36 protein-coding genes (1 of these 36 running past the window's edge) are annotated in these 57,671 nt (G+C 43.2%); 30 read left to right on the top strand and 6 right to left on the bottom strand.

Features of this window, described 5'->3' with window-relative positions; all coding sequences use genetic code 11:
- The 17 genes from ACYVAA_RS06500 to ACYVAA_RS06420 all read left to right on the top strand — a co-directional run.
- Positions 1 to 1,063, top strand: partial view of a hybrid sensor histidine kinase/response regulator transcription factor gene (locus ACYVAA_RS06500; protein ID WP_460539703.1) — the final stretch only. The gene continues 3,083 nt to the left of window position 1, outside the view; the window shows 1,063 of its 4,146 coding nt (coding positions 3,084–4,146); the start codon falls outside the window, past its left edge; its stop codon occupies positions 1,061 to 1,063.
- Between the two features lie 242 nt (positions 1,064 to 1,305).
- On the top strand, positions 1,306 to 2,169 hold the full coding sequence (locus ACYVAA_RS06495; protein WP_460539701.1) for an AraC family transcriptional regulator: 864 nt from the start codon (positions 1,306 to 1,308) through the stop codon (positions 2,167 to 2,169).
- Positions 2,170 to 2,525: 356 nt separating this feature from the next.
- The gene (locus ACYVAA_RS06490) at positions 2,526 to 3,860 is read left to right on the top strand and encodes a GntP family permease (protein WP_460539699.1); all 1,335 of its coding nucleotides are present in this window, start codon (positions 2,526 to 2,528) and stop codon (positions 3,858 to 3,860) included.
- A 414-nt stretch (positions 3,861 to 4,274) separates the two neighbouring features.
- A complete protein-coding gene (locus ACYVAA_RS06485; protein WP_460539697.1) occupies positions 4,275 to 5,282 on the top strand; it encodes an L-rhamnose-proton symporter family protein in 1,008 nt (335 codons plus the stop codon).
- A 20-nt stretch (positions 5,283 to 5,302) separates the two neighbouring features.
- The gene (locus ACYVAA_RS06480; protein ID WP_460539695.1) at positions 5,303 to 6,481 is read left to right on the top strand and encodes a mandelate racemase/muconate lactonizing enzyme family protein; all 1,179 of its coding nucleotides are present in this window, start codon (positions 5,303 to 5,305) and stop codon (positions 6,479 to 6,481) included.
- A complete protein-coding gene (locus tag ACYVAA_RS06475) occupies positions 6,453 to 7,907 on the top strand; it encodes an aldehyde dehydrogenase family protein (RefSeq protein WP_460539693.1) in 1,455 nt (484 codons plus the stop codon). The genes ACYVAA_RS06480 and ACYVAA_RS06475 overlap by 29 nt, the downstream gene beginning before the upstream one ends.
- Positions 7,904 to 8,854, top strand: a complete 951-nt coding sequence (locus ACYVAA_RS06470) for a 2-dehydro-3-deoxygalactonokinase (protein WP_460539691.1) — start codon at positions 7,904 to 7,906, stop codon at positions 8,852 to 8,854. The genes ACYVAA_RS06475 and ACYVAA_RS06470 overlap by 4 nt, the downstream gene beginning before the upstream one ends.
- Positions 8,844 to 9,491: a bifunctional 4-hydroxy-2-oxoglutarate aldolase/2-dehydro-3-deoxy-phosphogluconate aldolase gene (locus ACYVAA_RS06465; protein ID WP_460539689.1), complete on the top strand. Its 648-nt coding sequence runs from the start codon at positions 8,844 to 8,846 to the stop codon at positions 9,489 to 9,491. Before ACYVAA_RS06470 ends, ACYVAA_RS06465 begins: the two co-directional genes overlap by 11 nt.
- Before the next feature lie 176 nt (positions 9,492 to 9,667).
- Complete coding sequence (locus ACYVAA_RS06460; protein WP_460539728.1) at positions 9,668 to 10,129, top strand: (2Fe-2S)-binding protein; 462 nt, start codon at positions 9,668 to 9,670, stop codon at positions 10,127 to 10,129.
- Between the two features lie 13 nt (positions 10,130 to 10,142).
- On the top strand, positions 10,143 to 12,272 hold the full coding sequence (locus ACYVAA_RS06455; protein ID WP_460539687.1) for a xanthine dehydrogenase family protein molybdopterin-binding subunit: 2,130 nt from the start codon (positions 10,143 to 10,145) through the stop codon (positions 12,270 to 12,272).
- Positions 12,273 to 12,686: 414 nt separating this feature from the next.
- A complete protein-coding gene (locus ACYVAA_RS06450; RefSeq protein ID WP_460539685.1) occupies positions 12,687 to 13,286 on the top strand; it encodes an alkaline phosphatase family protein in 600 nt (199 codons plus the stop codon).
- A 370-nt stretch (positions 13,287 to 13,656) separates the two neighbouring features.
- Positions 13,657 to 15,735: a glycoside hydrolase family 127 protein gene (locus ACYVAA_RS06445; protein ID WP_460539683.1), complete on the top strand. Its 2,079-nt coding sequence runs from the start codon at positions 13,657 to 13,659 to the stop codon at positions 15,733 to 15,735.
- 1,063 nt (positions 15,736 to 16,798) lie between these two features.
- Positions 16,799 to 19,927: a SusC/RagA family TonB-linked outer membrane protein gene (locus ACYVAA_RS06440; RefSeq protein ID WP_460539680.1), complete on the top strand. Its 3,129-nt coding sequence runs from the start codon at positions 16,799 to 16,801 to the stop codon at positions 19,925 to 19,927.
- A 61-nt stretch (positions 19,928 to 19,988) separates the two neighbouring features.
- On the top strand, positions 19,989 to 21,686 hold the full coding sequence (locus ACYVAA_RS06435) for a RagB/SusD family nutrient uptake outer membrane protein (RefSeq protein ID WP_460539678.1): 1,698 nt from the start codon (positions 19,989 to 19,991) through the stop codon (positions 21,684 to 21,686).
- A 371-nt stretch (positions 21,687 to 22,057) separates the two neighbouring features.
- Entirely contained in the window at positions 22,058 to 24,139 is a 2,082-nt protein-coding gene (locus ACYVAA_RS06430; RefSeq protein WP_460539676.1) for a DUF5696 domain-containing protein, read from the top strand.
- 310 nt (positions 24,140 to 24,449) lie between these two features.
- A complete protein-coding gene (locus ACYVAA_RS06425) occupies positions 24,450 to 26,099 on the top strand; it encodes a sulfatase (RefSeq protein WP_460539674.1) in 1,650 nt (549 codons plus the stop codon).
- Positions 26,100 to 26,142: 43 nt separating this feature from the next.
- Positions 26,143 to 27,630, top strand: coding sequence for a sulfatase-like hydrolase/transferase (locus tag ACYVAA_RS06420; RefSeq protein ID WP_460539672.1), 1,488 nt, complete (start codon positions 26,143 to 26,145; stop codon positions 27,628 to 27,630).
- A 368-nt stretch (positions 27,631 to 27,998) separates the two neighbouring features.
- Here the strand turns inward: ACYVAA_RS06420 and ACYVAA_RS06415 are convergent, their stop codons facing one another.
- The 4 genes from ACYVAA_RS06415 to ACYVAA_RS06400 form a co-directional block, all read right to left on the bottom strand.
- A complete protein-coding gene (locus tag ACYVAA_RS06415; protein ID WP_460539670.1) occupies positions 27,999 to 29,738 on the bottom strand; it encodes an N-acetylmuramic acid 6-phosphate etherase in 1,740 nt (579 codons plus the stop codon).
- A gap of 330 nt (positions 29,739 to 30,068) precedes the next feature.
- Positions 30,069 to 31,817, bottom strand: a complete 1,749-nt coding sequence (locus ACYVAA_RS06410; protein ID WP_460539668.1) for a RagB/SusD family nutrient uptake outer membrane protein — start codon at positions 31,815 to 31,817, stop codon at positions 30,069 to 30,071.
- 18 nt (positions 31,818 to 31,835) lie between these two features.
- Complete coding sequence (locus ACYVAA_RS06405; RefSeq protein WP_460539666.1) at positions 31,836 to 35,042, bottom strand: SusC/RagA family TonB-linked outer membrane protein; 3,207 nt, start codon at positions 35,040 to 35,042, stop codon at positions 31,836 to 31,838.
- A 500-nt stretch (positions 35,043 to 35,542) separates the two neighbouring features.
- Positions 35,543 to 37,195 (bottom strand): tetratricopeptide repeat protein, encoded by a 1,653-nt coding sequence (locus ACYVAA_RS06400; RefSeq protein ID WP_460539664.1) that lies wholly within the window; start codon positions 37,193 to 37,195, stop codon positions 35,543 to 35,545.
- Between the two features lie 332 nt (positions 37,196 to 37,527).
- On the opposite strand from ACYVAA_RS06400, the gene ACYVAA_RS06395 reads away from it, so the two are divergent.
- Positions 37,528 to 38,793, top strand: a complete 1,266-nt coding sequence (locus ACYVAA_RS06395) for a glycoside hydrolase family 117 protein (RefSeq protein WP_460539662.1) — start codon at positions 37,528 to 37,530, stop codon at positions 38,791 to 38,793.
- Positions 38,783 to 40,204 carry an alkaline phosphatase family protein gene (locus ACYVAA_RS06390; protein ID WP_460539660.1) on the top strand — a complete coding sequence of 474 codons (1,422 nt, stop codon included), beginning with the start codon at positions 38,783 to 38,785 and terminating at the stop codon, positions 40,202 to 40,204. Before ACYVAA_RS06395 ends, ACYVAA_RS06390 begins: the two co-directional genes overlap by 11 nt.
- 19 nt (positions 40,205 to 40,223) lie before the next feature.
- Here ACYVAA_RS06390 and ACYVAA_RS06385 read toward each other — a convergent pair whose 3' ends face one another.
- On the bottom strand, positions 40,224 to 41,087 hold the full coding sequence (locus ACYVAA_RS06385) for a helix-turn-helix domain-containing protein (protein WP_460539658.1): 864 nt from the start codon (positions 41,085 to 41,087) through the stop codon (positions 40,224 to 40,226).
- Between the two features lie 110 nt (positions 41,088 to 41,197).
- Here ACYVAA_RS06385 and ACYVAA_RS06380 point away from each other — a divergent pair, with 110 nt between their 5' ends.
- From ACYVAA_RS06380 to ACYVAA_RS06330, 11 genes are all read left to right on the top strand, one after another.
- Positions 41,198 to 44,422: a DUF1553 domain-containing protein gene (locus ACYVAA_RS06380; protein ID WP_460539656.1), complete on the top strand. Its 3,225-nt coding sequence runs from the start codon at positions 41,198 to 41,200 to the stop codon at positions 44,420 to 44,422.
- A gap of 4 nt (positions 44,423 to 44,426) precedes the next feature.
- Positions 44,427 to 45,920 (top strand): DUF1501 domain-containing protein, encoded by a 1,494-nt coding sequence (locus ACYVAA_RS06375; protein WP_460539654.1) that lies wholly within the window; start codon positions 44,427 to 44,429, stop codon positions 45,918 to 45,920.
- Between the two features lie 2 nt (positions 45,921 to 45,922).
- On the top strand, positions 45,923 to 47,026 hold the full coding sequence (locus tag ACYVAA_RS06370; RefSeq protein ID WP_460539652.1) for an NHL repeat-containing protein: 1,104 nt from the start codon (positions 45,923 to 45,925) through the stop codon (positions 47,024 to 47,026).
- A 2-nt stretch (positions 47,027 to 47,028) separates the two neighbouring features.
- On the top strand, positions 47,029 to 48,402 hold the full coding sequence (locus ACYVAA_RS06365) for a DUF2231 domain-containing protein (RefSeq protein ID WP_460539650.1): 1,374 nt from the start codon (positions 47,029 to 47,031) through the stop codon (positions 48,400 to 48,402).
- Positions 48,403 to 49,141: 739 nt separating this feature from the next.
- Complete coding sequence (locus tag ACYVAA_RS06360) at positions 49,142 to 50,338, top strand: glycoside hydrolase family 117 protein (protein WP_460539648.1); 1,197 nt, start codon at positions 49,142 to 49,144, stop codon at positions 50,336 to 50,338.
- A 93-nt stretch (positions 50,339 to 50,431) separates the two neighbouring features.
- Positions 50,432 to 51,451 (top strand): zinc-dependent alcohol dehydrogenase, encoded by a 1,020-nt coding sequence (locus ACYVAA_RS06355; RefSeq protein WP_460539646.1) that lies wholly within the window; start codon positions 50,432 to 50,434, stop codon positions 51,449 to 51,451.
- Between the two features lie 14 nt (positions 51,452 to 51,465).
- Positions 51,466 to 52,236: an SDR family NAD(P)-dependent oxidoreductase gene (locus ACYVAA_RS06350; RefSeq protein WP_460539644.1), complete on the top strand. Its 771-nt coding sequence runs from the start codon at positions 51,466 to 51,468 to the stop codon at positions 52,234 to 52,236.
- 30 nt (positions 52,237 to 52,266) lie between these two features.
- Complete coding sequence (gene aldA, locus ACYVAA_RS06345) at positions 52,267 to 53,712, top strand: aldehyde dehydrogenase (RefSeq protein WP_460539642.1); 1,446 nt, start codon at positions 52,267 to 52,269, stop codon at positions 53,710 to 53,712.
- Positions 53,713 to 53,717: 5 nt separating this feature from the next.
- A complete protein-coding gene (locus ACYVAA_RS06340) occupies positions 53,718 to 54,845 on the top strand; it encodes a mandelate racemase/muconate lactonizing enzyme family protein (RefSeq protein WP_460539640.1) in 1,128 nt (375 codons plus the stop codon).
- A gap of 73 nt (positions 54,846 to 54,918) precedes the next feature.
- On the top strand, positions 54,919 to 55,956 hold the full coding sequence (locus ACYVAA_RS06335; RefSeq protein WP_460539638.1) for an aldose epimerase family protein: 1,038 nt from the start codon (positions 54,919 to 54,921) through the stop codon (positions 55,954 to 55,956).
- 32 nt (positions 55,957 to 55,988) lie between these two features.
- On the top strand, positions 55,989 to 57,002 hold the full coding sequence (locus ACYVAA_RS06330) for an L-rhamnose-proton symporter family protein (protein ID WP_460539636.1): 1,014 nt from the start codon (positions 55,989 to 55,991) through the stop codon (positions 57,000 to 57,002).
- A gap of 176 nt (positions 57,003 to 57,178) precedes the next feature.
- On the opposite strand, the gene ACYVAA_RS06325 is transcribed toward ACYVAA_RS06330, so the two are convergent.
- On the bottom strand, positions 57,179 to 57,671 hold a 493-nt coding region (locus ACYVAA_RS06325), incomplete at its 5' end, for a sulfatase family protein (protein WP_460539634.1).

Below are 57,671 nucleotides of genomic sequence, written 5' to 3'. Positions count from 1 at the left end.
GTCCAGGATATTTGATCGGTTTTATCAATCGGCCCACAATAAATCCAATTCCATTGGAGGCTCAGGGATAGGCTTGGCTTTTTGTAAAAGGCTGGTGGAAATGCATTATGGTTATATTCGTGTAGAAAGCGAATTAAACGAAGGAACTACTTTTCAAATCAGTTTACCCATTGTAAAAGAAGCTCCTCCGGGGGATATAATAAGCACCGAAAAAGAAATACTTATAGAGGAAACCAAAGTGGCTGACACCAGCCTTGGCCTTTCATTCGACAATAAGGAAACAGACTTTTCCACCGAATTTCCGGATGCTGTAGTTTTTGTAGTAGAGGACAATCTCGAAATGCAGCACTATTTACAAGAAGTGCTGGGGCAGTTCTTTGGTATAAAAGTCTTCAATGATGGAGCCGAATGTCAAGAGGCATTGGAGGAAGAGTGGCCTGATCTGGTTTTGAGTGATGTGATGATGCCCAAAATGAATGGATTTGACCTTACCCGTTCCATCAAGTCCAATATCAAAACCAGCCATATACCTGTAGTCTTACTCACAGCAAGCAGCACTAAAAATGACAAGTTAAAAGGGTATTCGGGAGGGGCAGACGCTTATATCCAGAAACCTTTTGAAAAAGAACACTTACTGGTCCGTATTGAAGCTTTGCTCCTTTCAAGGGATCAGATCCGCAAGCGCTTTGAGATAGATTTGCCCCTTACAATTACCAAAGAGGAAAGTAACGACCATGCATTTATGGATAAACTCTACTCTTTGATCGATGCTAATCTTGACAATCAGGAGCTGGACCTGGATTCCTTTTCCAAGGAATTGTACTTAAACCGGACACATTTTTATCAAAAAGTAAAGGCTTTGACGGGGCAGACCCCTTATGAACTTTTGAAGAATTACCGTTTAAAAAAGGCTGCCCAGATGCTTTATCAGGGACAGTTTACAGTCAATGAAGTCTACACCTTGACCGGCTTTAAGAGCCGGACTCATTTTGCCAAGATCTTTAAGGAAAAATACGGGGTGACACCGGGGAAATATGGGGAAAAAATGAATGAATCGGTTTAAGTTATTACGGAATTGAAAATAGGGTGTTTTTTTGGGGGAACTACAAAACTTACTAAAATTGTTTTTCCATATTAGAGGCGCTAAATTCTGTGAAAGATTTAGGTGTAGAGATAAATATTATTGATCATTAATGCTATTTCTATTAATTTAGATAAGGGATTGATGAACTGGCATCGAATAATGGCACACAAGTAACCCATAGCATTTTGCTAAGTTTCCCCAGAATTAACCTGAATAACCGTATGAAATTAGTATTAAAAGAAACGGATAATTTCTCCAATCAAAGGATAAGTATCACTAAAAAAGAAGTACCCTGTCTTGATTCATCCTGGCACTATCATGAGCAATACGAACTTATCTATATATCCCAAAGTAATGGGATCAGGTTTGTGGGGGATAGCGTTGCACAGTTTTCCCCAGGTGACCTTGTTTTGGTTGGACCATACTTACCCCATCTTTGGAGAAATGATGTTTCTTACTATAAAGACGGAGATACGGGAAACCCGGTGAAAACCATCGTTCTTAAGTTTAAAAAGAATTTTATAGGAGAAGGAACCTTTGAAAATCCTGAATTTTCTGCCATTAATGAAATGCTTGATCAAGCCAAGTTCGGGGTTTGCTTTGGTAAGCGGGTAAGTGAAAGTCTCCACGAAGACCTGATAGATATCGTTCATCTTACCCCTGCCGAGCAGTCGATTAAACTATTGGAATTATTGCGGCTTCTTTCACTTACCAGTGATCAGGAAGTACTCTCTTCCTCCGATATGCGGCAATATACCACGGAGCATTCCCACCGTTTGGATGCAGTATTAAAATATATCTCAGACAATTACGCCAGTTATATAAGTCTCAAAGACGTGGCCGATATTGCCTGCATGACGACCAATTCATTTTGTCGCTTTTTTAAAAAAATGACCAATAAATCTTTCACCCAGTTTCTGAATGAAATAAGAATCAGACAAGCCACCAGGCTATTGGCCCAAGAGGATTTGATGATTTCAGAGGTGTGTTATTTGGTGGGGTACCGATCGGTTACTAATTTCAATACACAGTTTAAACAAATTTTGGGATGCACTCCAAAACTGTACAAACAGTCCCTCTATTAGACAAAGTAGGTTGGAATTAGCTAACATTTTATCACTCAGCGATCGGTCTTCTCCAAGGGGCTATGTATTGATTTTTGACCACCGTTTAAATACCCCTCCAGCCAAACCAGCATTCGGCATGTGCTCAAATTTACAGGTATGGGATAAAATACCATTAGGATAAGATAATTATCAAGCACTAAAACTTGAAGCCAACAGGTTTCTTTGTAATGATAGGAAAATCCAACAAGAAGTTTTGAGAGCAGGACTGGGACAAGAGGGGTATACGTAGGAAAAATGATCTCACATTGTACATAAAATATAATCTATAATTAAGGAGTTTAACGCAAAGCAATTTTCCCAAAACAAGTGTAGTTATGCTAGTGAATTTATCCATTTTGATAGGCTTTTTGATACTGCTGATTTTTTCAATTTCAAAATGGAAGCTGCATCCTTTTATAGCACTGGTGCTTATTGCCATGGGTTTAGGAATGACCATGGGCTTGGGAGGGGTAGAAACGACAAAAGTCCTCATGGTCGGGTTCAGTGATACGCTGAAATGGATTGCCCTGGTTGTAATATTTGGAGCATTTATCGGTGAGGTCTTACAGGAAACGGGCGGTGCCCTCCGGATTTCTGATGGAGTGGTAAACCGAGTGGGAAAGAAAAAACTTCCATGGGCCATGGGCTTTACGGGTTATTTGGTATCCATTCCTGTTTTTGTGGACGTGGCTTATATTCTTCTTCAACCTGTTATTGAATCCCTGTCAGTAAAAAGCAAAAAACCAGTGCTATACATCGGGCTTTCCCTAACTGCTGGGTTGACCGTTTCGCATACCTTAATTCCTCCCACTCCCGGACCTATGGCCGTGGCCTCGCTTCTTGGCATCAGTGTAGGAAGTATGTTGCTGATCAATCTTATAGTGGCTGTTTTTGCCATGGTTGGGGGAATACTCTGGGTTATGTTCTTTTGTAGAAAGGCATGGATTGACTATGATAAAAAGCTGGAAAACACTTTGAAAGCTGATGATGGATTGGTAGAAACTACCCCAAAATCATCCTCTCAAGTTTGGAAAGACATTTTTCCTATCCTGCTCCCAATTCTCTTGATAGGGACAGGTTCATTTGTTTATTTGGAGGGAAATGGGCTAATTTCTCAGGTAATCGAATTCGTCAGTGTACCCATGGTTGCTGTACTTATCGGGGCTTTTTCAGCAGGCCTGACCTTGAAAAGGAAAGGTAGGAGGAGCAAACTAAACCAATTGGTCGAACAGGCTATTGTCAAATCCGCATTGGTAATAATGATTACTGGGGCCGGTGGCGCTTTGGGGCATGTCATAAAGGAGACAGGTATTCAGCAGGAGATTGTAACGGTTTTTGCTGACTTTCCTTTTTTGGGGATTCTGTTGCCTTTTATAGTAGCTTCTTTGTTGACCATTTCCACCGGTTCTATCACCGTGTCCTTAGTGAGTAGTGCCTCTATGCTAGGACCTATGGTTGATCATCTGCCCATTTCTCCTGAAATCACCGCAGCCTTGATAGGGGCTGGTTCCTTTTGTGTTTTTCATGCCAATTCGAGTTTCTTCTGGTTGCTGAACCGTTTGCATGAAGTTCCCCCAAAAGTGCTTTATAAAACGTACACTCTGCAATCCTTGGCCATGGGCCTTACAGGACTCGTTGTGGTCCTGATTTTACACTGGTTGGGATTTTAAGCACAAATAGGCTTTTCCTTTGCCTATAGAAAAACTTACTTTTTGAAAAGGACATAAAGTACAAAGCTTTTTAGTTCAGATATCTTATCAGTTTCTCTTAAACAATAACTGATTTTTTAGCTACATCACCTACTCTTAGTCTTAAAGCCCCTTTATTATTCCACGGTTGATTGTGCACGTAATTTTTTCAGTCACGCTTGGATGTGTATAATAAGGATGAATGAAAGAGACTGTTTGCAAATTCGAGGGGCAAAGAGAGCTAAAATAAAGAGGGGTAAAATAGCGTAACCAAGGGATAAAATCCAACAATACCTTGATTACATATTTAAGTTTCTTTGTAATAAGCGTTCGGAAACAAATAAATGCCCGCTCAGTAAGCGGGCAGCGCAGGTTATAAAAATTAAGATTTCTACTATGAATACCTATTTATTAGCAATTACCCTTGTTTTATTTGCCAGTTTCTTTCAGGGAACATTCGGTTTGGGAATGAAGCATATCGCTCCATTAAAATGGGAAGCCTGGTGGCTTATACACTCTTTCGTTGCCATGGTTTTGGTGCCTGTTTCTTGGGCATTAATGGTGATACCTGATCTATTCGGGGTGATTTCCCAAACGGACAGCGGCACCTTATCAGCAGCCATTCTTTATGGTTTTTTATGGGGAGTAGGGGGGATTCTTTTTGGTTTCAGTGTGAAATATACCGGTATATCCATTACCTACGGGATAGTGATGGGATTGGCGGCTTCCATGGGCTCCGTTATTCCTTTGTTTCAAATTGATGGGGCGACATCCCAATCCTCTTTTCCTATCATCCTTTTGGGTGTTGGTTTGCTGCTGGTTGGCGTAGCCGTCACCGCTATTGCTGGGGTAAAAAGAGATAAACTGCATGCTGGGGATTCCTCCTCGGACAAATCCATCAAAGTAGGGGTGGCCATTGCAGTGGCCTGCGGGATGTTGTCCTCCTTGCTAAATGTGGGCTTTTCCAATGCGGCACCCGTTGCCCAAGTGGCGGTAGACCAATATGGTGTGGGCGCCCAAAACGCCAGTTTGGCCTCCTGGGTGGTTGTTTTAATAGGGGCCTTTGCCATGAATGGAGGTTATGCTATTTTTCTTTTGATAAAGAACAATTCATGGAACTCATTTAAAGTAGACAAAAGCAGAAATGCATTCAAATGGGCCATCCTGGCCGGAATATTTTGGTTTGCAGCCTTGGGCGTGTATGGTCAGGGAGCGGCATTAATGGGAAATTTGGGGCCTGTGATTGGATGGCCAATTTTGCTGGGATTAGCGCTGATTATCAGTAATATATGGGCTTACCGGGCAGGGGAGTGGGAAAATGCTTCAAGACCCTTTAAAGTATTGTTGGGTGGCTTGGTAGTGCTGATTTCTGCCATCTGCATTCTAGGCTATGCCAACTATTAATCATTTTAGACATTGAATTTATGCGAAATTTAAGGATAGAAAAGATTGAACCGTATGTGATCCATCACCAATTGGACACTCCGTTTTATTTTTCCCAGTGGCAATATGATACTCGGAAAATCTGTATCGTGAAAATTACCCTGGAAGATGGTACCTATGGATGGGGGGAAGGGTATGGCCCCGCCAATGTGATCAAAGCTGGTATTGAGTTTTTTAAGCCGTTTTTGATAGGAGAAGTTGCGCTGGAGCATGAAAGCCTCTGGCAGGAGATGTACCGCCGCTCTATGGATTATGCTAGAAGCGGTATCCTGCAGGCTGCCATCAGTGCAATAGATGTGGCACTTTGGGACATCAAGGGCAAGCTATTGGATCAGCCCGTTTCTGTTTTGCTCGGAGGGGTAAAAAACCCCATCATCGAGCCTTATGCCACAGGCTTGTACTTTACCCGAGTGGATGATCTGGAAAAGCAATTGGTAGAGGAAGCTCTCTTGTACAAATCCCAAGGATTCAAAGCCACCAAAATGAAGGTAGGTTTGGGCATTGATGAAGATATCAAGTTTATAGCTGCTATTCGCGAGGCCATCGGACCGGATATGAAACTGATGATCGATGCCAACCATGCCTACAGCTACAGGGAAGCGATTGAGTTGGCCCGAAAGGCGGAAAAATATAATATTGGCTGGTTTGAAGAGCCCGTTTCACCAGAAGACTATGTTGGATATCGTCGGTTGAGGGAAAAAACTACTATCCCCATAGCGGGGGGGGAATGTGAGTACCTCAAATATGGATTCAGACGGCTTTTGGAAAACGAGTGTGTGGACATTATACAGCCGGACATTTGTGCCGCAGGGGGACTAACGGAGGCTAAAAGAATTGCCGTGCTGGCACAAGCCTATAATAAGGATGTAGTGCCACATACTTGGGGTACCTGGATTGCCATTAGTGCGGCGGTGCATTTTGTCGGCAACCTGGACAAAAATCCTGGAAGAATGTACAACGATCCACCCACAATGGAGCTTGACAGGACAGAAAATGCTTTACGGGATGAGGTTACCCAACACAAAATTCAATTGAAAGAGGGCATTTTATATATTCCGCAATCCCCGGGATTGGGAGTGGAAGTGTGTGCAGCATCTTTAGAAAAATACATTGACAGAGACCAAATAAGTGATGACGAACGCATTGAAATTCGGCCATAAGAAATTATATATCGATGGTCTGTTGACCGAGGCATCCGATGGGGCTTCCTTTGAAGTGATCTGCCCTGCGGATGAACAAGCCATTGCAAGTATAGCTTGGGCCAGTAAAGAAGATACAGAACGAGCACTACTGACCGCACAAAAGGGGTTTGAACATTGGTCAAAAATTGGTTTGGAAGAAAGGTTACAATGGATATCCAAGCTAAGGGACAAGCTGCTCGAAAAGGGTGATTTACTTCGGGAGAGCATTATGTATGAAATGGGCAAAACCTGGGAGGGCACCGAAGAGGACTTGACCAGTATTACCAATTCGCTGCAGTACTATTCCGAAGAGATCAAAAAGAGGGAAGATATTCCCTTGGCGGACCGGGAGGGAACCCATGAGCACCGTATCATTTCCCAACCTTTGGGAGTTGCTGTGGCGTTTTTGGCCTATAATTTCCCTTTGCTTAATCTAGGCTTCAAACTGGGACCTGCCTTGGCCGCCGGCTGCAGCATCATTTTAAAACCATCGGAATTTTCACCACTTTCGGCCTATATCATCGCCGAAGTCTGCGAAGAAATTAATTTTCCGAAGGGTGTCATTACAGTAATCTGTGGAGATCTGGAGAATGTAGGGATCCCCCTTTGCGAGAGCAAAATCCCTAAACTGATCACGATGATAGGCTCTACGGAAACTGCCCAAAAGCTTATTGGACAAAGCAGCAAGACTTCGATCAAAAGGTACAGTATGGAATGTGGTGGCAATGCCCCGTTCATCGTATTTGATGATGCGGATCTTGAATTGGCCATCAGCCATGGGGCCGCATTGAAAGTCGGCAATTCCGGCCAGATCTGTGTTGCGCCTAACCGGTTCTTTGTCCATGAATCGGTGATCGAGGAGTTTACCGAAGGCATGGTGGAAAAGTTTTCCAGTACCAAGGTGGGTTTTGGCCGGGAAAACCAGCCGGATATGGGACCGCTGACCAACCGACGTTCTGTGGAAAAAGTACAAGGCATCGTTCAGGAAGCCATCAAACAGGGAGGTAAATTGGCATACGGGGGAAATCCCATTAATGGCTCAGGATTTTTCTTTCAGCCTACTGTCATTCGTTTGGACGATAAAAAGGCCAATATTTTACAGCATGAAATATTTGGTCCGGTGGCCATTATTGTTCCATTCTCCACTAAGGAGGAGGTGATTGACATGGCCAATGATACTGAAGCCGGACTTGCTTCCTATGTGTACTCCAAGGATGAGAATAAACTGGCTTATTTTACCGAGAAATTGGAATTTGGCGAAGTACACCTCAACGGTTTGAAATTTGATATTTATCTCCCGCATGGAGGCATTAAGAACAGCGGTATTGGTGTGGATTGCTCTACTTATGCGCTGGATGATTATTTGATCAAAAAGAGGGTCACCAAAGCGCTAAATCACTTATGAGTCTGCCCAAGTATTTTATTAGCTGTGACTGGGGAACGACCAATTTCAGGTTAAAACTCGTGGAAACAGATTCCCTGAAAGTGGTTGAGGAATATAAAACAGATCAAGGCGTCAAAGCGGTTTATGAAAAATTCCTGGCCCAAAAAGCCATGGACCAGCGTCAGTTTTACAGCCACTATCTTATCGAGCAGATAAAAGAACTCCCTACAGAGCACCAGCATCACCCGGTGGTTGCAGCAGGAATGGCTTCCTCTAATATGGGACTCTGTGAGCTGGCTTATGGCATTTTTCCTTTTGATAGTAGTGGAGAGCAGCTCCTATGCAAGCGGATTCCTTTGCGTGAGAAGCAGGATATGCTATTGATATCAGGAGTGAAGGGTAATTCGGGAATGATGCGGGGTGAGGAAGTGCAGGCTATCGGTTTAGGGGAAAATTTAGGCGCCTATTCCGAAGGGGTGCTTTTATTGCCCGGGACGCATAGCAAGCATATAGCCTTCAAGCAGGGAATATTCCAGGATCTGACCACCTATTTGACGGGAGAGCTTTTTGAAGTTTTGATCAAAAGAAGCATTCTGAGCAGTTCTGTTATTCCTGGTGAGTGGAGCAAAGAAAGCGAGGCTGCTTTTCATGAAGGACTTCAGGTGGGGCTAAAAGGCCGGCTTATGGCCAATTTATTCTCCGTGAGGGCCAGGGATATCATTGGCAAATACAAAAAGGAAGACAATTATTTTTATTTGAGTGGTATGCTGATAGGTGATGAAATTTCCTATTTAAAAAATTATAAGGGGAAGGTTTTCCTGGCAGCACCTGCTCCCTTGTTCAGTCTTTATCAAATGGGGCTTGAAACCTGGCTTTCCTCCCAGCAGCTGTCCCTGTTTAACGGTGCTATGCTGGAGGGGGCTTTGTTGAAAGGTCAACGTAAAATTTTAAAAATTCATGGGAAGTAAAACATCATTTTCTTGGGATAGGTACCATTTGACTCCTATTGTAGGTATTATTCGAGGAATGGACCATGACACCATAAGGCAGATAGCCCGAGTGTACATGGAGGCAGGACTTTATACCCTAGAGGTCACGATGAACACCTCTGGAGCTGAAAAGATCATTGCAGATTTAAGGGAAGAGTTCCCGGAATTGAATGTTGGGGCAGGTACAGTTTGTAATTTGGATGATTTGCAAAGGGCACTTATTGCAGGTGCTCAATTTATCGTAACCCCCATTATGGATGAGGAGGTGATCAAACTATCCGTTCAACAGCAAATTCCGATTTTCCCAGGTGCTTATACTCCTACTGAAATCTATCGTGCCTGGCATTTGGGAGCATCCGCCGTTAAATTATTTCCAGCTACCCAATTAGGGGTCCAGTTTATCAAGGACGTCTCTGCCCCGCTGGACAACATCAAACTATTACCTACCGGAGGGGTGAGCTTGGACAATATCCGGTCTTTTTTCGAGGCAGGAGCCACAGGTGTGGGGATGGGAAGTTCCTTGTTTGTGAAGCACTTGATTGAATCAGGTGATTTAGAAAGCTTAAAGGGGCACTTCATGGCGATAAAAAGTGAAATTCCTGAATTGGTGCAATAGACAGGATATTTGGAAGATTACAGCTAAAACCTGGTGGCCGACAGGGCAAAATCCGGATTCAGTCAAACTAGTTCGTTTCTTAACTACTAGATGTTAAATAGCTGATTACTAGTTTGATTAGAAAAGGTTGTTTTTAGAAAATAGCCTTATCAATGTTTAAAATACAACAGGCAATTATGGCAAAGTTTACCCTTACTGTTAATAAAAAGCCCTATCACCTTAATGTTAGTCCAGATACACCTTTGCTGTGGGTGCTTCGTGATCATTTGAACCTTCTTGGTACCAAATTTGGCTGTGGCATGGCCATGTGCGGTGCCTGTACTGTCCATATTGAGGGTAGAGCGATACGTAGTTGTGTGTATCCGGTATCTCAAATTGGTGATCAGAAGATTACCACTATTGAAGGCCTTGGCGGATCAGGGCTGCACCCAGTGCAGGAAGCCTGGATAGAGGAAGACGTGGCCCAGTGTGGATATTGTCAGGCAGGGCAAATAATGACTGCCTCAGCTTTTTTAAATAACAATCCTTCCCCAACATCTGAGGAAATTAGAAATGCGATGCATGGAAATATCTGTCGTTGCGCTTCCTATAACCGGATAGAAAAAGCAGTGGCCAAAGCAGCCAAAAAATTACGTTAAATAACGACCACTGATGAAAGAGAAGATAGACAGAAGAAGTTTTCTTAAGGTGTCAGGCCTAAGTGCTGGGGGAATGCTTATTGGTTTTAACTTTTTTACAAGTTGCAAGCAGTCTGTTACTATGCCCGAGGATTTGGCGCTTATGGATTACAGGGATTTCAATGCTTTTATAAAAATTGCTGATAATGGGGTGGTTACACTATTTTCTCCGAATCCCGAGATCGGTCAAGGGGTGAAGACCACCTTGCCGATGCTGATCGCTGAGGAACTGTGCGTGTCTTGGGACAAGGTAAGGGTAGAGCAGGCCCATTTGGATCCTTCCGCTTATGAGCGGCAAATAGCAGCTGGTAGTACATCCGTAAAAATGTCCTGGATACCCTTGCGTCAAGTGGGGGCGACGGCAAGGCAAATGTTGATCAATGCCGCCGCCGCCCGTATGGGTGTACCTCCGGAAACTTGTACCATAGAGGAGGGAATCATCAGTAATCATAAGGGGGATAAACTGGGAATAGGAGAAGTGGTCAATGAGGCTGCGGTGATGGAAGTCCCATCAGACGTTTCCTTAAAGAACCCCAAAGATTTTAAGATTATCGGTAAGGCCATTTATAATGTTGACAGTAAAAAAATAGCGCTTGGAAAACCTTTGTTTGGCATAGATTACAAACAAGAAGGAATGCTCTACGCCTGCATGATACGAGCCCCTTTCGGATATACCTTGGCTTCTTTTGATGCTTCTTCGGCAAAGGAAATCCCCGGAGTGGTGGATGTCTTTGCATTTAAGGAAAATAACGTGGCCATCACAGCCGAGGATACTTTTACTGCAATGAAAGCCGCCAAACAAGTTCTGTGTAAGTGGGAACCAACCGGACAAATACCTTTTTCTAAGGAAGAGAACAAGACGTTTCTCCGCTTATTACGGGAAGGTGAATATACCTCGGTCCACGCCACAGGTGATGTTGACAGGGCTTTTGAAATGGCAGACAAGGTAGTGGTGCAGACTTATGAAACACCCTATCTACCCCACAGCTGTATGGAGCCCATGAATTTTTTTGCCGATGTGAGAGCCGATGTTGTAAAACTGGCAGGTTCTATTCAGACCCCACAAAATGCGGTCAACCGGGTAGCAAAATATTTAAAAAGGGATGTCAATGAGATCAGTTTGGAGATGACCAGAATTGGCGGTGGTTTTGGAAGGAGGCTGTTTGGAAATTACGCTGTGGAAGCTGCGGCCATATCCGAAATCGCCCAAAATCCCATAAAATTAGTGTACTCTCGAGAAGACGATATGTGTGGAGGAATTTATCGGCCAGCGCTGAATTACCAAGCGAGAGCCGCGATAAAGGACAATAAGGTAATAGGGTATAAGCTTAGGCAAGTAGGGAATTTGAGCTTTAACAAAGGATTTGCCACTCATTTCCCAACGGGAGCCATAGAGAATATAAGAATTGAAAGTGTCAAGACCGAAACTGAAATTCCTACCGGGGCCTGGAGGTCACCTCAAGGCAATTCCATAGCTTTTGCGGAGCAGTGCTTCTTTGATACATTGGCAGCTGATCTAAATATGGATCCGATTGATTTTCAATTGTCATTGCTTCAAAAAGCGCAATCCACCGGTAATGGGCAATTGGAGTATTCACCTGAAAGACTGGCTACCGTGATCCGCGAAGTGGCAATAAAGGCCCATTGGGGGAATGCACCGAAAGGGGTTTTCCAAGGGTTTGCGGCCTATTTCAGTCATGATACCTACGTGGCTGAAATAGTGGAAGTGGTTTTAAATCAAGAAATCCCAGAAATCAAGCGTGTGGTCTGTGTGGTGGACTGTGGGATAGTGGTAAATCCACTGGGAGCCCAAAACCAAATAGCCGGGGGGATAATTGATGGAATAGGTCATGCCATGTATGGAGATTTTACTATTGAGGACGGGCGGCCTACCGCTAAAAACTTTGACAAATACCGCTTAATAAGAATGAAAGAAACTCCCATCGTAGCGGTTCATTTTGTGGAAAGCGATCTGGCTCCTACGGGCTTGGGTGAACCCTCTCTGCCACCTGCTGGCCCCGCCTTGGCCAATGCTATCTATTCAGCCACAGGTGTACGCCTGCTCCAACAGCCTTTTATCAAGAACCGGAAGGTTTTTGGCTAATACGCATAATTTGCGCAGCTATGACTTATGAGTTTGTAAGGATAGTAAATGCCTATCCCAAGGCGAATATGGTTAATCAGCGTTGCGCAATTGCCACTGTGATGGATTTAATGCAGTACACCGAGAAAGGGGGCAGCCAATCGACTTTGAGATAAAATTGCTTGATCAAAGGGTAACTATAACTAATATGTCCCTGCTGTTTTTCAGTTAGTTCACTTTTACGATCATGCAGGGCCATTTCCCGGTCAGTTGAATTTCGAGCGGTTTTAGGAACATCTCCATAATGCATTTTCTGGAAGATGATGAACAGCCAATAGTTGTTGCAGTCTCAATATTATTTAAACCCGAAAAGCTAGACTTGGCATCAGGGGTTAAAGAATGAATTGTCAATTACTACCTAAAATAAATTCATAGATGAAATCTACTCTTATTTCCAAAATAGTGATAGGCGCTCTGCTTTTAGTGTCCTGCCCTGTCTATTCCCAAAATGATCGGCCCAATATACTGGTCATCCTATGTGATGACCTTGGCTATTCGGATGTTGGCTTTAATGGAGCAAAGGACATTCCTACACCAGCCTTGGACCAACTGGCTCAAAATGGATCTGTGCTCAGCTCGGGCTATGTGGTTCATCCCTTTTGTGGCCCCAGCAGAGCCGGTTTTTTAACTGGCAGGTATCCCCATGAATATGGCGTACAATTTAATTTGCCCCGAAACAGTGAAACCATTGGCAAGGGGTTGCCTTTATCAGAAACCTTCATTAGCATAGTGCTTCAAAAATCGGGATATTATACCGGACTGGTAGGAAAATGGCATTTGGGTGCTGCGCCAGCTTATCACCCTAATCAGCGGGGCTTTGATGATTTTTATGGTTTCCTTGGAGGCGGCCATAGGTATTTTCCTGAGGAATACCTCAACAAATATGACGAACAGAAGGCCCAGGGATCTGAGGTGGTTTGGGAATATTTGATGCCTTTGGAGCTGGAGCCATGTTCAGCCCCTATGGTTTCATGAGGAAAAGACCGGTGAAGAGTGGTGAAAAATGGAAATGCCCCATTTTTATGAGACATTTAAGATGGAGTAAATCAGGTAATAGGCCATCTTATAAAAATGACACGGGATTATTCTTAATAGTATGTAGTTAACCTTTATCGACTTATTATTACAAAACTTAGGGTAAAATAATGCTTGTTCAAGGTAAAATCCATAAATAAGAATCCTTGGACATGTGCTTTTTTTGTATGAATGTAAATGATATAAACGCAAAAAGTAACAACCCAATTAACTCACCATCAAAAGTGGATTTGTTGTTCACTAGAATGCTTTGATACCATAATGGCAACAGAGAACTGAGCAAGCCTACTTTGAAAAAAAGATTAAACCAATGAAAAAGATATTAATTCTAGCCTGTAGCGTCTTATCTATGAGCTATGTTTATTCACAAGGAAAAGTTAGTTCCGCTAAGGACCAGCATGAAGTGCACCAAATGAGCATGGCCAAAGGCCGTGGTATTATCAATAATGTCAACAGCCCCCATGTAAGGCTGAAAAGTATTGATATTGGAGATTGCCAATGGACGGAAGGTTTTTGGGCGGACAAGTTCAAGCTGGCCGAAGAAGTCATGGTTCCTCATATGGGAACCCTTCTGAAAGGGGATATTGGACATGGTTATAATAATTTCAAAATTGCTGCAGGTCTAAAGGAAGGAGAACATAAAGGTTTTTGGTGGCACGACGGTGATTTTTACAAATGGATGGAAGCCTCCATGTATATCTATGGGGTAAATAAGGATAAAAAAATCATTGAAGAACTGGATGAAATCATTGAGGTCATAGGGAAAGCACAACAGGAGGATGGCTATTTGTCCACTCCTGCGATTATCCGGGAAGATATAGATCCTTTTTCCAATAGAAAGTACCACGAATTATATAACAGTGGACATTTGCTCACTAGTGCCTGTATCCACCACCGTGTAACGGGTAAGACCAATTTTCTGAACATTGCCATCAAACATGCTGATTACCTGTATGAGCTATTTCATCCGCAACCGGATAGTCTCAAGCGTTTTGGATTCAATCAGACCCAGATTATGGGTCTGGTGGAGCTGTACCGTACCACCCAGGATAAGAGATACCTGGAATTGGCAGAGACCTTTATCAATATGCGCGGTAAGTCGAAGGTAGTGGATGATCCTACCACCAAAGGCTATCCTATAGGAGATATGGTTCAGGAAAGGGTGCCTTTGCGTGAAGAAACAGAAGCGGTGGGCCATGCAGTGCTTGCTTTGTATTATTATGCCGGTGCTGCGGATGTTTATGCTGAAACAGGTGAACAAGCCTTGGTGGATGCCCTTGACCGACTTTGGGACGACGTGGTAAACCGGAAGATGTATGTGACAGGAGCCGTGGGGCAAACGCACTATGGCGCATCGACCCGTAGGGATAAAATTGAGGAGGGCTTTATCGATCAATACATGATGCCCAACCTGACCGCCTATAATGAAACCTGTGCGAATATCTGTAACTCCATGTTTAATCACCGCATGCTGGGTGTTAAAGGGGAATCCAAATATGCTGATGTGATGGAATTGGTCCTTCATAACAGTGCCCTTTCAGGAATCAGCATGGACGGTACCCATTATTATTATTCCAACCCACTGCGAAAAATCGAAGGTGCGCTGGATTATGAAAAAATGAACACGGAGTTCCCAGAACGACAGCCTTATCTGGAATGCTTTTGTTGTCCACCAAATTTGGTGAGGACCATCGCACAGTCTGCAGGATGGGCTTACAGCAAATCCAGTAATGGTATTTCTGTCAATTTATATGGAGGAAACAGGTTAGAGACCACTTTATTGGACGGCTCCAAAATCCGATTGAAGCAGGAGACGGATTATCCTTGGGACGGAGCTGTGAAAATTACCATAGAAGAGTGCAAAGAAGAGCCATTTGAGTTAATTCTAAGGGTACCCTCTTGGGCTGAAGGAAGCTCTATTACCATCAACGGGGACCAATCCATCACTGCGGTTCCTGGAACTTTTTCCAAAATCGAACGGAAATGGAAATCAGGGGACGTGATCACCATGGATATGCCTATGGAGGTCACTTTTGTAGAAGGTCATCCTAGGATAGAAGAAACCAGAAATCAAGTGGCCATCAAACGTGGTCCGGTGGTTTACTGCGCTGAATCTCCAGATTTGCCTAAAGGAACCAATATTCTGGATGTATATGTAAATGGAGATCCATCCTTATTGAAAACAGAATATCGTCCGGATTTTTTGGGTGGATTATCCGTCATCCAGGGTGAAGTGCTGATCAGGAAAGAAAACAAAGGTGAAGGGATGTACAGAAAAGTGGCCAAGCCTGAGTGGCAAACCCATTCCACCCAATTTGTTCCCTATTATGCTTGGAGCAATAGGGGCAATGCAGAAATGAGCGTATTCTTACCTGTAGTTTGGAAGTAGCGTTAAGCTTACCTTATACTGAGGTAGTAAACTTGTGAGAACCCTTGTTTCACAACATTTGCTAGAGCGGGTTTAACTGTTAAGACAGTTGCCCGCTCTTTTGGGATAAGGCCACTTGTTAACTGAATAAACAGGACGAGCTATCCAGAAGAAACTCTCCTTGAAAGGCTCACTTCGACAGGCACAATGGCCACTTGATATGTTAGGTCAGATAGCAACTAAACCTGGCGCTTCCGGCCTGGGATTTTCATGCAAGGGGAGTTTTGGATTGGATGATAAGCAGACAGCACAAACTTGTAGGCTATTGAATTAAGCCTAAAAAAGAATCATGTTGTCAGGATTTTAACCCCATGTAATTCCTTTACATTGGTTGATGTTTTAATGGTTATGTGTTGTTTATCAATTATTTAAAGGGGTTTTTAAAGGTGTTTCTCTATGTTTTTTAAAATATGTGTTTTTTATAAAAAGGGGTAAAATATTGGAATTCAAGGGTAAATAATGTGAATAGTTCCACTCCAAAAAGTCGGTAATTTATAGTATACAAACAGTAAGAATCTTTCAGGAAAAAGCACAGTACAGGGTATTGATTTAAGGTAGAATGAATGGAAAAGACTTTGCCCAAACCTCGAAGTTTCTTTCAAAAGAAAAAAAGTACCGAAAACGGCCGTTGGTACAAAAAGATTAATAGTGTAATTAACCCAAAAAAACCGATTATGATAAAAAATAAACTCTGACAAAATAGTAATCCAAGGTACAGCCAGTGCACCAATACCTTCAAAATCCTTCAATTTGTTCATAGGAACAGGCCCGTTCCAATCACCGGGAGGCTTTACAGCACCATCAATTAGAAAAAGATTTATTGGTTAAAAGCCATTAATCCAAATTGGTTTTGGGAAAGAAAGTCATGCTTAATTACTCCTAAGATTATTCACTGATGGAAATCAAAGAATTACCAGGTGCAAACAAAGGAGTTACTCAAAGTAGGCAATGAAGGCGGAATGAGAGGTGCAGCTGTCTTTTACCATTAGAATAAAGAGAATTTCATGTTTAATAAAAAACGGTTATGAAAAATATTAACAATGTCAAGCATCCTTTTTTGTCAAGAAAGGATGTACCAAAATACCTGTTGACAACGGCCCTAATGTTATTTGTCGTGTGCATTGGCTGGTCGCAAACTACCATTAAAGGTAAAGTAAATTCAGCTGAAGGGGAGGAACTCCCTGGGGTAAGTATACTTGTAAAAGGAACGAGTACAGGAGCAATTACGGATCTGGATGGTACCTATAGCATTAATGCGCAACCTGAGGACATATTGGTTTTTTCTTATGTGGGCTATACCTCACAGGAAATCACTGTTGGTACTCAGTCTGTCATTGACGTTACGCTATCCCAAGACATCACCTCACTGGGAGAGGTGGTAGTATTGGGATATACCACAAGAAAGAAAGGGGAAGTGACAGGATCAGTGAGTACAGTTGATTCCAAGGTTATTGAACAAACCATCAACAGGGATCTGGAGAAATCCTTGGCAGGCCGTGTTCCTGGTTTGATCGTAGTGGACAGAGGGGGATATCCAGGAGAAACAGGAAATAATGAATTGTTAATCAGAGGTAAATCCACCTTAAACAATAACTCTCCACTGATTTTGATCGATGGTATTGTAGCGGCTTCCTTTTCTCATTTGTCACCTCAGGATATTGAATCCATGACGGTATTGAAAGATGGGGCAGCTGCGATTTATGGATCCAGGGCGGCCAACGGAGTGATTCTAATCACCACCAAAAGAGGAGCCAAAGGAGAGCCAAAAATAAGTTTGACCTCTTACTACAACCTTTCCAATTTTTCAGTTATGCCGAAGTTGATGAGTTCAGCACAGTATGCTGATTATCAAAATGAAATAGCTGATAGAAATGGAACCCCTCAACCTTTCACCCAGGATGAAATAGCACAATACAGGTCAGGTGCAGATCCATTTAACTTCCCCAATACCGACTGGGCAGACCTTACCTTTGCTAATTATTCTCCTGAGTTTAGGTCATCTCTAACGGTTTCGGGAGGATCAGAAAAGGTGAATTATTTTGTAAGTGGTGACTATCTTGATCAGAAAGGAATGTATGCGTCTGGGGACTTGAAATTTAATCAATATCAAGTTAGGGCAAATGTTGACATCAAGCTCCATGAAAACTTTACGCTGGGTGTGGACCTGAACGGTCGTTTCGGGGAGCGGCACAGACCCGGTGTGGATGAGGGATATATTTTCAAACATATCTACGCAAACTTACCCACTGAGTTAGGTGTTTATCCCAATGGTCTTGTGGCTTGGGGAGGAGAAAATGGTTCTAACCCTTATATCATGTCAAGCAATGCGTCAGGTTTTGACAATACTTTTGATAATAACCTGAGGGGCAAATTTTCTTTCGACTGGAGGTTGGATGATTTAACTGAAGGCTTGAGCATCAAGGGATTTATGGGAGTAAGGAAAATGAGTAACAATCAGAAATCCTGGTACACACCTTGGACTGTTTATACCTATCAGGAAGGTACTGAGGAATACGTACCTTCACAAGGCTATTCCCAAAGAGGTAATAAGAGAATATTGCGGGAGGGCTTTTGGAAATTTAATGAAGTAATGCTGAACTCCACCATCAATTATGACAGAACTTTTGGAGATCATACGTTTCGGGGATTTGTGGGGATGGAAAAATTTAGTTCTGATGAAGAACAGTTCTGGGCACAGCGGAGAGATTTTCCTACGGATGATCACCCCTATTTGTTTGCCGGAAGTGATGAAGGGCAGCAGTCATACGGCACAGCTTCTGAGTGGGGCAGACTTAATTATTTTGGTTCTTTGTCCTATGATTACAGCAAGAAATACTTTATCGATTTTACCCTGCGAAGGGATGGGTCCAGTAATTTTGGAAAGGGAAATCAATACGGTACTTTCCCAGGTATAGCCGCATCGTGGTCGCTGAGTAACGAGGAATTTATGCAAGGCGTGTCTAAATGGGTCAACGCCCTTAAACTAAGAGCTTCATGGGCAAAAATGGGAAATGACCGGATCCCACCTTTTCAGTACCTTACAAGGTATAATTACGGGGGGAATGCGGATGCTCCACAGCCAAATTATTATATTTTTGGTACTCCTGGAGTCAGACAGAATGGTTACACCCCAGCCAACGTTCCTAACCCCGACATTACTTGGGAAGTGGCCGATATTAAAAACATAGGAATTAACTTTTTGACCTTGAACAACAAGTTGTATGGTGATGTTAATTACTTCTATCAGAAAAGGAATAATATCCTGATTAGAAGAAATGCTTCTATCCCTGACGCAGCCGGTTTGACCCTTCCTCAGGAAAACCTGGGTAAGGTGGATAATTTTGGATGGGAATTTGAACTTTCATGGAATGATCAAGTTGGCGAAGTAGAATACAATGTTGGTGCCAACTACACCCATGTGAATAACGAGATTGTCTACATGGATGAGGCAGCTGACGTTCCTGAGTGGAGAAAGCAGGAAGGCCATTCAATGGATTCTTATATCGTGTATCCTACAGCAGGTATCTTCAGGGATCAGGAACAGGTGAATTCTACTGAGGTGAAGAAGCCAGGCACAGTTGAAGGGGAACCGATTTATCTAGATACAGATGGTAATGGAGTAATCAATTCCAATGATAGAATACGTGCTTATTCTTCCAATATTCCTAAATCCCAATTTGGCTTATATGGTGGTGTGAAATATAAGGGGTTTGATTTTAACTTCTTATTCCAAGGCCAAGCGCAGGCTAAAATGCTGGTTTATTTTGAGCAGCAGGGAGCAAGACCTGAGTTTATGTACAATGATCGATGGACGCCTGATAATAGAGGTGCCAGGTACCCGAGGGCATTTGCTGCTGGAGATCCGTATAGTGGAAATCAAAATACCCCCGACAATTTTCAAGGAGCAGATTTCTGGCTCAGAGATGCCTCTTTTGTCCGTCTGAAAGAAGTCCAATTGGCTTACACCTTCGGAAGGGATAAAATAAAATTTGGTGACTTGAAAGTATATGCGAGAGGGTTTAATCTTTTGACGATGTTTTCAGAAGTCTATGATTTAGGGCTGGATCCAGAAATCGGGGATTATAATGATTTCCGTCTGGCCACTTATCCTACACTTAGGACTTACTCATTAGGTTTCAATTTTACCTTCTAAGAGGTAGCATAAATTATGAAGAAGTAAGTCCCTTGATGGTTAAAAATTAAAATGTAAAAAAATGAAAACTATAGGAAATATATTAGTTGTTTTTACACTGATTTTCGCAACCAGTTGTGAAGACGTGCTGGATACAGTGGCCAAGGATGCCTTTGCGGAGGATCTAATATATAGCGATCCATCACAAGTAGAAAAATTGGTATTTACGGTTTATAATAGTACCGATAGTTGGTCTCTGAATAGATTTCAGTGGTGGTCCAGAAGGTTTAATATTGAAGGAGCCTCTTTCGAGGCAAAGTTTAATTTTAACGATTTGGACGTTTATCGGGTTAGAGGAGGATGGACTTCCAGTAATGTTGGTGTGTTCAGGGAAAAATGGAACAACTATTGGGATTATGTACGTTTGGCCAATGAGTTTTTGGACAAGATCGATGACAGTGAAGCGATGGGCAAAGATCCTGATAAAGTAGGTGAACTAAAAGCTGAGATGCGTTTTCTCAGGGCCAATTTATATGCCAAGCTTATCAAAAATTATGGTGGGGTTCCTATTATGGAGCGCGCTTTAGGGCTAAATGACGATTTTAATCTTGTAAGGAATACTTACCAGGAATGTGTAGAGTTTATTGTTCGTGAGTTGGACGATGTTGCAGAAGTGTTGCCTGAAACTCGACCTGATTCTGAATTTGGAAGAGCTACCAAGATGGCTGCTTTGGCAGTGAAATCACGTACTTTGCTATACGCTGCCAGTAAGCAACATGATCCTTCTGTTACTTCAAATCCTTTATATGTTTACGAAAAAAGTAACAAATGGCAGGAAGCTGCCAATGCGGCTAAAGCTATTATTGATATGGTAGGTGCTCGTGAGCTGCTTCCCGTTACAGATGCCAAATCCTATCAAGACTTATTTTTATCGCCAAATAAAGATATATTATTTGCAAGACCTTACGGGGCAGAATATTATGAGTATGGTTTGGATGCCAACTCATTATGGGATCAAACCCAATCTCCAAACGGATATGGAGGCTGGGGCTTGTCTTCACCGACACATAATTTTGCCTTGCAATTTAATATGGTTGATGGTAGTACTACTCAAAACGGAACCTATGATCCTGCAAATCCCAATGATAATCGAGAGATGCGCTATTATGCCAATCTCCTTTACAACGGTGCATCTTTTAGGGGTAGGGAAGTAGAATACTATCTCTCAGAAGATGTGAGTGCATATCCACATGGACTGGACTCCCCTCAAGGTTTAGGAAATACGCTGCATTCCTCAAAAACTGGCTATAATATTAGAAAGTTTCAGGATGAAACCGTTGAGGTATCAGGCGGTATTTCATCTAGCAGACCTTATATCTTATATCGATTGGCAGAAATTTACCTTAACTATGCAGAGGCAATCTATCATGTGGGTGACGAGAATGCCGCTAGGGAATATGTAAATAAGGTTTCTAGAAGGGCACTACAGCCTGAAATTTCAGCAAGTGGAGAGGAACTATTGGAAGCTATAAAAAGAGAAAGACGGATTGAATTATGCTTCGAAGGTCACAATTTCTATGATGAGAGACGCTGGATGGAAGAAGCTCATTTAGGTTTTGACATTAAAGGGATAAAGTGGACCAAAAAAGCAAATGGATCCCTTGTTCACGAAGAATATAAGGTGGCTACAAGGCCATGGTCAAGTGCTTTTTATTATTTGCCACTACCAAATACCGAAGTAGAAAAGGCACCTTCTTTGGTTCAGAATGAGGGTTACTGATCATTCTTTTGAACTTACGATCGTGATTTTCCCGTCACTAATAGAGGTAATGACAACTTAGTTGTAAAAGTAAAAAGCCATCCAAAATGATTTGGGTGGCTTTTATTTTGATGTATCTGCCCAACACGTGGACATTTTACCGACACGCTTGAGCATTATGGATACATGTTAAAATACTGTAAGTACAGGGTAAAATCCACTTACCGATTAGGCTGCCATTAAATTTTCTTTGTAAGTACCGTTTTGTTAAGTTAAATACTAAATGCTTAGTTATAAGAAATACAGCAAAAAAGGTACTTGACCAGTACTCCCGGGGCAAGACGATAAACCTTGGGGTATTAGTACATTCTGCTATAAAACATAAACCTAAAATGAAGAAATCAACTATCATAGGGGGGCTGATTGCAATCCTCCAGCTTGTAATTTTTCCATTATTTGCCGGTAATGGCACCATGGCTTCAGGGCCAGAGAATCTGACTGTTTTGGAAAACGAAGCGATCAAGGTAGCTGTCGATGGTGAAAGTGGTTGTTTCACAGTGCTGGAGAAAAAATCCGGACAACTTTGGGAGTCCGATCCCTGGGAAAATGCAGCAGGCCTACTCACCTTGGAAGATAATAAGGGAAAAAAGCATACGGTAAATTTATCCAAAAGCAAAACAATTGAAGTGGTAGCCAAGGATGCCAGTACGTTGACCATAAGGTTTGTGGATCCGGTACTGGGAGATGGATCAGTGGCCACAGGGGTAAGCATTGGTTCTCAATTATCGCTTGACAGTAATGCTTCCAAACTTGATATAGAAGTGAACGAACACCAGCAAGGAAGCTTTAAGCTACTGGATCTACGCTATCCATCGCGACAATTTAGCCTCAAGACCGACAAGGATAAGGGGGCTGCGGTTATCCCCCAAAAACAAGGAGTTATCTGTCCTTCTTATATTTTTCCTATGAATGGTGGGCGTTTTTGCATGTGGGATGACGCTACCTATAACAATAGATCTGTAGGTTCCTTGGAATTGTTCAACAATGGTACAGGCTTGACCATGCCTTGGTGGGGGACTTACAATGAAAAATCTGCAGTGATGGGCATTTTGGCCGAAGGCTCCAGGCCCCATATGCAGTACAACATCAATAATAATGGCCAGTATTTATTTAACCCTAAAGGGGAGATGTCTCCCTATCAGCGCATTGTTTTCTTAGACCCTATCTGGAAATTTGAAAGGGATGTAGGAAAAATGGCGATCAGCTATCACTTTATTCCAGGCGGCAATTATGTGGACATGGCCAAAACCTATAAAAAGGAAGCGATCAAAAAGGGGTATTTTGTGTCACTTAAGGAAAAGCTAGAAAGAAATCCTAACGTTGATAAATTGCCCGGCGCCATATACTTTGGCATTTATGGAGGCTATCCCCACTATGTAAATATGCCTGGAATGTCTTTTACTTTTGATCAATTAAAAGACATTATCGGAACCATTCACGATGATTTAGGTGTGGATAAGGCTTTTATACATGCTTGGGGGACCTTTTCCAATTTTGTACCGCACAATTACCCTATTAGTGAGGAATTAGGGGGCCCCCCGAAGTTAAAGGCCGCGGTGGACCTTGCCAAATCATTTGGATACCTCTATTCTTCCTATCATGCCTATTCACCCATGTTGGAAAATGACCCCGATTTTACCACAGATCTTATGCAGAGGGATGAAGAAGGAAAGCTAATGAATACCGGTAGCCGATGGGCACGGGTAGATCCTAAATTCCAAAAATCCCTAGCACAAAAAAATCTCGAAAATGAAATATCCTATTTGGGGCTGGAAGCGGATATTACAGATATAACCTTTGCTGCTTATCGGGAAAATGGGAAGGAAGGAAGATTGGAGCTCGCAAAGTATATTGATAGTTTAAATCTAGTTAACGGTACCGAACATGGTCAGGAACAGTGGATTCCTTATTTTGATATGTTTGAAGGCATGACCTATTTGGAAGACCGCCCCTTATCGGCTATTTCCCACGCAGCCCCTTTGTTCAATTTGGTGTACCACGAGGCCATTGCCAACTTTGGAAAGATACAAGACCCCGAAAATGAGGTGACCATAAACGGGGATTTTAGGATAAAGGCCTTGAGAAGTATGCTTTTTGGTAGGGGGATAACCATCTTCTTTGCTCCTTATGAATTTGAAGGGATGAGGCCCATGATCCAAATGGCCAAGGAATTGGTAAGCCCTGTACATCAAGAGACCTTCTATGCAGAGATACTGGAACACGAATTTCTAAGTGCTGATTTCAAGGTGCAGCGAAGCCGATTTTCCAGTGGTACAGAGGTAGTGGCTAATTTGGGACCGGTGGCTCAGACAATTGAAGGGGGATTTACTATTCCAGGCTATGGGTATCGGATCACTATGAACGACAAAAGTGTAAAGAGTGGACATTTCCAAGTGAGCCTTCATATGGATTAAGGTATCATTCTGAAATCCTTTAAGTAACACCATAATTTGATAAGGGATAAAAAACTGTCATTGTAGGGTAAATTCAGCGAATGGACAGAGCCGTTTTTTTATTCTATTTGTATAGGATACCCTACTGGCCATGGGGACTTCAGAGGATATAAGTGGTGAGGGGAGCGTTTTACGAAAATCCTTGCCATAAATCTTGAAAGAAGATTCCAGTACCCTGTTTTGTCTGGTCCAATGGGAAATTCAGGGAAGCGGAGGAAATAACCTGCTATCACCTGTATTCTAGTAACACATCATTATGAAACATAATAAAATGAGAATCAATATATACACCTTGTTGCTAGTAATTATTGCTTTAGGCTGCAAATCAAGAGAGGCAGGCAAGGAGACAGAGAAACCAAAACCCAATATCCTATTCATCGCGATAGATGATCTGAGACCGGAATTAGGGTGCTACGGTTCGGATATTGCGATTACTCCTCACATAGATGCATTGGCGGCAGATGGACTAATGTTCAATAATGCCTATTGTCAAGAAGCCATATGTAGTCCATCACGGGCCAGTGTAATGACAGGCGCCCGCCCGGAAACGATAAAAGTGATCGAAAACTTCACTTATTTCCGTGATCTTAACCCTGATATAGTTACCCTGCCCCAACATTTATATGAAAATGGCTATGAAACGGTGTACACAGGAAAAATATACCATAACAAGGAATTCGGTGATGGTAAACTCTCTTGGAGCAGAGAAGCAGTAGAGGGAAATGATTCCAAAGTGAAATTTGGCTATAAGTTAACCGAAAATCAGGCCATCAAAGAAGAAAACAAAGAGGCCATGGTAGCAAAATATGGGAAGAATGCCTTAAGAAATGGCTTGGGGCAAGGTCCTGCGTATGAGTTTGCGGACTTCCCGGATAACACCTATGAAGATGGTTATAATACCGATTTGGCCATAGCCACCATGAATGATATGCTGCAAAACAATCCGGACAAGCCCTTTTTTTTGGGACTGGGTATGAAAAAACCACATCTAGACTGGGTAGCTCCAAAAAAATACTGGGATTTGTACGATGAAGAAAAGATAAAATTGGCAGAACACAAAGAAGCTCCTCAAAACGGAGCAGCCATGGGATTGCACGCTTCCTTTGAGCTACGTGCCAGGGCCGATGTTCCCAAATATGGTCCCATAGACAACCAGCAGGCCTTGGATCTGAAACGCGCTTATCTGGCCTGTGTAAGTTATGTAGATGCACAAATTGGACGCATGCTGAATGCATTGGACGAGGCCGGGGTTCGTGAAAATACGATTATTATACTTTGGAGCGATCATGGCTGGCATTTGGGGGATATGGGCATTTGGGGAAAGGCTACCAACTATGAGATTGCAACACGCGTACCTTTGATTGTTTCGACACCACAAATGCCTTCCTCCACCCGAGGACAGAGAACCGATGCTTTGGTGGAGCTGGTGGACATGTATCCAACCTTATGTGACCTAGCGGGTGTTTCTTTGCCAACACATCTTGAAGGACAAAGTTTTGCCCCCTTGCTTTCTGATCCCGGTAGAGAGTGGAAAAAGGCAGTTTTTAGTCAATTTCCGAACCCGGCTTTACGTGAATGGGCGGCGAATCCCTTGTCAAAAGGGATGCGAGAGACTTCCTTTGGACCTTTGATAGAAGAGGTGGAAGAAAATATCAAAGCCCAACAGGGGGATCAATGGAATAGGGAATTGTTCGAAAACCACCTGATGGGATATGCTATGAGAACCGACCAATACAGGTTTGTCGTTTGGAAAGATTATACGGATCCTAAGGCAACCCCCATCTTCTTTGAATTGTACGATCACCACAAGGATTCCTCTGAGACTGTAAATATTGCAAAGGACCACCCAGAAATTGTAGAAAATCTTTTAGTGCAATTTAATAAAGGATGGCAGGGCAACCTTGCTGAAGTCACAAGGTAGGTTGAGGTAATCAAGAATGCTAATGATTATAAAATGACAGGATATGAAAAATTTATTGAATAGAGTAATCTGGTTATTATGTGCAAGCGTATTCTTCCACAGTAGTTTATGCAAAGCCCAGGATGACAGGCCGAATATTTTGGTGATATTATGTGATGATTTGGGATATGCAGATGTAGGCTTCAATGCCGGGAAAGACATGCGTACACCTGAATTGGATAGGTTGGCACATGCAGGAACTGTTTTTACCTCGGCTTATGTGGCCCACCCATTTTGTGGTCCCAGTCGGTCAGCAATCTTGACCGGTAGGTATCCACATTTTACGGGGACGGCATATAACCTTTATCAGAACAGCAGTAAGGAGGACAAGCATAATATGGGAGTACCCGTACAGGAAACCTTTATCTCCAAGATAATGCAGGAGGCCGGTTACTACACAAGTGCTATTGGTAAATGGCACCTTGGGGCAGCACCTAAGTATCATCCCAACAAAAGAGGTTTCGATAATTTTTATGGTTTTCTGGGGGGAGGACACGAGTATTTCCCAGAGAAGTATCAAAAAACTTATCAGGAACAACTCAATGCGGGGAATAAGCAGATCCGAGATTATATCCAGCCTTTGGAACATAATGGAAAAAACGTTAAAGAAACAGCGTACTTAACGGATGCTTTTTCCAGGGAGGCAATTCGTGATATCAGAATGGCCAATGAAAAGAAAAAGCCCTTTTTTATTTACCTTTCCTATAACGCACCTCACGTACCTCTCCAAGCTAAGGAAGAAGACCTTAAAAGGTTTAAGCATATCAAGGATAAGGATCGGCGCACTTATGCGGCCATGGTGTATGCTGTTGACCGTGGTGTAGGACAGATTGTAAAAACATTGAAGGAAACCGATCAATATGAAAATACCTTGATTGTGTTTTTGAGTGACAATGGGGGCAATACGGATCATGGAGCTAATAATTACCCGCTCAAAGGAAAGAAGGGAGATACGTGGGAAGGCGGATATAGGACCCCTATGTTCATTCATTGGCCAAGAAAAATGTCCGGTAATCAACGCTTTGATTTTCCGGTTTCAGCCTTGGACCTTTATCCCACCTTTGTGGAATTGGCAAAAACCACTATTCCTACTGATAAGAAATTGGACGGTAAGGATATTATGGGGCATGTGTTGGCCGGTACAGCCCCTTATGAAGGTGAAATGATCTTTTCCCTGCGTTATCGCGAAGGTTATTCCGATGTGGGAGGAAGAAAGGGTGATTGGAAAATTACCCGTATGGGCAATGAACCATGGCAGTTGTTTAACCTCAAAGAGGATGTTGGGGAAAAGAAAGATTTGAGCGGAAAGTATCCAGAGCTTTTGGAAGAAATGGTTTCCGAGACCGAAGAGTGGACCAAAGACTTTGTTCGTCCATTATGGTTTTATTCCCTCAAAGATCAGGAATATTGGAACGATGGCAGGATGCCTCGATACGAGGAGACTTTTGAGATTTTAAAGTTGATTACGCATCCTTACAAAAACAAAGAATGAGGTTCCAGCACTCGACCTGGATGTTGCAATAGGATTGGTAAGAGATTTACCGTTGCACATTTCAGGTTCAAGGCGCCTTAGTGGCCAATTTGCTGCGAACAAGTTTCTATAAAGATTGATACGGTATGGAATAAGCTCAGTTATGTTTTATCAAATACCAAGGAGCAGGAAAGACGGCCCATCCTGCAAAATGAAGGAAATGAATAAGAGGGTAATTCGAATGGGGTTTATTTAATGTTGGAAATAACCGGAGCGTTTGCTCGGGTTATTTTTTTATAAAAGGCCCACCAAAAAGGACACTATCCCAAAAAGGCCATGGAACTTATATCGCATAAACCTTTACATCTCACCTACTGCATAGTGCCTTTCTACTTCTTTTCTTTTATGGTCTTAATGGCTTTATTCAATTGAAGGTCATTATTTTCTAGTAGGGTAGTGGCTTCAGTCTCATCTAAACCGTAGAGAGAGGTTAAGATTCCGGTTGCGCGTTTTACCAATTTTTTGTTGAGGCATTCCAGTTCTGTCATATAAGTGCCGTGCACTTTTCCAAGTTTTATCATTATAGTGGTAGAAAGAAAATTGATCAGTTTTTTGGAAGCTGTCCCTGCTTTCATCCTCGTACTTCCTGCAATCAACTCAGATCCTGAGTTTAAAGGTAGCACATGATCACAAAATGGAAGTTGATGCACCTCATGTTCCTGAATCATGATGGTCTTAGCGCCTATGGTTTTACCAAATGCCAATGCCGACTGAACATAATAGGCCGTTCCGCTCACCGATATTCCGATAAGCACGTCTTTTTCCGATACATTGGCCATGAGGAGTTCAGGAATACTGCTGGCATCTTCTTCAAATCGGGTCTCTATATCTATAGCGGCGTCCGCTATGCCCCCAGCAACTAAAGTAAGTACCTTTTCCCTTGGAAAACCAAAGGTGCAAGCGAGTTCTACTGTATCCACTGCTGCCAGCCTTCCGCTAGTGCCGCAGCCGATATAAATCATGCGCCCCCCTTTTTCTAATTTTTCTGTTGTCTCGTCTATTACTTGAGATAGCTTAGGCAGGCTTTTATTTAAGTTTTCACCAGCCTCCTGTTCCACATGGTTAAGCGCTTCCAAAATGGAAAGGTTGTCCATTTTTTCTAAAACCAGTGTTGGATCATATGCTTTTTCAGTCTTGAGTTCTGGGGAAATGTCGGGTAGGGTGAGTGCACTGGCAGAAACTTCACTGCTTATAAGCAAAATAGTTCCCATCAAAGATAAAACATTACCTTCTTTTAGTATGCTGGTATTAAGTCTTTTATCACCATTGGTTTCATCCAAAAAAATCAATTGGGCATGAGCGCTCTCCTCTAGCTTATTTCCTGTAACGAATGGGAGCTCACTGAGCCTTCCACCAAGCAATACTTCGTCCAGCTGATAAAGCAGCTTAGCAGTATAAACGATTCCAGAGAGACGGTTTAAAAAGTCTTCCTCTTGCTTTTTCTGATTGTCCCTGTCCGGGTTATCTTTATATAACCTGCCTTCCAAGTCTCCAAAAAGAGAGGAAACATTACTTAGTTTACTGAAGGTGCCTAGTGGAGTATATACTGCCCCCAAAGGATTAGCTGAAAAGTTAGGTGTCCATCTTCGACCATTTCTTACCACAGTAAAGCCTAATCCGCCATCCAAGGTCATTATCCCAAACGATATATTGCCCTTAAGATAGCCCAGAGCAGCAGCTCCAATGGTGGTGGCGTCAGTAGAATTGATCATGACAATTGGTGCTTTAGTTAATTGCCTGAGGTGATCAAACCATTTATCTGATTTCAGGGAGCTCAGGTTTGAAGCACATGATAAAAGTTTTGTTCCGTGATAGTTAACATGACCCGCTATGGAAATCCCAATCCCTGCTATATTTACTAGGGGAAGGCCAATTTCTTTTAAAAGCTTATCGAGAGAGTGTATTAAATCATCCGCTGAAGAATCAAGGGATGAGGGGGTTTTTACCTGGTAAATGCTTTTTGACTGGCAGGTCTGAGCAAGATTGCTGAAGTTTGCGGTTTCTTGCTGGTCAATAACCAGTGCTTTAATCCATGACTCATTGATGTCAACTCCTATAAAATACTTCATTCGTCGGTTTGTTGGTATTTAGCCCTAAATGCGCTGTTTTCAATGGGTAAAGATACAAAGAAGAGGAAGGCTTGGATAGTCTATTGATATGATTTATGAAGGGTGATTATTCAGGAGAGCTTTTATAATATTTCCCTCAAATTCAAACCTAAAAGGCCGCGTTTGAATAAAAAAAGTTTTTGGAATATTGCTTGGGGCTTAACAAAGAATGGAGAAATATAAGATAAATCGATTTCTCAGGGCAAAATTAAGTGTCCGAGTAATAAATCCTTGGCTCAGAGAGCCAAGGATTTTACAAATAAACCAAAATATAGTAGCTATAAACCTAAATTAATGGGCAGGATCCTGAACAATGATCCCGGTTTGAAGATCTATCTGCACCTGGGGAATGGGCCAGTGGTCATCTTCTCCTTCTACATACCTTGCCCCATTGAGCCAAGGAAGTTTTCCATCAGCTAATTCACTATCCAGGTAGTTGTTTAAGGTAGGCTCTGCTATACCCCACCTTACCAGATCAAAGAATCTCATCCCCTCCAGGGCAAATTCCATCCGCATTTCGTGCCTTACCGCTTTTCGCGCGTATTCCTGATTAGGAAAGGATGGATACGGTTCCAGCTTATAGTTGGCAGCAGGTTGGGAGTAATCTACGACAACTTCATCATTGGGACCAAAGGCTTGGTTCTGGACTTTACCCATCACCAGATCGTTGGATGCCCTGTTCCGGATCAAATTCACCAAGGAGAGCGCTGTGCCGAGATCATTTTCTTCAACAGCAACCTCAGCTCTCCAAAGAATAACATGTCCTAAGCGTAATACCCGGAAGTTATTGCCATTTACACCAGCAGCCCAGTAAGCCGATTGGGTGGAAATATCTCCCCGGTTACGCTTGTACCACATGATTTTCTTATTTAGAAATGGTCCCATGTTCAATTGATCCAACATCCAATCACTCCCGCTCATAGGGCCCCAGTCCAAGAAAGGAATTCCCCTCCTGCCTATGGTCCAGTCCACTCTGGGGTCAAGCAATTCCTCCGTAGGTTCAAACGTTTCGGTGGTCAGCACTTTATAATCCTCTAGCAATAGATCATCTTGGAAAGTATCCAAAAGAGGCAGGCCGTTTTGGTCCACTTTAAATGCATTGAACAGGTCAAAAGACGGGGCACTGTAGGCACAGCAAAGCCCCACATCCGGCCCCCTGGGGTACAAGGTCTGGTGATCTATCCCTGAATTATGAACCCCAGCACCATCGTTGACCGAATATTGAATTTCAAAAATACTCTCCCCATTATTCTGCTTCTCCTCATCAAAATTGTTGTAGAAATGCGGCTCCATTTCAAAGGGACCATCTATGATGATATCATCCAATAGGGGCTTTGCTTCGCTGAATTCCTGTTGGAAAAGGTGAGCCCTAGCTTTTAAGGCCATGGCGGCCCAACTGGAAGCCCGACCAAGGTCACTTGGATTAGGATCTAAGTTTTCGATGGCAAACTGCAAGTCATTTTCGATTTTGTCCCATACTTCGGTATCATTTTTTACCTGGGTAGGATCTACGTCTTCTGTGATGTATGGGATTCTTTCAAAGACCAACCTCAGCTGAAAATGATACCAGGCCCTTAGGAATTTGGCCTCTCCTTCCAGTTGCTTGTATTTGGTGTCAGGAATATCCTCGGAGGCATACAATGCTATTAGGGCATCATTGGCCCTGGATACCCCTTCATAATTGACTCCCCAAGCACCATTGAGCCAAACATTATCCGGACGCACTTCATAGCGCTCCACGTCATTGATCTGACTCCATCCGCCGGTTTGGTCCCCTCGGTGCATATCATCTGAAGGTACATCACCCCATACCCAGTTCATTACAGATGCTTCGCCCTGATTACCACTAGGGTTTTCACCAGCTGCATATCCATCTAGCAGCGCATAAGTGGCTATTAGAAGAGAATTTACCCCTTCTTCATTGTTCAATAAAGTTTGGTTGACAGCACCATATGGTTTTTCATTTAAGAATTCCTCACTACATGACTGGAATAGGGTGAGAGCTGCCAGGAGGAATATGAAATAGTTTATCTTTTTCATGGCTATTTTTATTTAGGGTTATAGACTTAAGTTTATACCAAACATGATTTGTCTGGATACCGGCCAAGCTCCTGTATCTACACCGCGGTCGATCTCCCTGGCGATGCCGTTATCCCTTTTTGCCGGAATTTCAGGATTCAGTCCCGAATAACTGGTCAGGGTAAATAGGTTGGACCCCATGAAGTAGAGTCTTAAATTGCTGATTTTAAGCTTTTCCAGCAGATGCTCTGGTAGGTTATATCCGACCTGAAAGTTTTGCAGCCGAAGGTAGGAGCCATCTTCAATGTATAAAGTGGAAGGGTTTTGTTCAAAGGAAGTGCTGCTGGACGCTTTGGGTAAAATCGCGTCAGCATTGTTCTCCAAATAGGGCGAACCCCATGATTTGAACAGTCTGTCCGGACTGTTTGGCCCTTGGAACAGACCGTATCGGATAAACCGGTTGGTGTAATTGGCAAGGTCATTTCCAACAGTAGCATAAAAGGTGGCCGCTAAATCAAAACCTTTATAAGCTAAGCCTGCTCTTAAACCTGCAGTGAAATCCGGGTGCGGGTTCCCGATATATGTTCTGTCATCAGGTGTAATGACACCGTCTCCATCAACATCACGTATTTTTAGGTTGCCTGGGGCATTATAGGTGCCGTTTACTGGATGGGCATCGGCTTCTTCCTGTGTCTGAAAGATGCCGTCAACCACGTATCCGAAATACTCAGGAAAAGATCTTCCTGCTTCTGTTCGGGTATAAATGGATTGCCGGACAGGAAAACCTTGGATAAATTCGCTGCTGTTGTTGGATAGTTGCTTGACCTCATTTTTATAATGGGTAAAATTAGCACCAAGGTTATAGCTCAGCCCACTGGCGCCGATCTCACCACGATAATCCAACGTAATATCTACGCCTTTGTTGGACATGGAACCTATATTTACTGATGGAGCTGTAGCACTTCCTGCCACTAGGGGAATGGCTACAGGGAACAACATGTCTTTGGTGTCCTTCCTCCAAAAATCGATGGTAAGATCCAATGAATTAAAGAAGGTGGCATCCATGGCAATGTTGGTAGAGGTGGTGGTTTCCCATCTGGCATTGGGGTTGCCGCGGGTAGCGGATTGATAACCGACCACTATGGTATTGTCGCCCCCTCCAATGGCATAGTAAGAATTGCCCGGATTACTGTTATAAATGGAATAACTATTATAGTTACCGATTTGATCATTGCCTGACTGTCCCCAGCTGGTCCTTAGTTTAAGGAAGTCCAGCCATCCGTCCATTCCTGACATAAAGTTTTCTTCTGAAAGCACCCATCCCAAGGATACGGCAGGGAATACACCAAATCGATTGTTGAGTCCAAATCTTGAAGAACCGTCCCTTCTAACGGTTACATCGGCTATGTATTTCTTCTTGTAGTCATAATGTCCCCGAGCAAAATAGGAAAATAGGGACCAGGCAGAGGCATTGCCGCCATTGAGTTGGTTGCTTGCTCCTGCATCTAATACAAGGAAATTCAGGTCTGTACTAAAATACTCCTGTCTTGAGGCATAGATATTTCTATAGGTACTTTTTACAGCTTCTGTACCCAAGAGCAGGTCCATATTATGGTTTTTGGCAATGGTTCTCTGATAGTTCAGCGTATTTGTCCAGTTCCATTGGAAGTTCACGGCGCTACCTTCGTTTAAGGTGGTACCATTGCTGCCGTTGGTGTTTTCTGGATCTGGGAACCTTGGGTTAAAGTTTTGCGAGAGGTTGACATTATATCCTGCAAGCGTTTTAAGTTTCAGGTTTTTGATAGGGGCGAGCTCTGCATAAATGTTACCGGTGATATTATAGGTGCTGTTCTTGCTATCTTTGCTCCTGTCCAGTAAGCCCAAAGGATTGGGACCATCATATATATTACCTCCTACAACACCTCCTGCGTAATTGCCGGCTACATCATAAATTGGTAAAATAGGATTGACCGTGTACAATTCATTAAGAAGGCTTTCGTGGGAATTGTTGCCATTATAACCTTTATTTTGATGGTACATAACACCCAATCGTTGACCCAATTTCAGCCAGTTATTTACTTCCGAATCCACATTGGAGCGAAGTGATACTCTTTCAAAAGAGGTATATTTGAAGATACCATTTTCCTTTAGGTAGTTGGCCTGAAAGGCATAACTGGTTTTTTTTCCACCACCAGTAACCGACAGGTTGAAATCTTGGATACTGCCATTATTGTATACGGCATCCATCCAGTCCGTTCCAGTTTGATTGGCCAGCGTAATCGGATAATTGTTTTGGTCATATAGCTCCAAGTTTGTGGAAGGATCTCCAATGGACGCACCATTTGGATATAAGTAATCGTTTAGCTCAGGCTGTTGTCCGTTACCATAATGAACATTCGTAGTAGGCAAGCCATCATTTTGCAGTTCCAACCACATCAACTCACCAAGTTGCTGTGGGTCAGTCATAAGATCAAATTTTGCATTGGGCTGGTTAAAGCCTGACCTAAGACTTACCGATACCTGGGCAGCTTGGTCCGCCTTCCCGGTTTTGGTAGTGACCAATATTACCCCATTGGCTCCCCGTGCTCCATAGATGGCCGTTGAGGCAGCATCTTTAAGAATTTGGATGGATTCAATTTGATTAGGAGGAGGTGGATTGGCGCCATATACACCATCCACTACCCACAGAGGACCATTATTATTAATAGTGCCCATTCCCCTGATGCGGATTTCAGCTTGGCCACCCGGTGTTGCCGCATTGACCACTGTGATTCCAGAGGCACTGCCCTGAAGGGCCTTACTGACATTGCCTGCTGGTTGTTGGTCCAAAAAGGATTTGTCCACGGTGGCCACGGCCCCAGTCAGCTCCCCTTTGGTACGCGTTCCATAACCAATGACAACCACCTCTTCCAGATTTTCCAAATTAGAGGATAAGGTGATGTCAATTTTTGAACGACCTGATATCGGTACAGACTGGCTTTTATAGCCTATAAAACTAAATATCAGCGTACCTTCTGAAGGAGCCTCAATGGTATAATTACCATCAATGTCGGTAATGGTTCCAGTGCTGGTACCTTGCAATAAAATGTTTACTCCTGGCAGTGTTTCCCCGTTTTCATCAGAGACTGCTCCTGAAATTGATGTGTTCTGGCCATAAGTTCGGAAAGAGATTAAACAGCCTAAAAGGATCATCCAAAGGCCGAGCCCCTTAGGAATACAGCAATTTTGTAGAATTTTGGGTTTCATAATTTAAATAGTTTCGTGTTAATAAATTTAGTCTGGCTAGGTTTGGACCTAAGAGGAGTTGTTCATAGGGCATTTAGGGTTTGAGGTTACAAAAACAGTTTTCTGCAAAAAGTCTGTAATCCTTCAGGAAATCAATTTTAATGACTGCATTAAAACTAGACAGTGATGGAAAATTGGGTTAGAAAGCAGTTACCCACTTCTTCTTATAAGAACAAAACATGGAAAGAATAAAAAACCATAAAATAGAATAGAAAATCTACGTCACGAAGCGTAAGTTATGCTTCATTGAAACTTACTTAAAATCAATTGATTAAATGCTGTTTTTCCCTTTGAGTAAGGGTGCTAATCCTCAAGGTCTAAACATCCTTAGTTTTTTATTTGCAGTCTTTCTCAACAGCAGTCGGGACAGGCCATAACGGATTCTTTTTTGTCATCCTGTGTAAAAAAAATAAAAAAACCATATGTTTTTTCTCTCAAAACATATGGCTTAGGAAAAGCTTTTAAATATTGGCAATAAAATCCTCTAAATTTTCACTTCTATCCAACTTGATTTTTTTGCGAAGGCGGTATCGATTTGTATGTACAGACTCCACAGAGATGGATAATAAACTGGCCATTTCTTTACTGCTCATGTTGAGTTTTATCAAAGCGCAAAGTCTATGGTCACTGTGATTGAGTTTTGGATACCGCTTTTTCAAACGCTCATAAAAATCAGTGTTGATCTGAATAAACCTTTTTTCGAATTCATCCCAGTTTTTGGAAGCATGAAAATCGATGTTTTTAATTAAGGTATTCACCGGCGCTTTCTGATCCACTTTTCGAAGCTCTTTTAGCTGCTGTTTGATGCCCATTAACAATTCATCTTTTTCGATTAATTGAACTGTACTAGCTATCAGTTCTTTATTTTTAACTTCCAGTACTTCTTTTGCTTTTTGGACCTCCAATGCCTGTTTTTTCTGAAGGTATTTTTTTTCGGCCAGGAACTTTTTAGTTCTATTCCGAATGTATACTCCGCCTATAAAAGTGCCGAAAATTATAATAATGGCCAAAATTGCTTTCTGTAAAAATGAAATTCTGTCTTTATGTTCTAAGGTCTCTAATCGTTGTTCCTGTAACAATTTTTCCTGCTTCTCCTTTTCCAAACGGAATAAATCCTGTATCTCCAGCAAACCTCTATTATTGGAACTTCGGCTGTCAAAAAACTGGTCATCCAATTGTTTAGCCTGCAACAAACTTAGGTAGGCTTTATCAAATTTATTGGTTGTTGCATATAAGCCTGAAAGTTTTTTATGGACCAGAGAAGAGAAATCAATGTGGCTGTGGTACTTCATAGAAGTCTCCAATGACCTTAAATAATAATGTTCACTTTCTTTATAATTGCCTCCTGCTTGATAGTAATCCGCCAGATACGAAAAAACCAGTACAAGGTAGGAGGGAGCATTTTTTTCATACCATGGGATGATTCTCAAAAGGGTTGCGATAGCCTCTCCTGAATTTCCTTTGCCGGCCAGCACATAGGCCGATTCAAAAAAGATATAGGGAGCATCTTCAGGTTTAACTTTTTCAGGTAAAATTTGATAACAACTATCCAGGTATTTTTCTGCTTCAAAAGGCATCTCATTTTGCCTGTAAAGCGCCACTATGCCTAAGTAATTGTTAATTAATTCGTTTTTATCAAGCTTCCCTTTTGCTATTAGTTTTTTGTCGATTTGAAGGGAAATATTAAAATAATTTAGTGCTTTATTGACTTTTTTATAAAAGCCATAGGTCTGTCCGATTTTGTAATATATCGTAGACCGAGCTTGATCCAAATTGGCTTCCGTAGCCAATTCAAGCGCTTCCCAATATCCATCATAGGCTTCTTTGTACCGGGCATGGTTTCCGTGGATGTTTGAGATGCGATTAATAATATCAATTACAGCCAAAGTATCTCCCCTTTCTAGCAGGGCCTGTTTGCATTTTCGGTACGATTGTAAAGCTTCTTCTGGAGCAATGTGTTTCAGACTGTCACCTTCTGAGCAGTTACTTGGTTGGTAGATAGTGGAGGAAGGAGATTGCTTTGCGTTGACAGCTGCAGGAATTAATGGGCCTACCAAAATGATCATGTAGACAAATAACAGCCTCATGTAGGAGGGATTATAATTCTTAATCATATTAGGTTAGTCTAGGTAATTGTAAGCTTAAATTTAAGAAGAGCTTAGGTCTGTCTGCTAGAAGATATGTTCTAAGACTAATACATATGTTTTTAGTTATGCAGTGATTCGGTCTTGTTTTAAGTTTGCATGTAACTGCTAACGACTTTCTGAGCTATTATAGAGATGAGTAATTTATAGCTTTTTTATATGATTTGCTCAGTGATGAAAAGTGATTTTATGCCCTGTTCAGTTTTTGTCTAGTTATAAAACCATGTTTGAATTAAAATTTATATGAAATTTAGTTTTCATAGTTTCAATTGGATAAACGCTAAATAACCTATTTAATCAAGATGAATAAAATTATTGGATTAATACTGCTCGGCGGAGCTTTGATGATCAATCAGGTTGAGGCTCAGGAGGCCTCTTCTTTCTCATCCTTCCCTTTTGTATTACCGAAGGAAAAACCCCAGATGCCATTAAGTAGAGCCATGCATCGTAATTATGATGCTTATCCGGCACCAAGGCCTGAGGATAATGAACTGTATTCACAGTTTAAATACACCGAACTAAAGGGCTTTGATTATAATGGACATGATGGTACCATTTCCCGTAGGGATCCCTCCAAGGTGATTTTTGCCAATGGTAAATATTATGTTTGGTATACTTATCGCAACACGCCAGTAGCGCCTCAAGGGGCGGCAAAATCCAACGATACCATTCCTTCTTCAGATTGGGATTTATCGGAAATTTGGTACGCCACCAGCAAAGATGGAATCAATTGGGAAGAACAAGGAGTTGCTGTCCCCAGGCCTCCAAAACCCGAGGTAGGCTGGAGATCAGTCACGACTACCGATATACTGGAGTGGGAGGGGAAATATTATCTGTATTATCAGGGCTTTATGGAAGCCAGTGGAAAGCGGGGTGATGATTGCCCTGTAGCAGTATCCTATGCTGACTCACCGGATGGCCCTTGGATACCTTACAGTAAAATTGTCATTCCAAATGGAGCGCTTGGCTCTTGGGATCAATTTTCCATTCATGATCCCCAGCCTATCGTGCACAATGGTAAAATCTATTTGTATTATAAATCGGACTTTGATGGAGATCCTAACCTGGTAAGAATGCAAGGACTGGCCATTGCAGATCATCCGCTTGGGCCATTTAAAAAACACCCCTTAAACCCTGTCATCAACTCGGGGCATGAAACGACCTTATTTCCCTTTAAGGAGGGGATTGCAGCCTTGGTCATCAAAGACGGTAATGAACACTTTACCATTCAATATGCTGAAGATGGGGTTAACTTCGAGATTGCCGCCATCACCAACCTGATGCCCACTGCTGCAGGGCCATTTATGCCAGATGCGTTCAACAATACTGAATATGGTAAAGGGATTACCTGGGGTATTTCCCATTTGACCAATGCTACCGATTGGGAACATAATCACGCGATATTGCTGCGGTTTGACTGTGATTTAAGTCTGGATGTGCACGATCCAGAAATGAAAAAACACAATTACTATTACAAGCCGGATTTCTATTATCAGCATGGTTTGAGCGGCAAGCAATTACAGCGTATTCAAGAGGATAACCAAAAACTCATTGGTAATGGAAAGTAAAAAGGTAGATCCTGACATTTCCTTATTTTTGATAGGCCTTATATTATTACTGCATCCCTTTCAAATAAGGGCCCAGGAAAAGCAACCCAATATCGTCCTGCTGTTTAGCGATGATGCAGGCTATTATGACTTTGGCTTCCAAGGGAATAAAAAATTTCCCACCCCAAACCTGGATCAATTAGCCTCCGAAGGAATACTCCTAAAGCAATTCTACGTTACAGCGGCTGTGTGTGGCCCATCGCGGGCGGGAATGTTGACAGGTATCTACCAACAGCGGTTTGGATTTGAAGAAAATAATGTCCCTGGGTATATGAGCCCTTCAGGTATGACGGGAGATGAAATGGGATTGCCTCTTCACTTGCAAACAATGGCTGATCACCTTAAGCCTTTGGGGTACCAATCTATGATTATCGGGAAATGGCATATGGGGAATGCGGATCGTTTTCACCCGATAAAACGTGGTTTTGATGAGTTTTATGGATTTAGAGGAGGGGCACGAAGTTTTTGGCCTTTGACAGAGGAGCAAAAGCGGTTTCGCCCAGAAGATAGGATGGAAAGAGGGTTTGGTGATTTTGAGGAGTCGCAAGAGTATTTGACAGATAAACTTGCCAAGGAAGCTTGTCGCTTTATAAAGGCGAATAAACAAAGGCCCTTTTTTCTATACCTTTCCTTCAATGCCGTCCACACACCACTTGAGGCCAAGGATGAAGACTTGGCGAAAATTAGCGGACTTTCTGGGAAACGGAAAACCATGGCTGCAATGACGCTGGCCATGGACAGGGCATGTGGGATGGTCCTGGACCAGCTGAAGGAGTTGGGCCTTGAAGAAAACACCCTGCTGGTCTTTACCAACGATAACGGTGGCCCTACAGATGCCAGTTCTGCCAATAATTACCCATTGAGCGGTACTAAAGCCAACCATCTTGAGGGAGGGATAAGGGTTCCCTGTATTATAAAGTATCCAAAGGCCAATTTAAGGGGAGCTTCCTTTTCATTTCCTACCTCGACCTTGGATCTTTTGCCCACTTTTTATGCCGCAGCAGGAGGAGATCCCAAAAGCTTGCAAGGTATAGATGGAGTGAATCTTTTACCTTTTCTGGCAGGAGATGAAAGTGCCCGGCCTCACGAAAAGTTGTTTTGGAAAAAAGAAAACCGCGGAGCCATCAGGAAAGGGGACTGGAAGTTATTGCGCTTTCCGGACCGTCCTGCGGAGTTGTATGATCTCAGCTTAGACGAGCGTGAGGAAAACGACCTTGCTTCCAAAAATCCGGCAGTCGTGCGGGAGTTATACAAAGAGCTCTTCCAATGGGAACTTACTTTGGAGAGGCCATTATGGCAATTGAAAAGGGAATATGAAGGGAAGGCCATGGAGCGGATGGACCGATACAGAAAACATCATAAGGATCAATAAATGACGACCAGTAGGGAATTCATTGTTTTCGCCACAGGTCTTTTCTGTACTCTCCGGGCGTTTTTCCAGTCTGTTCTTTAAAGAGCCGTGAAAAATAACTGACATAATCCAGTCCTATTTTAGCAGCTATTTCTTCCAAAGAGTCGTTGGTACTGGCCAGTAATAATTGGGCCCGCTCTACCTTACGGGTTTGTATATATTTCAACGGTCGCAATCCGAAGGTCTTCTTAAATAGACTGGAATAATAATCGACACTCATGTTTACGGTGTCAGCAACCATTTTTACGGTAAGATCCTGATGCAGGTGCTGTCTGATAAATTTGATCGATTCATGAATCTTATTTTCACTGATGCTCTTTGGTGAAGTGATTTTGGCTTTTAGGATAAACCTTGAAAGTAAAAGCCCCAACAAACTTTGGGTCTCTAAAAAAGCAGAAGGGGTAAGTTGCAGGTTTTTCTTTTTGAAGGTCTCCAGGGTCGGGAAATTATCATAGGCTTTGGGGTCATCATTGATCAATTCCCTGTTCGGATTAATAGAAATGATGCGGTTAAAATGGTGGATGTCGATTTCATGTGCCTTGACCTCAAAAGTGAAATGATAATGGTCAAATATGGAGCCCGCTTCACCAAATTCTTCCATGACTCCCAAATAGTATTGGATTTGGAAATCAGGACAAATGTAACGACTATAAGTGAAACTTGGTATGAGGTAAAGATAGCCGGGCTTAAGCAGGTAGTCTGTGCCCGAGTGATGAACGAGACCGGATCCTTCCGTTACTAAATAAAGACGGTAAAAAGGGCTGATGACATTATCAAAATCCCATCGTTTATCCAACCGGGCTTTTCCTGCATTGAGCAAGTTCAATTGAACATTATTAAGCATGATTTACTGAGAACAACGGAAATGTATAATAAATTGGCGGTTTTAAATAAGGTAAGATATTATCTTTTTATAATCTTTGAACATATAAAAAAAAGCAATAAAACCCTAATATGAGAATCGTGTTTCGTACAATTGTTTTAATTGGTGGAATAATATTTTGGTCCTGTTCTGACCCTGTTCCCGAAGAAATAGTGGAAGTGTACAATGATCTGCCTGAGCAACTTGATTTCAATGCGGATGTAAAGCCCATCCTTTCCGATAAGTGCTATGCCTGTCACGGCCCGGATAAAGGCAAGATCAAAGCGGGGCTACAGCTCCACCAGGAAGAAACAGCCTATGGCGTAGGAGATTCAGGAAACAAAGCCATTGTTCCAGGAAAGCCCGGCAAAAGTGAGCTGGTCAGGCGAATTGTATCACATGATCCCGAGGTGGTAATGCCAAGCCCAGAGTCCAATTTAAAATTATCAGATAGGGAAAAGGCCATTTTAATAAAGTGGATTAAACAGGGCGCAAAATATGAACCCCATTGGGCATTTACTAAACCCAAAAAGTCCCTTGTACCTGAGATTGAAAACAAAGAATGGGCGAAAAATGAGATTGATTATTTTGTGGCAACAAAACTGGAAGAGAAGTCGCTCCGGCCTAAAAATGAAGAACAGCGCTCCTTATTATTAAGAAGGCTATCACTGGATCTTACAGGTTTACCGCCTACTCCCGAAGAAATAAAAGTATTTGAACAAGATAAATCCGTCAATGCATATGAAAAACAGGTGGACCGGTTGTTGGCATCTGAGCATTACGGTGAGAAAATGACCATGGACTGGATGGATGTGGCCAGGTATGCCGATACCCACGGATACCAGGTAGACCGTTATCGGGACATGAGCCCATGGAGAACATGGGTGATCAATTCTTTTAACGAAAACATGCCTTATGACCAGTTTTTGAGCTGGCAAATAGCAGGGGATCTTTATCCCAACCCCACCAAGGAAATGCTGTTGGCTACAGGCTTTAACCGGCTTCACCCGCAAAATATGGAAGGGGGGATCGTCGATGAGGAATTCCGGGTGGAATATGTAGCGGACAGGGCATCGGTTTTGGGACAAGGTGCGATGGCCATGACCATGGCCTGTGCCCGTTGCCATGACCATAAATACGATCCCATTTCCCAAAAGGAATTTTATGAGTTTTATGCTTATTTCAATAACCTGAATGAAACAGGGCAGATATCATGGGATTCTGGTGATATGCCTGTTCCCACTATGCTCTGGCCCACTGAAAAGCAGGAAAAGGTAATCACTTACCTCAAAAACCTGGAAAAGAAACAGGAAACCAAATTGCAGTCAGCAAGATCTACAGGTGAAAAGGAGGCCGCAAAATGGATTGCTGATAAGGGGTTTAATAAAATACCATTGGATCTAGGGGCCGGATTGGCAGCCAATATATCCCTTGATGGCTCACTGGTAAACAGTGTTAGCGGTAAGTCCGGAAAAATGGACAGAAATGCCACCAAGGGCGAACAGGCCAACTTTGTTGATGGCCGGACCGGAAAAGCACTTAAAATCGACGGTGATGCCTGGCTGGATACCAAACCGGTGGGGATCTATAAAAGAAACGATCCTTTCAGCATAGGTTTATGGGTGCACTTGCCTGATTCCCTAAAGGAGGGGGTCATATTTCATAAAAACAATGGGGCGCGTCTACATAGCTACAAAGGGTATCACCTTTATTACAGGGAAGGAAAGCTTGAACTTTTACTGGCCCATACATGGCCGGACAATGCGATAGAAAAACATAGCCTAGAGGAAATCCCCCGAAATGAATGGATCCACCTCGCCATGACCTATGACGGATCCAGTAAGGCCGATGGCCTAAGACTTTACCTCAACGGTGAGGAGCTGCAGATGAAACTGGTCAACGACAACCTTTATAAAGATATTATTTTTGGAAATTATGAAGATCAGATTTATAAATCCCCGATTGAACCTGGGCTTAAAATAGGAGGAAGGTGGAGAGGTTTCGGTATCAAAAATGCCCTGGTCGAGGATATCAAAGTTTATAGTAAGCAACTTACCGGCCTGGAAGTCCATGCCTGGGCAAAAGGAAGCCTGCCTGCTTGGTTGACCGAAGGGGCACCTTCTCTGACCAAAGAGCAACGGGAACTACTGATAGAACATTATATTTCCAGGTATTACAAGCCCTATCATCAGGCTGAGCAGGAGATTATCCACACCAGAACGGCCTTAGTGGACAGCACCGAAAAAATCCCAGAGGTGATGATCATGAAGGAGATGGAAAACAAGCGAAAATCTTATCTGCTGGAAAGGGGGCTTTACAGTGAGCATGGAGAAGAAGTCAGCCCCAATGTACCTTCTACCATCTTGCCGATGCCGGAAGACTATCCTAAAAATCGCTTAGGACTGGCCAAATGGCTTTTTCACCCCGACCATCCCTTGACGGCAAGGGTTGCGGTAAACCGCTATTGGCAAAACTTCTTTGGAAGGGGAATTGTAAAGACCAGCGAGGATTTCGGTAACCAGGGGGAATTGCCTTCCCATCCTAAATTGCTCGACTATTTGGCCGTAACATTTCGTGAAAGTGGATGGGACGTAAAAGCACTCCATAAAATGATCGTGATGTCGGCTGCTTACCGGCAAAGTTCCTTGGCTCCTGAAAAGGAGCTTAAGAATGATCCTGATAATACTTATCTGGCGCGTGGGCCAAAGTCAAGGTTGTCCAGTGAAATGATCCGGGACAATGCCTTGGCTTCTAGTGGATTATTGGTCAATAAAGTAGGGGGGCCAAGTGTGAAACCTTATCAGCCCGAAGGCCTTTGGAAGATGAACGGAGGGGAATATGTGCAGGATTCCGGAGATAAACTATATAGACGATCTTTATACACCCTATGGAAGAGAACTGTTCCGAATCCAACGCAGTCAACTTTTGACCAACCCGAAAGAAGTGAATGTACCGTACGTAGGCAAAAAACCAATACCCCCTTACAGGCATTGGTGCTGCTCAATGATCCCACTTTTGTGGAAGCTTCAAAAAAAATCGGTGAGGATATTGCCAGGTCCGAAGACCTAAATACCGGCATCAGCCAAAGCTTTATGAAGCTGGCGGGCAGGTACCCAAAAGAGGATGAGATAAAACTGCTCCTAGAACTCAGGGAAAAAGAATACCAGAAATTCAAAAACCATCCTGAGAAGACAATAGGATGGCTGTCGGCCGGCGAATATCAGGTGGATAAAGCGTTGGATAAGGCAGAAGTGGCAGCCAATGCCGTGGTAGCAAGTGTAATAATTAATTCAGACGCAGCAATAACAAAAAGATAACCTTATGTGTCACCATCACGATATTATTCGATCCGCTGACAAGGAATTGCAGCAAGAAGAAAAAAAGATAGATAGAAGGCAGTTTTTAACCAAGACCTCCTTGGGCCTGGGCGCCATTGCTTTGGGAAGTTTGTTCAGTGCAGACAAATTGTTTGCAAACAACTCCGGGGTGGTGCCTGTGGGAAAAGGAGGACTTCCTGACCTGCCCCATTTTGCCCCGAAGGCTAAGAGAGTGGTTTATCTTTTCCAGAGCGGGGGCCCATCTCAATTTGAGACATTTGATTATAAACCTGCCTTGCAGGATATGTTTGGGAAAGAACTTCCCGGAAGTGTCCGAGGAGAGCAAAGATTGACAGGAATGAGTGCCCAGCAATCGTCCTTGCCGATTGCTCCAAGTGCCTATAAATTTGATCAATACGGGGAAAGTAGGGCTTGGGTAAGCGAGCTGATGCCCCACACGGCCCAGGTAGTGGATGATCTGTGTTTTATCAAGTCAATGCATACCGAGCAGATCAACCATGATCCTGCGATTACCTTTTTTCAAACGGGGCATCAGCTTCCCGGAAGACCTTCGATCGGTTCATGGGTCAGCTATGGATTAGGCTCCTCAAATGAAAACCTGCCGACGTTTATTGTTCTCAATTCCAAAAATGCCGGCGGACAGCCGATCTATTCCAGGTTATGGGGCAACGGATTTTTGCCCACCCAGCACCAAGGGGTTCAGTTTCGCTCTGGAAAGGATCCTGTATTGTTTTTGAACAACCCTGAAAATTATGATGGGCAAGATAGGGCTGAAATGCTCCGATACCTCAAACAGCTGAATGAAATCCAACACAGCAGCTATGGGGATGATGAGATTTTGGGACGCATCGCACAGTACGAGATGTCCTACCGGATGCAAACCTCCGTTCCTGAAATCACTGACATGTCCGAGGAACCAGATGAAATATTTGACATGTATGGTAAGGACAGCAGGGATTCAGGCACTTATGCAGCCAATTGTCTGATGGCCAGAAGGCTATTGGAAAAAGGGGTGAAGTTCGTGCAGTTATACCACAGAGGATGGGACCAGCACAATTATTTGCCGGGAGGAATCCGGAATCAGTGCAAAAATACCGACCAAGCAACAGCAGCCCTTATCAAGGACCTCAAACAGCGCGGAATGCTTGAAGATACTTTGGTCATCTGGGGAGGAGAATTTGGCCGTACGGTTTATTCCCAGGGTAAACTCACTCCGGACAATTACGGAAGAGACCACCACCCAAGGTGCTTTACCATGTGGATGGCTGGAGCAGGGGTAAAACCTGGTTTCACTTATGGCGCTACGGATGATTTTAGTTATAACATCACAGAAAACCCTGTGCATGTACATGATTTCCACGCCACACTTTTGCACTTAATGGGGGTTGACCACGAGAAGTTGACCTTTAAACATCAGGGGAGAAGATTTAGGCTCACGGATGTGGGCGGGCACGTTGTTAAAGATATACTGACATAATAATGAACTCAAGAAGAAAATTTATAGGAAATACCGCTCTGGCCATGGGGGCAGCTACGTTGGCTCCCAGCTGGGGCTTTAGTTTAGGGAATAAAAAGATAAAGGAAGACACTGTCGTCGGTCACGGAGATTATCGCTACAGAGTACATAAGGATTGGGCGAAAATCGGCATGGCAGACACCTCCATTCTAAACTGTCATGAGATGGTCATGGACAGTAAGGGGAGGTTGCTGATGATCGGTGATCATACGGACAATAATATACTGGTTTTTGATAAGTCAGGTAAACTTCTCGATTATTGGGGCACCCAATATCCTGGCGGTCATGGATTGACCCTGCACAATGAAGGCGGGGAAGATGTGTTGTTTATTTCGGATTGCGGTTGGTTTATGGACCGGCAAGGAAAAATGCAACGCCAGGCAGGTTTTGTTTCCAAAACCGATATCAATGGTCGCTTGATATTTCACCTTCCGGATCCCCACACGATCGGAGTGTACAAGAAAGACATGTTTTTTATGCCCACTGAGGTGGCCATAGGCCCCAATGGCGACATTTACGTTGCAGATGGCTATGGCTCGGATTATATCATTCAGTATGATGCCAATGGCCAGTACATTCGCCATTTTGGGGGACACAATAATGAGGATGCCAATCTTAACCTGCAGAATGCCCATGGGGTGGCAGTTGATTATAGGGGGAGCGAGCCACTGTTGGTGTGTACTTCAAGGACCGAAAACAGTTTTAAGTATTTTACCCTAGAAGGAAAGTACGTAAAAACCATAAACCTGCCGGGCTTATACGTTTGTCGACCTGTTTTTGATGATAATAATCTGTATGCGGGCGTGTGCTGGAGTAAAACCAAGGATGAAAATAAAGGATGGGTGAGGGATACCGGTTTTGTAACTGTGATGGAAGGAGAAAAGGTAGTCTCCAACCCCGGTGGAACAGCTCCTGAATATATCAATGGTGAGCTTCAGCAAATGTACCGAGCGGAACTTCCCTTATTTAATCATGGTCATGATGTTTGCGTGGATGAAGACAAAAACCTATACGTCTGTCAATGGAATGCCCACCATACACCACCTATAAAACTGGAAAGGATTTAAATATGGATTGGTCACAATTTATCGGAAGGTTTCATCCTCTGGTCGTTCATTTGCCTATTGGTTTTCTGCTGTTCGGTTTAATATTGGAACTGATCAGTTTCATCCGCAAAAAAGAAAGTCCGGAAATTAGGAAAGTGACTGCTTGGTCCTATCTGGCCGGTGCATTAGGCGCTTTGATGAGTGCCATAGTAGGACTTCTGCTGGCTAAAGGGGGCGGCTATGATGCACAGGCATTGGCCTGGCATAAGTGGATGGGGATTGGCTTGGTAGTACTTACTTTGGCAATATACTTGGTAAAAACCAAAATGTGGGACAAAAAAAGGCCTGTTTTGGCCTATAGCCTGATCATTTTGTCTTTTATAGTGGTTTCATTTACTGGACATCTTGGCGGTAACCTTACCCATGGCAGCGATTACTTGTTGGTACATGCTCCTCCTGTCGTGAAGTATCTGGCTGGCATGGAAGCAAAAGACAAGCAAGTTGCCATCCCTGAAAATGTAGATTCGGTCATGGTTTTCCAACATATCATTCAGCCTGTTTTAGAGGAAAAATGTGCAAGCTGTCATAACCCCTCCAAGGCAAAGGGAGGGCTTGATTTAAGCAGTCTGGAAAAAATACAAATAGGGGGAGAGAGTGGTAATTTATTGGGCGGTACCAATCCTTTGCAGGGTGAGCTGGTTCACCGGGTGACTTTGCCTTCTACCAGTGAGAAGTTTATGCCCCCACAGGGTAAGGCCTTGTCTTATGGGGAAGTAGAACTGATAAAGTGGTGGATAAGTCAAGGAGCAACGGATTCCGTTCAATTTTCATCGGGTAAGCTTTCCGATGAACTGTTGACAATTCTCGACCGGGATTATGGTCTAGATGCCAGTCCAAAACCATTTATAGAGAAGCTGAAGCCAGCTTCGGTTTCAGAAGAGATTTTGACCGGAATAAGGGAGCAAGGGATCAATATTTCAAGGCTCAGTCCGGAAAGCAGTTTGTTAGAAATAAGTCTGCAGCAAGACACCTTTACTCCGGAGCTTGCCGCCAGTTTGGAGCCTGTTTTGTCCAATATCGTTTATGCGGACTTAGGGAATACCAAAATAGCAGCTGAATCTTTTGAGGTAATGGGCAAAATGAAGAACCTGATCCGCCTGGATATAAGAAACTCCAATGTGGGGGATGAAGAGATAAAGCAAATGGGAACTTTACAACACCTGGAGGTAATCAATGCCCACGGCACTTCTGTTTCCAAAGAAGCATTAACAGCATTTACAGCAAGGACCAGTCCCTTGAAAATTTACCTTTGGAATACCAAGGTGTCCGAGGCGGAAATAAAGGAGCTCAGCAATCAACATCCTCATCTAAACTTAATTGGTGGGGCATCGAGTTGATTGGTTGAGCTTATTTGTTGTATTAAATCACCTGGGTGGACTGTAATCAGGATTTAAAAGATCCGCGACAGTGATCGGGCCAAGACTTTTGTCAGGGACAGTGTATTGGGTTGGGACTGGTTATCCTATCGCAGGCAAACTACCAGAACCCGACTCACATAAATCCTTATCTGAGCCTACCATTAATAGTCGAAATAATATACCGATTGTTAATAGTCTATCAATTTGTGTAGAAACGGGATTCTGTTATTCAACTCCTTTATATTTAAGAAAATATTAATTTCTCGCTTTGAGGATATTTAATTAGTAACTGCAGGTAACTAATAATCCCCGGTATTCATTTGTAGATGCCGGGGATTACTTTTTTATATCCTCTCCAACAACTGAATCCATAAATTTCAGTGTCAACAAATGTTTTACTTTTTATCACCCATGTTTTTGCGCTGAAATTAATTCATGGAAACAAGAAGGGATAATTTAGGGGTAATGTCTCCAACGATTTTTTTTATCACATCTGTCAGTTGAAATAAAGTGAAATTTAAGCGATTAGGCCTTTTATCCAGTTTTTGTCTAGTACATTTTTATGGAAAAGGGAGCATAAAAATCGAGCTTTAATTCAAGTTTTTGGCAAGCAAAGAGACTTGCTTCCCCAATCATTTCAAGTGATGTTCATTTGCTTTAAATGTTCAACATTTCAAGTGAGGTAAAAGATAAGCTCAATAAAATAACCTTAAAAAATATGTTCAGCGTAAAAACCGTTTTGTCCATTACAGTACTGACAGCTCTAATGGCGGCTTGTTCTCAGGCCCCTTCTACCCAGGGGCTCAAGGATGAATCTCCTTCCAATCAGCAATACCCGGATTCAGTATATGATTTTTTGGCAATCCCCAAGACCAATAAGTTAAGTGCTGCTTCTAAGCGTGCGCTAGAAAGAAATTACGCCCAAGGGCCTGAGTGGTTCATTGAGTTCACTGATTCCAAACTCAAGGGGGATTTTGCCTATGAAGAAGGAGTGACCCGTCGTGACCCTAGTGATCTCATTAAAGTAGATGACACCTATTATGTCTATTACACCAAAACTACAGGAAAATCCTATGGATTTGGGACGGGTGACCCTGAAAAGAAAGTATTTCCATGGGATAAATCTGAAGTGTGGTATGCAACCTCGAAGGACGGATGGACTTGGGACGAGCAGGGCTTGGCAGTGGGGCGTGGAGAGGTTGGCGCTTATGATGACCGATCCGTTTTTACCCCTCAGGTGATGGTTCATGAAGGAAAATATGTATTGGTATATCAAACAGTAAAGGCCCCTTATGTAAATAGGGTAAAGAACCAAGTAGGTATGGCCATTTCGGATTCACCTGATGGTCCTTTTGAAAAACTTCAGGAACCCATTTTGTCCCCAAGTGACGACGGGGAATGGTTAGGTGAAGAAGATACGCGCTTCAAGGTCATAAAGCAGGGATCTTTTGACAGTCATAAAGTACATGATCCCACGCTATTGCATTATAAGGATAAGTTTTACTTGTACTACAAAGGAGAGCGTATGGGTGAGCGGAGGACATTTGGCGGTCGTGAAATCAAATGGGGCGTCGCTATTTCAGATAAGCTTACCGGTCCCTATGTAAAATCCCCTTACAATCCAATTACCAATAGTGGACATGAGCTTTGTGTCTGGAAATACGATGGAGGCATAGCAGCCCTGATTATTACCGATGGGCCTGAAAGAAATACCATCCAGTGGTCTCCTGACGGGATCAATTTTGAAATCAAATCGCATATCAAATGGGGGCCGGAAGCAGCGGGCTTAGACCAGTCTATGGATTTTGACGAAGGACCTACAGCAGCCCTAAAATGGGGGCTTACCCACGAGTATGTGACAGGAGACTGGCAAGTGATCAAGCGCTTTGATGCCAGGAATACCTTTAATCCATAACATTTTCTTTCGCCATTCTTTCGGATGAGAAGCATGTCCGGCTTTGGATGGAAATGGGGGACCATAATTCAAACAAGAGAAATTTTAAGATATATGAAAGCAGCTTATTATCAAGAAAAAGGAAAGTTTTCCATTGGAGAATCACCAGTTGAAGAGCCTGGGATAGGCGAAGTGCGTCTCTCCGTACAGTATTGCGGTGTTTGTGGTACAGACGTTCATATTTATCATGGGGTGATGGATCAGCGAGTCCAGCCTCCCCAGGTTATAGGCCATGAGGCTTCGGCTATTGTGGCAGCAATAGGGGATGGAGTTACTAATGTTAAGCCCGGGGATGAAGTGGCGGTCAGGCCTTTACGGTTTGGAACAGAGCATCCTTTTGACAAAGGCCACAGGCATGTGGGGAAAAACCTGAAATTTATAGGTATAGACAGTGCCGGAGCTTTTCAGCAAAATTGGGTAGTGCCTGCATACACCCTACATAAGTTACCTGAAGGTTTATCCTTGAAACATGGGGCATTTATAGAGCCCTTAGCTGTTGCCTGCCACGATGTAAAAATCGGCCGGATTAGGCAAGGAGAAAATGCATTGGTAATAGGAGGAGGGCCGATAGGAACGCTTATCGCCTATGTGCTCAAGGAAAAAGGTGCCAACGTGTTGGTTTCTGAAGTCAATGCAACGCGGATCGCAATGTTAAAAGCACTTGGATTTGAGGTGGTAAACCCCATGGAAGTAAACCTGAGAGAAAAGATTAATGAACTGACACAGGAAAAAATGATTGACTGTGCATTTGAAGTTTCAGGTTCCCAAGCGGGGGTAGCTGCTATGACAGAGGTCATGAATGTCCGTGGCCGTGTGGTTATGGTGGCCATCCATGGAGGAGGAACCCGAAACATCGACTTGTTCAAGTTCTTTTGGTCTGAAATAGAGCTTTTGGGAGCCCGTCTGTACGAAGAAGAAGATTATGAGGAGGCCTTGAGAATAGCAGCCTCAGGGACTATTCCTTTTGAAAAATTGATCACCAAAGTGGGCGGGCTGGAACAAATCCAAGAGGTCTTCGATGAAATAGACCAAAATCCAGCTGGGATGAAATATTTAATTGATATCAATAAGTAAAAAAAAGGATTTCCATGAGTGTATTAAATAAGTTTAAACTGGAGGGCAAAACCGCTTTGGTTACCGGATGCAAAAGAGGGATTGGTAAGTCCATGGCACTTGCCTTGGCAGAAGCAGGTGCGGATATTATAGGTGTAAGTGCTTCTCTGGAGTTCCAGGACAGTGATATAGAAAGGAAAGTGGTATCACTGGGCCGGAAGTTTACAGCCTACCAATGTGACTTTTCCAACCGGGAGGACCTTTATCGTTTTATCCAAGAAGTCAAAGCTGAACATTCCCAAGTAGATATTCTGATCAATAATGCCGGTACAATTTTGAGAAAGCCCGCAGCGGAGCACCCCGATGAGATGTGGGACAAGGTCATTGAAGTAAACCAAAATGCCCAATTTATCCTTACCCGTGAATTTGGAAAGGAAATGGTGGCCAGAGGTTCCGGTAAAATAGTGTTTACGGCCTCTTTGTTGACCTTCCAAGGTGGTATTACTGTTCCAGGATATGCTGCAAGCAAAGGGGCTATCGGGCAGTTGACCATGGCCTTTGCCAATGAGTGGGCCGGAAAAGGGGTAAACGTCAATGCGATTGCTCCCGGCTATATCAGTACGGATAACACCGAGGCGCTGAGAAATGACCCCGATAGGGCCAATGCCATTTTAGCCAGAATTCCAGCAGGGAGATGGGGAGAATCCGCTGATTTTGGCGGACCAACAGTTTTCCTTTGTTCTGATGCAGCAGCCTATATGCACGGCAGTGTGATGCTGGTAGACGGAGGTTGGATGGGGCGATAGAAGCGCAGAATAATCAATAAACGATAAACCATGAAAAATTATCAATTATATATCAACGGAGGATGGGTAGATAGTGACTCCGGAGCTACAGAGAAAGTGATTAACCCTTCCGATGAGTCCATCGTGGCCACTGTACAAGATGGCAATGCCAAGGATGCTGAAAAGGCGCTTAAAGCAGCTGAAGCTGCTCAAAAATCATGGAGAAAGCTCCCTGCCCGCAAACGCGCGGAATATTTGTATGCCTTTGCCGCTGAAATAAAAGCAAGGAAAAAGGAGCTTGCCGAACTTTTGGTGAAAGAGCAGGGCAAGCTGATAACTGTGGCAGAAATGGAAGTGGATGTAACCGCTTCTTTTATAGAATATGCCTGTGAATGGGCCAGAAGAATAGAAGGGGATCTGGTGTCCTCTGACAATGAGAATGAACATATCTGGATCCATAAAATCCCCCGTGGAGTGGTAGTCGCCATTACGGCCTGGAATTTTCCTTTGGCACTTGCGGGTAGAAAGATCGGACCGGCATTGGTGGCGGGGAATACCATTGTGGTAAAGCCGACCACCGAAACTCCATTGGCGACCTTGGAACTGGGCAATATCGCCAGCAAGGTGGGGATTCCTGCCGGAGTACTAAATATTGTTACCGGGCCAGGAAGGGAAATGGGCGGAGCATTGGTTGCCAGTCCTATAACCAAAATGGTAACCATGACAGGCAGTACCCCGGTTGGGCAACAAATTGCCAGAGCAGCAGCTGATAACTTAATTCATGTCCAATTGGAATTGGGAGGCAAGGCTCCTTTCATCGTCTTTGATGATGCAGATATCGATACGGCGGTAGATGCAGCTTTGCATTCGAGATTTGATAATTGCGGTCAGGTCTGTACCTGTAATGAACGGATGTATCTCCATGAAGCCATCTATGAACCCTTCATGGAAAAGTTTATGAGAAAGGTCAAATCCATCAAGGTGGGAGATCCTATGGATCCAAGCTCAGAAATGGGGCCTAAAGTAAATGCAAGGGAGTTGGCCAATATGGAAAAACTCGTTGCAGAAGCTGTAAAAGAAGGTGCCACATTGCTCCATGGCGGAAAAAGACCAGAAGGTAAGCAGTATAAAAAGGGGTTTTGGTTTGAGCCGACCATCCTTACCGATGTGGAGCAACATATGGGAATCGTTCACGATGAATCATTTGGCCCTATTCTTCCCGTGATTAAGTTCAATGATTTTGATCAGGTGATGGACTATGCCAATGATAGTGAGTTTGGGCTGGCCGCGATGGTGTTTACCAATAATATGAACACCATTATGAAATGTAATGAAGCACTGGAGTTTGGTGAAATATACATCAATCGAGGCCATGGAGAACAACATCAGGGCTTTCACAATGGCTACAAACTTAGCGGTACGGGAGGTGAAGATGGAAAGTATGGCTTTGAGCAATACCTGGAGAAAAAGACTTTCTATGTGAAATTTAACCCATAAAGCTTATGAGCAAGATAAAGAATGTATCATGCAGATTATTTCTGGTTCCATTGCCAGAAGTATTGAATGACGCCAAGCATGGTGACCATACGCATTTTGAGTTGATTACCACCACAATTACACTTGAGGATGGAAGCGAGGGGACTGGTTATTCCTATACTGGAGGTAAAGGAGGATACGCCATTAAGGCCATGGTGGACCATGACCTCGCTCCGGTTCTCATTGGAAAGGACGGAACTGACATCGATATGATTTATGATTTTATGGAATGGCACATCCATTATGTAGGTCGAGGGGGAATAGCCTCTTTTGCGATTTCCGCCATCGACATTGCCCTCTGGGATATCAAGGGAAAGAAATCTGGCCAAGCCTTATGGAAAATGACAGGTGGAGTGGACAATAAATGCAAAGCTTATCGAGGCGGAATAGATCTCCAATTTCCAATCCCCAAATTGCTGGACAATATGAAAAGTTATTTGGAAGAAGGATTTAATGCAGTAAAGATTAAAATCGGCAGGGAAAACCTGGAGGAAGATCTGGAAAGGATCAAAGCTGTACGGGATTTTATTGGTGAGGACATTACCTTCATGGTGGATGCCAATTACTCCATGAGCCGGGAAAAGGCCATAACCGCATCAAAAGCTTTCGAGAAGTACAATATTTATTGGTTCGAGGAGCCCACCATTCCTGATGATTATAAAGGCTATGGCATCATCGCCGATGCGACCACCGTTCCACTTGCCATGGGAGAAAATCTACATACCATTCATGAATTTGAATATGCCATGGAGCAGGCAAAGCTGGGATTCATACAGCCAGATGCCTCAAATTGCGGCGGCATCACCGGCTGGTTGAAGGCTGCCCGGTTGGCCAAGGAATATGGTGTTCCAGTCTGCTCCCATGGAATGCAAGAACTCCATGTAAGCCTGGTTTCAGCCCAAGAAAACAGCGGTTGGCTGGAAGTGCACAGTTTTCCTATCGATCAATATACGACACACCCCTTGGTCATAGAGGACCATTTGGCTGTAGCACCAGATGTTCCAGGAACAGGCGTGACCTTTGATTGGACTAAACTGACACCACATGAAATTGGGGGAAACCTTCCTAAAAGGGAGAAGCCCTTACATATTTAGTTTAATGGTTCAACAGCTTGAAGGTTCTATGACCAGAGGGCTGTTGTTTTTCTTTAACATAAACCCAGAAAAAATGATCGAAAAAGAAATTTTTGGTCACTACGAAGATCAGGAAGTGTGGCGATATACCTTAAGTAATAAGGAAGGAATGCAAGTCAAAATCATGAATTATGGAGCCACAGTTACCTCGGTTTCCATCCCTGATAAAACAGGAGGGAGGGTAGAACTGGCTTGTGGGTTTGATTCCTTTGCCTCCTATTTTACGGAGGAATACACCGACAACGCCCCTTATTTTGGAAGTACGGTAGGCCGCTATTCCTCCAGGATAAAAGACGGAAAGTTTTCCATTAATGGGAAACAATTCCAGCTTGCTACTAATGATGGGAGCAATCATTTGCATGGAGGGATCAAAGGTTTCGACAAGAGAGTATGGGAAGAGCGAAAAGTGGACTCAGAAAATAATCTGTTAGTCCTTTCATTACTTTCAAAAGATGGAGAAGAGGGGTATCCAGGAAATGTGAAAGTAGAAGTCAGCTATCAACTTACCGATCAGCGTGAGCTGGTCATTTCCTACATGGCTCTTCCTGATCAGGATACCCCTTTGGGCCTTACCAATCACACCTATTTTAACCTGTCAGGGTTTAAGGAAGATTTGCGGAATCACCTGATAGCAATAGATACGGCTTCCTTTCTGGTACCTGATGTGACCAATGTACCTGTAGGGGAATCGGCTTTGGTGAATGACCTTCCTTTTGACGTCACTTCAGGGGTGAGTATGGCAAAAGTATGGCAATCCCTTCCTAATGGCTTCGAGCACTATTTTACGTTTGACAGCAGCCAAAGTCCGGTATATAGGGCAGCAATCAGTCATTCTTCATCAGGAAGGACATTGAAGGTGGCTACCACGGAACCGGGGATGCTCTTTTACACGGGGATGTATACTTCGGATAAACTAGAACGCGAGAATGGAGATAGATTTGGGAAGTTCAGGGCTTTCTGCTGTGAAACCCATCCCTATCCAAACGGGCCCAACCTATCTGAGGCAAACGGGGCCATTGCCCCAGCAGGGGAAACTTATAACAGTCAAACCATCTTCAAACTTGACTGGTGAAAAATGATTCAACCATATAACCTAAAAAAACAATGATAGTTGGAATATTATGGGCCGTAAGTGCCGGACTGATCCTTGGACTTTATGCTTTGCCCGAGAAGTTTACCAAGGACTTTAAGTATGAAAATACCTGGAGTCTGTTCTTTGTATTGACTATGTTTGCGGTACCGATCGTTACTTCAGTACTGTTAATAGATGGATTTGCTCAGATTTTTGGAAAGATGCCTGCTGAGATTTGGATAAAAATGGGCTTGGCAAGTTTCCTTTGGGGCACAGGAGTGATGATGTGGGGCAAGGCCATCAACCATATCGGTTTGTCACTGGGCTTTTCCATTTTTATCGGTACCATCATATTGATTGGTTCCCTATTGCCCTTTGCCGTGGATGGACTGCCTGACCAAAACGCTCTTCTTTATATTTTGGCAGGATTAGTAGTGGTGTTATTGGGGATTATATTCAATGGCAGGGCCGGAATTCTTCGAGAAAAAGACCAAAGCAAGGAAGAAGTGGGAAAGGGCCAAACCAAAGGAAGTATCAGTGCTGGTATCCTTATTGCTGTAGCAGGAGGCTTATTGGCCACGGGCTTTAGCTATGCCAATGCGGTGGGCAGGCCTTATTTGCACGAGGCCAGTATTGGTCAGGGGAATGCAGACTGGATAACTGCAGTGTGTGTGATGTTCCCTATCTTTATTTGTGGTGGAATCGCCATGACCTTGTATTTTATCTGGCAGCTAAGTAAGAAAAAAGCTTGGGCAGGTTTTAAAACTCCACATTTTACCAAAAACCTTGTCTTGATCTTGATTATGGCCGTGTTTCATTATGCCGCTTCAGCTATTTTCGCCTATGCTGCATTTAGGTTGGGTGATGCCGGTAATTCCGTTGGATACGCGATTTTCAATACTAGCTGTGTAGCTACGGCCATTTTGAGCGGCCTGATCACTCAAGAATGGTTGGGCGCTTCACCCAAAGCCAAGGGCTATTTGTATGCAGGCTTGGCCTGCATGGTGATAGGAATTGTCATTATCGGAATTGGCAACGGTATTTGATCTTTTTTCCGTTAATTTCAAATCTGATGAAGCCTCATTACAAATCAAAGTGGTCAAAGGTATGCACCGGTTAATCCGAGAAATGATTGGATATTTTGTTCTTAAAAAATACGAAGCTTCAGCCCATTTGGATGCTAATGGGCTGAAGCTAATGTTGATTATATGGGGTGTTATACTTACTTCAATTCCAAGGCCTCAATTTCTCGGTTTTCATCACCGTAAATTTCATGATACGCCTTAAGCATTTCTGCTAATTTTTTCGGCTTGTTTTTCGCCTGGTTATTCATTTGGCCAATATCATTCTTAAGGTCATATAACTGATAGTTTTCTTCATTCCCCAGTTCGATATCAACCTGTTCCGCTACTTTTGGTCCTTTGTATGGCGGGATCATGATCCAATCACCCTTTCTCAGCGCTGTTCTTGAAGTAGCTTCTATGACCAGCTCCTCTCTCCCCTGATCGCTGTTGCCCATGAAGACATCTAACAGCTTCTCACTGTCCGGACCTTGCTGATCACTGCCCACCAATTCCGCCAAAGAAGACAACAAATCTACCTGGCAAACCAGGGCATCGGATACTTTGGGCTGGATTTTACCCTTCCAGTACACCATAAACGGCACCCGGGTTCCCGCTTCAAACAAGCTGTATTTTCCACCTCTCAATGGCCCA

The sequence above is a fragment of the Echinicola sediminis genome, from assembly GCF_054777495.1.
Note: the sequence above shows the minus strand (reverse complement) of the source record. Positions and strands in the feature narration are given on the sequence as shown.

What these genes read in the sequence shown, in the direction of transcription:
- ACYVAA_RS06340 (WP_460539640.1), top strand. Translation starts at nt 53,718, where the DNA reads ATGAGCAAGATAAAGAATGTATCATGCAGATTATTTCTGGTTCCATTG.
- ACYVAA_RS06365 (WP_460539650.1), top strand. Translation starts at nt 47,029, where the DNA reads ATGGATTGGTCACAATTTATCGGAAGGTTTCATCCTCTGGTCGTTCAT.
- ACYVAA_RS06405 (WP_460539666.1), bottom strand. Translation starts at nt 35,042, where the DNA reads ATGAAACCCAAAATTCTACAAAATTGCTGTATTCCTAAGGGGCTCGGC.
- ACYVAA_RS06385 (WP_460539658.1), bottom strand. Translation starts at nt 41,087, where the DNA reads ATGCTTAATAATGTTCAATTGAACTTGCTCAATGCAGGAAAAGCCCGG.
- ACYVAA_RS06435 (WP_460539678.1), top strand. Translation starts at nt 19,989, where the DNA reads ATGAAAACTATAGGAAATATATTAGTTGTTTTTACACTGATTTTCGCA.
- ACYVAA_RS06430 (WP_460539676.1), top strand. Translation starts at nt 22,058, where the DNA reads ATGAAGAAATCAACTATCATAGGGGGGCTGATTGCAATCCTCCAGCTT.
- ACYVAA_RS06490 (WP_460539699.1), top strand. Translation starts at nt 2,526, where the DNA reads ATGCTAGTGAATTTATCCATTTTGATAGGCTTTTTGATACTGCTGATT.
- ACYVAA_RS06335 (WP_460539638.1), top strand. Translation starts at nt 54,919, where the DNA reads ATGATCGAAAAAGAAATTTTTGGTCACTACGAAGATCAGGAAGTGTGG.
- ACYVAA_RS06330 (WP_460539636.1), top strand. Translation starts at nt 55,989, where the DNA reads ATGATAGTTGGAATATTATGGGCCGTAAGTGCCGGACTGATCCTTGGA.
- ACYVAA_RS06400 (WP_460539664.1), bottom strand. Translation starts at nt 37,195, where the DNA reads ATGATTAAGAATTATAATCCCTCCTACATGAGGCTGTTATTTGTCTAC.
- ACYVAA_RS06485 (WP_460539697.1), top strand. Translation starts at nt 4,275, where the DNA reads ATGAATACCTATTTATTAGCAATTACCCTTGTTTTATTTGCCAGTTTC.
- ACYVAA_RS06440 (WP_460539680.1), top strand. Translation starts at nt 16,799, where the DNA reads ATGAAAAATATTAACAATGTCAAGCATCCTTTTTTGTCAAGAAAGGAT.
- ACYVAA_RS06425 (WP_460539674.1), top strand. Translation starts at nt 24,450, where the DNA reads ATGAGAATCAATATATACACCTTGTTGCTAGTAATTATTGCTTTAGGC.
- ACYVAA_RS06370 (WP_460539652.1), top strand. Translation starts at nt 45,923, where the DNA reads ATGAACTCAAGAAGAAAATTTATAGGAAATACCGCTCTGGCCATGGGG.
- ACYVAA_RS06475 (WP_460539693.1), top strand. Translation starts at nt 6,453, where the DNA reads ATGACGAACGCATTGAAATTCGGCCATAAGAAATTATATATCGATGGT.
- ACYVAA_RS06445 (WP_460539683.1), top strand. Translation starts at nt 13,657, where the DNA reads ATGAAAAAGATATTAATTCTAGCCTGTAGCGTCTTATCTATGAGCTAT.
- ACYVAA_RS06460 (WP_460539728.1), top strand. Translation starts at nt 9,668, where the DNA reads ATGGCAAAGTTTACCCTTACTGTTAATAAAAAGCCCTATCACCTTAAT.
- ACYVAA_RS06395 (WP_460539662.1), top strand. Translation starts at nt 37,528, where the DNA reads ATGAATAAAATTATTGGATTAATACTGCTCGGCGGAGCTTTGATGATC.
- ACYVAA_RS06360 (WP_460539648.1), top strand. Translation starts at nt 49,142, where the DNA reads ATGTTCAGCGTAAAAACCGTTTTGTCCATTACAGTACTGACAGCTCTA.
- ACYVAA_RS06415 (WP_460539670.1), bottom strand. Translation starts at nt 29,738, where the DNA reads ATGAAGTATTTTATAGGAGTTGACATCAATGAGTCATGGATTAAAGCA.
- ACYVAA_RS06420 (WP_460539672.1), top strand. Translation starts at nt 26,143, where the DNA reads ATGAAAAATTTATTGAATAGAGTAATCTGGTTATTATGTGCAAGCGTA.
- ACYVAA_RS06350 (WP_460539644.1), top strand. Translation starts at nt 51,466, where the DNA reads ATGAGTGTATTAAATAAGTTTAAACTGGAGGGCAAAACCGCTTTGGTT.
- ACYVAA_RS06455 (WP_460539687.1), top strand. Translation starts at nt 10,143, where the DNA reads ATGAAAGAGAAGATAGACAGAAGAAGTTTTCTTAAGGTGTCAGGCCTA.
- ACYVAA_RS06355 (WP_460539646.1), top strand. Translation starts at nt 50,432, where the DNA reads ATGAAAGCAGCTTATTATCAAGAAAAAGGAAAGTTTTCCATTGGAGAA.
- ACYVAA_RS06450 (WP_460539685.1), top strand. Translation starts at nt 12,687, where the DNA reads ATGAAATCTACTCTTATTTCCAAAATAGTGATAGGCGCTCTGCTTTTA.
- aldA (WP_460539642.1), top strand. Translation starts at nt 52,267, where the DNA reads ATGAAAAATTATCAATTATATATCAACGGAGGATGGGTAGATAGTGAC.
- ACYVAA_RS06465 (WP_460539689.1), top strand. Translation starts at nt 8,844, where the DNA reads ATGGGAAGTAAAACATCATTTTCTTGGGATAGGTACCATTTGACTCCT.
- ACYVAA_RS06495 (WP_460539701.1), top strand. Translation starts at nt 1,306, where the DNA reads ATGAAATTAGTATTAAAAGAAACGGATAATTTCTCCAATCAAAGGATA.
- ACYVAA_RS06380 (WP_460539656.1), top strand. Translation starts at nt 41,198, where the DNA reads ATGAGAATCGTGTTTCGTACAATTGTTTTAATTGGTGGAATAATATTT.
- ACYVAA_RS06480 (WP_460539695.1), top strand. Translation starts at nt 5,303, where the DNA reads ATGCGAAATTTAAGGATAGAAAAGATTGAACCGTATGTGATCCATCAC.
- ACYVAA_RS06390 (WP_460539660.1), top strand. Translation starts at nt 38,783, where the DNA reads ATGGAAAGTAAAAAGGTAGATCCTGACATTTCCTTATTTTTGATAGGC.
- ACYVAA_RS06410 (WP_460539668.1), bottom strand. Translation starts at nt 31,817, where the DNA reads ATGAAAAAGATAAACTATTTCATATTCCTCCTGGCAGCTCTCACCCTA.
- ACYVAA_RS06375 (WP_460539654.1), top strand. Translation starts at nt 44,427, where the DNA reads ATGTGTCACCATCACGATATTATTCGATCCGCTGACAAGGAATTGCAG.
- ACYVAA_RS06470 (WP_460539691.1), top strand. Translation starts at nt 7,904, where the DNA reads ATGAGTCTGCCCAAGTATTTTATTAGCTGTGACTGGGGAACGACCAAT.